Below are 54,835 nucleotides of genomic sequence, written 5' to 3'. Positions count from 1 at the left end.
CCCTCGTCGCCTCGCGCCTCGCCTGTTCGTCCGCCATGCCGACCGGGCCGGAGGTCGCTGACCTCCTCGCGCGGGCCGCGGAGCCGGACGCGGCAGGCCGGCCGAGCCAGTCCTGAACGGAGCCTTTCCCTTGAATCTCAGCATCCCCGACCTCACCACGGTCCGCGCCCGGCATCCCGAGGCCGTCGCCGAGGCGGCCGCCCGCCGGGCGCGCCGTCCGCTGATCGGCGACAGCGGACGGCTGCTGATCGTGGCCGCCGACCACCCCGCCCGGGGCGCGCTCGCCATAGGCGACCGGCGCCTGGCCATGGCGGACCGGGCCGACCTGCTGGAACGCCTGTGCGTCGCGCTGTCCCGGCCGGGTGTGGACGGGGTGCTGGCCACCGCCGACATCCTGGAGGACCTGCTGCTGCTCGGCGCCCTGGAGAACAAGGTCGTCATGGGGTCGATGAACCGCGGGGGCCTGGCCGGGGCGTCCTTCGAGATGGACGACCGCTTCACCGGCCACCGCGCCGAGGACATCGAGCGGCTCGGCTTCGACGCGGGCAAGCTGCTGGTCCGCATCGACTACGCGGACCCCGGCTCGCTGGCCACGCTGGAGTCCTCGGCCCGCGCCGTGGACGCGATGGCCGCGCGCCGGCTGCCGGTGTTCGTGGAACCGTTCATCTCCCGCCGGGTGGACGGCCGGGTCCGCAACGACCTGTCCGCCGAGGCCGTCACCCGGTCCATCGCCATCGCCTCCGGGCTCGGCGGCACCTCCGCCTACACCTGGCTGAAGCTGCCGGTCACGGAGAACGTCGACGACATGGACGAGGTGCTGCGCAGCTCGACGCTGCCGATGGTGCTGCTCGGCGGCGAGGTCGGCGACCAGGAGGCGGCCTACGAGCGGTGGGGCAAGGCGCTGCGGCTGCCCACCGTGCAGGGCATGGTCGTCGGCCGCTCGCTGCTCTACCCGGCCGAGGGCAGTGTGGAGACGGCGGTGGACACGGCCGTCGGCCTGTTGTGACAACCCCGTACGACGACGTTCGCAGACGGAGGCACCGCATGACCCATCACCTTCCCGCGGGCAAGGCCGTCGCCGGCCCGTACGCCGTGGACGTGAGCCCGGACAGCGCCGGCTGGGGACACTCCTCGCTGCGGGTGCTGCGGCTGGAGCCGGGCGGCACGCACACCTTCGACACCGGGGACAGCGAGTGGATCGTGCTGCCGCTGGCCGGCGCGTGCACCGTCGCCTCGGACGACGACTTCGGCCACGAGGAGTTCGCGCTCACCGGCCGGACGAGCGTGTTCGACGGCGTCACCGACTTCGCCTACGTGCCCAGTGACGCCCGGGTCACCGTGTCCTCGGCGGACGGCGGGCGGTTCGCACTGACCGGCGCGCGCTGCTCGCGGCGGCTGCCCGCCCGCTACGGCCCGGCGTCGGGCGTGCCGGTGGAGCTGCGCGGCACCGGGAACTGCTCCCGTCAGGTCAACAACTTCGGGGCCGCAGGCGTCTTCGAGTGCGACAAGCTGATCGCGGTGGAGGTGCTCACCCCGGGCGGCAACTGGTCGTCGTTCCCGCCGCACAAGCACGACGAGCACCGGCCGGGCGAGGAGTCCGTGCTGGAGGAGATCTACTACTTCGAGTTCGCCGCCCACGACGGCACCCCGGGTCTCGGCTACCAGCGGGTCTCCCCGTCCGGTCCCGGCCGGGACACGGACGTGCTGGCCGAGGTGCGCGACGGCGACGTCGTCCTCATCCCGGACGGCTGGCACGGCCCGTCGATGGCGGTGCCCGGCCACCACATGTACTACCTCAACGTCATGGCGGGACCCGAGGACGAACGCGCCTGGCTGATCTGCGACCACCCCGACCACGCCTGGATCCGCGACACCTGGCCCGAGCAGCCCGTCGACCCCCGACTCCCCCTCTACACCGCACCGGAGAGGTCCGCATGAGCGCCACCACCCGCCGACTGACCACCGCCCAGGCCCTGGTGCGGTTCCTGTCCGCGCAGTACACCGAGCGGGACGGCGTGCGCCGCCGGCTCATCGCGGGCACCTGGGGCATCTTCGGCCACGGCAACGTCGCCGGGCTCGGACAGGCGCTCGTCGAGTACCGCGACGCGATGCCGTACCACCAGGGCCGCAACGAGCAGTCGATGGTGCACGCGGCCGTCGGGTACGCCCGCCAGCTCAACCGCCTCTCGGCGCAGGCGGTGACCACGTCCATCGGCCCCGGCGCGACCAACATGGTCACCGGCGCCGCGCTCGCCACCATCAACCGGCTGCCGGTGCTGCTGCTGCCCGGCGACTACTTCGCCTCCCGCGCCGCCGATCCGTTGCTCCAGCAGCTGGAGCACCCCGTCGAGGCCGACGTCTCGGTCAACGACACGCTCCGCCCCGTCTCCCGGTACTTCGACAGGATCACCCGCCCCGAGGCGCTGATCGCGTCCGCGCTGAACGCGATGCGGGTGCTCGCCGACCCGGCCGAGACCGGCGCGGTCACCCTCGCCCTGCCGCAGGACGTGCAGGCTGAGGCGTACGACTGGCCGGAGGAGTTCTTCGCCGAGCGGGTGTGGACGGTACGGCGGCCCGCCCCGGACCCGGTGGAACTGGACGCGGCCGTCGCGGCGGTACGGGCGGCCCGCCGGCCGCTGATCGTCGCGGGCGGCGGCGTGCACCACAGCGAGGCCGAGGACGCGCTGCGGGCGCTCGTGGACGCCACCGGCATCCCGGTCACCTCCACCCAGGCCGGCAAAGGCTCGCTGCGCCACGACCACCCCGCCGACCTGGGCGGCATCGGCCACACCGGCACCGCGGTGAGCGACGCGCTGGCCCGCGACGCCGACGTGGTGATCGGCGTCGGCACCCGCTACACCGACTTCACCACCGCCTCCGGCACCCTGTTCCGGAACCCGGACGTCACGTTCGTGAACGTCAACGTCACCGGCTTCGACGCCCACAAGCTCGCCGCCCGCACCCTGGTCTGCGACGCGCGCACCGGTCTCGAGCGGCTCACGGAGGCCCTCGCCGGGTACCGCGTGGACGAGGCGTACGAGGCGGAGTACCGGCAGGGCAAGGCCCGCTGGGACGAGGTCGTCGAGGCGGCCCTGAGCGCCGACGACGACACCGCCGTACCGACCCAGACGCAGGTGGTGGGCGCGCTCGACGCGGTGGTCGGCGAGGACGACGTGGTGATCAACGCGGCCGGCTCGCTCCCCGGCGACCTGCACAAACTGTGGCGCGCCCGCAGCCCCCGCCAGTACCACCTGGAGTACGGCTACTCCTGCATGGGCTACGAGATCCCGGCCGCGCTGGGCGTCCAGCAGGCGGCACCCGGCACGCCCGTCTGGGCGCTCGTCGGCGACGGCACGTACCTGATGATGCCCACGGAGATCGTCACGGCCGTCCAGGAGGGCCTGCCGGTCAACGTGGTCCTCGTGCAGAACCACGGTTACGCCTCCATCGGCGGCCTGTCGGAGCAGACCGGCGGCGAGCGCTACGGCACCGCCTACCGGTACCGCGCCGCCGACGGCTCCTTCACCGGGGCCCCGCTGCCGGTGGACCTCGCGGCGAACGCGGCCAGCCTCGGCATGGAGGTCCTGCGGGCGAAGACGGTGCGGGAGCTGCGCACCGCCCTTTCCAAGGCCCGCGCCTCGGACCGTCCGACGTGCGTCTACGTCGAGACCGACCCCGCGCCGACCGCTCCCCCGGCCGAGGCGTGGTGGGACGTGCCGGTGGCCGAGGTCGCCACCCGCGAGCCCGCGCGCAAGGCCCGCGAACGCTACGACGCCCAGGTCGCCGGGCGCCGCCGCCACCTGTGAACCCGTCCCCCGCGCCCCGGCCGGGAACCCCGACAGGAAGGCACGCCATGGCGAAGACCGGTGACCCCGCACGCGCGGCGGCCGGACCCGCGCTGCGCTCCCTGGACTTCGCCCTGGACCGGGGCAGTCCGGTGCCGCTGTACTACCAGCTCGCCCAGCAGCTGGAGGCGGCGATCTCGCAAGGGGTGCTCGCCCCGGGCGACCTGCTGGGCAACGAGGTGGACCTCTCGGTGCGCCTCGGCCTGTCCCGGCCGACCGTCCGCCAGGCCATCCAGTCCCTGGTCGACAAAGGGCTGCTGGTCCGGCGGCGCGGGGTGGGCACCCAGGTGGTGCACAGCCAGGTGCGCCGCCCGCTGGAACTGACCAGCCTCTACGACGACCTGGAGGCGGCCGGGCAGGCGCCGACCACGGAGGTCGTCCGCAACGAGACCGTCCCGGCCCCGCCCGGGGTGGCCGCCGCGCTGGGGCTGGCGGAGGGCGGCGAGGTGGTGCTGCTGGAGCGGCTGCGCCGCACGCACGGCCTGCCGGTGGCCCTGCTGGGCAACTACCTCCCGGCGGGCCTGCTCGACCTGGACAGCGCCCGCCTGGAGGCGGGCGGCCTGTACCGGATGATGCGGGCGGCCGGCATCACCCTGCACAGCGCCCGCCAGACGGTCGGGGCCCGCTCGGCCACCGCCGAGGAGGCCGAGCGCCTCGACGAGAAGGAGGGCGCCGCCCTGCTCACCATGCAGCGCACCGCGTACGACGACACGGGCCGGGCGGTGGAGTACGGCAGCCACATCTACCGCGCCTCGCGGTACTCCTTCGACTTCCAGCTGCTGGTCAGACCGTGAACCGTAGGCTCGTCCCGCGCGTCCTGACGATCAGAACCGATCACCACGACGTGTGAAGGGGACGCCCGGGTGGACATCGTGAAACCCCGCCCTGCCCGGGGGCGGGTGCCCGCGGCCCTGGCCGTGCTGACGGCGGGGCTGCTGATGTTCTACCGGGCGGTGCCGAACACGCCGGGCCGGGTGGGGAGCGTGCTGGAGTCGTTCCTGCCGTGGCTCGGCCTGGCGGTCGTGCCCCTGCTCCTGTACGGCCTGCTGCGCCGTGCGCCTGCCACGCTGGTGGCGCTGCTGCTGCCCGTGGCGGTGTGGACGCACCTCTTCGGCGGGCTGCTCCCGCCCCCGGAGGCGGCGGGCCCGCACGACCTGGTCATCGTGCAGCACAACGTCGCCGACGACAACCCCGACCCGGCGGGCACGGCCCGCGCCCTCGCCGGCTCCGGGGCCGACCTGATCGCGCTGGAGGAACTGGTGCCGGACACGCTGCCGGCGTACGAGCGGGCGCTCGCCGCGCGATACCCGCACCACGTGGTGCGGGGCACCGTCGGGCTGTGGTCGCGGCACCCCCTGAGCGGCGCCCGGACACTGGACATCAAGCCGGCCCGCCTGACCGAGCCGTGGAGCCGGGGCCTGCGGGCCGTGGCCGCCACACCGCACGGCGAGGTCGCGGTCTACGTGGCGCATCTGCCGTCGGTGCGGATCGTGCCGCGCGGGATGACGTCCGCCGGGCGCGACGAGAGCGCGGTGCTGCTGGGGCGGGCGGTGGCGGACGAGCCGCTGGACCGGGTGATCCTGATGGGCGACCTGAACGGCACGGTCGACGACCGGGGCCTGGCGCCGCTGACGTCCCGGCTGGAGGTGCCGCGGCGCGGGTTCGCGTTCAGCTTCCCGGCCGGGCTGCCGCTGGTGCGGATCGACCAGGTGATGGCCCGCTCGGCGACCGTGGGCGGGATCGACACCCTGCCCGCGACGGGGAGCGACCACCTGCCGGTGCGGGCCCGGATCGCGCTCGGCTGAGGCACGGACGCGAAAAGGCCGTATCGGAATGCTCCGATACGGCCCGACGACCTGCTGTGTCGCAAGTCGGGACGACAGGATTTGAACCTGCGACCCCTTGACCCCCAGTCAAGTGCGCTACCAAGCTGCGCCACGTCCCGGTGCGCGTCGCGCGGGTGAACCGCGTGATCGCGCGAGAAGCACTTTACAGCACACTCCGCGCCGGACCGAAGCCGGGCGGTGAACGGGGCGGTGAGCAGTGCGGGCAGCCGGGGCACAATCGGCCGTATGGGCACCACGGACAGCACATCCACGGACAGCACATCCACGGCGGGCGCCGCGGGGCGCGACCGTGACAGTGAGGGGCGGGCGCGCAACGCCCGGCCGCGCGACGGACTGGGGCGGCCCCTGCCGTACGGCGAGGAGGGCGTGCCCCGGCAGCCGGAGGGAGTGGTGCGGCGGCCGGAGGAGAGCGTCACCGAGGCGCAGCGGCTGCTGGACGAGGGCAAGCCGTTCCACGCGCACGAGGTGTTCGAGGACGCCTGGAAGTCGGGTCCCGAGGAGGAGCGGGAGCTGTGGCGGGGGCTGGCGCAGATGGCCGTGGGGCTCACCCATGCCGCTCGCGGGAACGTGACCGGCGGGGCGCGCCTGCTGCGGCGCGGGGCGGCCGCGGCCGAGGAGTGGGCGTCGGGCGGTGCGCTCCGTCCCCACGGGATCGACCTGCCGTCGGTGATCGCCTGGGCGCGTGAGCTGGCGGCTGAGGTGGAGCGCGGGGAGGGCGTTCAGGTGGACGCGGGTGCGCGGGCGCCTCGGCTGCGGGGAGCCGCCTGACCTGGGTGCGGGGCGGCTCGCGGCGTGCGGCAGACTCGGGGCGTGCGGACTATTCATGTGATCGGTATCGGCGCCGGCGACCCCGACCAGCTCACCCTCCAGGCGGTCAAGGCCATGCGGAGCACGGACGTGTTCTTCATCCTCGACAAGGGCGAGGCGAAGGCCGACCTGACCGGGCTGCGCCGGGACATGCTGGACACACATCTGGCGGACCGGACGTACCGGGTGGTCGAGGCGCGTGACCCGGAGCGGGACCGCTCCGCGGGCGGCGCGGCCTACTCACCCGCCGTCGGCGACTGGCGCAGCGCCCGCGCGGACATCTACGAGCGGCTGATCGCGGAGGAGCTGGGCGAGGACGGGACCGGCGCGTTCCTCGTCTGGGGCGACCCGGCGCTGTACGACAGCACCCTCGCCGTCCTGGAGGAGGTGCGGGAGCGGGGCACGGTCGTCTTCGACCACGACGTAGTACCGGGCATCAGCAGTGTCTCGGCGCTCGTCGCCCGGCACCGCACGGGCCTCAACCGGGTGGGACGCCCGGTGCAGATCACCACGGGCCGGCGGCTCGCGGACGAGGGCTTCCCGGAGGGCGTGGACGACGTGGTGGTGATGCTGGACGCCCACCAGCGCTTCCGCGCCTTCGCCGACGAGGACGTCGACATCTACTGGGGCGCGTACATCGGCACCCCGGACGAGATCCTGGTCTCCGGCCCGCTCCCCGACGCCGCCCCGCGCATCGAACGGCTGCGCGCCGAGGCACGGAAGCGCAAGGGCTGGATCATGGACACCTACCTGTTGCGCCGCTCCCCGGGCGAGCGTTAGGCCGGCTACCGGGGCCGCGCGAGGACGTCGTCCAGCCGGCGCAGTGCCGACGGCACGTCGGGGGCCACGGTGATCCCGGCCGGCAGCGGTGGGCGCCGCACGACGACGACCGGGAGCCCGAGGTCGCGCGCGGCCGTCAGTTTCGCGGAGGTCGCCGCGCCGCCGCTGTCCTTGGTCACCAGCACGTCGACGCGGTGCTCGCGCAGCAGCGCCGTCTCGTCGGCCACGGTGAACGGGCCGCGGGCCAGCAGCACGTGGGTGTGCGGGGGCAGCGGCGGCTCGGGGGGTTCCACCGACCGTACGACGAAGCTCAGTTCCGTGAGCCCGGCGAAGGCCGCGAGGCCGAGGCGGCCCGTGGTCAGGAACACCCGGCGTCCGAGTCCGGGCAGCGCGGCGGCGGCCGCCTCCAGCGAAGGAACCGGGTGCCAGCGGTCGCCGGGGCCGGGCCGCCAGCCGAGGCGGCGCAGCACCACCAGGGGCACCCCGGCCGAGGCCGTGGCACGGGCCGCGTTCGCGGTGATCGTCGCTGCGAACGGGTGGGTCGCGTCGACGACGGCGTCCACATGCCGCTCGCGCAGCCAGGCGGCCAGTCCCTCCGGGCCCCCGAAGCCGCCCACGCGCACCTCGCCGTCGAGCGCGCCCGGTCGGGACACGCGTCCGGCGAGCGAGGTGGTCACCCTGGTGCCGGGGCGGACGGTCAGCCCGGCGGCCAGCCGGCGCGCCTCGGTGGTGCCGCCGAGGATCAGCACGTGCGGGGACATGCGCCGAGCGTACGAGGACCGGGTACGGCGACCGGCGGCGCCCCGTCCGCCGATGATCGCTTTCGGCCCGCACGCGTGTGCGTGCACGCCCTACGATGACGCCGGACGATCGAAGGAGTCATGGCCGTGGACTGGAGCAGGCGGGGCTGTCACGCCCAGCGGTGGGCCGCTCGGGGGGCGCTGCTCGCGGCCGCCCTCGCGGTGGCGGCGCCCCTGGTCTACGGCGGGCTGCGGGGTCTGCTGCTGCTGGTGTGCGGGGTGGCCGGGCTGGCGCTCAGCGCCGCGGCCCTGTGGTGGACGCTGACCCTGCGCGGGCCCCTGCGGTGGGGGGCGGCGCTGGTCGCCGTGTGCGTCCCGGCGGGCCTGCTGACGCTGTTCGCGGTGACCTTGTTCTGGGCGCTGCTGGTGTCGCTGGCCCTGTGGGGCCTCGCCGTGTGGAGCGGCAGGTACGCGCTGCGCGGGACCGGGGGCCACACCCCGGTGCGGGAGCGGCGGCTGCCGCCGCCCCGCAAGCCGGTGCTGATCATGAATCCGCGGTCGGGCGGCGGCAAGGTGGGCCGGTTCCGGCTGCGGGAGAAGGCCGAGCGGCTGGGCGCCCGGGTGGTGCTGCTGGAGCCTGGCGAGCAGCACGACGTCACCGAGCTGGCCCGGGCGGCCGTCGCGGACGGGGCCGATCTGCTGGGCGCGGCGGGCGGCGACGGCACCCAGGCGCTGGTGGCGGCGGTGGCCGCCGAGCACGGCGTCCCGTTCCTGGTGATCAGCGCGGGCACCCGCAACCACTTCGCGCTGGACCTCGGCCTGGACCGGAGCGACCCGGCCGCGTGTCTGGACGCGCTGACGGACGGCGTGGAGATCCGGGTCGATCTCGGTTTCGCGGGCGACCAGCCGTTCGTGAACAACGCGTCGTTCGGCGCGTACGCGGCGATCGTGCAGAGTCCCGCCTACCGCGACGACAAGCTCGGCACGAGTCTGGAGATGCTGCCCGACCTGCTCACCGGGCAGCAGGGCCCCCGGCTGGTCGCCCGCGCCGGGGACACCACGCTCACCGCGCCGCAGGCGGTGCTGGTCAGCAACAACCCGTACCGCACCGGCGACCCGTTCGGACTGGGCCGGCGCGAGCGGCTGGACTCCGGGACGCTGGGCGTTCTGGGGGTGCGGGTGGAGGGCGCGATCAGTGCCGCCGCGCTGCTGCTGAACCCGGATCCGGCCGGGCTGACGGTGCTGACGGCGCCGGAGGTGGTCATCGAGGCGGACCGGGAGGAGATCGAGGCGGGTGTCGACGGGGAGGCGATGATGCTGCCCGCGCCGGTGTGCTGCCGTACGGCTCCGGGCGCGCTGCGGGTGCGGGTGCCGCGAAGGCGGCCCGGTGTCGCTCCGGCCCCGCCGAAACTGGACTGGCGCCGGCTGCGGAAGCTCGCCGCGACGGTGGGCCGCACGGCGGCACCGAGCCGGCGGCACCGCCCGCACGCGGGGCGTCGCGAGTCATGAGCGTTACCGCGCCGCGCGGCGCCTGATCAGCGCAGCAGCAGCTGCAGTCCGCCCAGTACGGTCGCCGCGATCACGAGGTGCTCGAAGAGCCGCTGGTTGATCCGGGTCACCGCCCACGTGCCGAGGAGCGCTCCGGGCACCACGAACAGCACCAGGGCCGCGTCGAGCAGCAGCGAGTCGGCGTCGATGAGGCCGAGCCCGGCGCTGAACGGCAGCTTCGACGTGTTGACGATGAGGAAGAAGAACGCCGACGTGCCCAGGAAGCCCAGCTTCCGGAAGCCCGCGGAGAGCAGGTACATCGACATCACGGGGCCGCCCGCGTTGGCGACCATGGTGGTGAAGCCGCCGAGGACCCCGTAGGAGCGGGCCTTGACGCGGCCTGCCTTCGTGGTCACCGCGTCGGGTTCCTCCTCCGCGTCCGCGCGGCGCCGCCGCCACACCGTCACCGCGGACATCACCAGCAGGATCGCCCCGATCGAGGTCCGGACGATTTCGTCGTCCGCCCACATCAGGAACACGGTGCCGACGACCACGCCCGCCGCGACGGCGGGGAACAGCCGCCACAGGGTCGGCCAGTGCGCGTGCCGCCGGTAGGTCAGCACGGCGAGGACGTCCCCGGCGATCAGGATGGGCAGCAGCACGCCCGTCGAGGCGCGGGCGGGCAGGACGGCGGCGAACACGGCGAGACTCACCGTGTTCGCCCCGCTGACGGCGGTCTTGGAGAAGCCGACGAGCAGGGCGGCGAGGGCCAGTGCGGCGAACTGCCGGCCGGTGAGGTCCCAGAGGGTCATGGTGTTCATGCGGCGACCGATGCTACGTGCGGCTGTCGGCCGCCGGTACGGCGCCTCCCACCCGGTGACCGCCGGGGGCGGTGCCCCGGCGGCCGCCCGTCAGTGCCGCTCGACGAGCACCGCGCTGCCCTGTCCCACGCCGACGCACATGGTGGCGAGGCCTCGCTCGGCGCCGGTGCGGCGCATGCGGTGCAGCAGGGTGGTGAGGATGCGGGCGCCGGAGCAGCCCAGCGGGTGGCCCAGCGCGATCGCGCCGCCGCTGGCGTTGACGAGCTCCGGGTCGATGCCGAGCTGGTCCACGCAGGCCAGGGCCTGGGCGGCGAACGCCTCGTTGAACTCGGCCTCCTGGATGTCGCCGATGTCCCAGCCGGCGCGGGCGAGCACCTTGCGGGTGGCGGGGACGGGGCCGATGCCCATGACGTCCGGGTGGACACCCGCGGAGCCGCCGGCGACGTAGCGGCCGAGCGACTCCAGGCCCAGGTCGTTCAGGGCCTCCTCGCCGACCAGGATCAGGCCGGCGGCGCCGTCGTTCATCGGGGAGGCGTTGCCCGCGGTGACCGAGCCGCCCGCGCGGAACACGGGCTTCAGCCGGCCGAGCTTCTCCAGGGAGGTGTCCTCGCGGACGCACTCGTCGGCGTCGACGACGACACCGTCCGGACGGGTCACGGGCAGCAGTTCGTCGTCGAAGTGGCCGTGTCTGCGGGCGTCGGCGGCGCGCCGGTGGCTGCGCAGGGCGAACTCGTCCTGGCGCTCACGGGAGATGCCGTACCGGCCGGCGACCTCCTCGGCGGTCTCACCCATCGCCAGCAGGCCGTGCAGCTCCTTCATCGCCGGGTTGACCAGACGCCAGCCGAGGCGGGTGTCGAAGGTCTCCATGCGGTGCGGGAGCGCCTCGTCGGGGCGGGGCAGCACGAAGGGGGCGCGGCTCATGGACTCGGAGCCGCCGGCGATCACGATGTCGGCCTCGCCGGCCGCGATGGCGCGGGCGGCGGTGGTGACGGCCTCCAGGCCCGAGGCGCACAGGCGGTTGACCGTGGCGCCGGGGACTGACTCGGGGAGGCCGGCGAGCAGGGCGGCCATGCGGGCGACGTTGCGGTTGTCCTCGCCGGCCTGGTTGGCGGCGCCCCAGTAGACGTCGTCGACGCGGGCCGGGTCCAGCGCGGGCACGTCGGCGACAAGGCCGCGGACCACGGCGGCGGCGAGGTCGTCGGGCCGTACGCCGGAGAGGGCTCCGCGCAGTTTGCCGATGGGGGTGCGGCGGGCGGCCGCGAAGTGGACGGGACGCACGAGGACTCCTGATCCGGATGCCGACGGCTGGGCTGCGATCGGCGGCTCTCTTAATTAGCACCGCTAGTTTCGGACTATAGACCGCCGGACCCGGCACGGGGAAGATCCGGGAGGCCACGGCGGGTCCTCCCACAGGTCACAGGGGGTCCTCCCGTCCCGGCGACGGGGTTTGTCCTCAAAGGCCGGGGGCACCCGCGCGTTCACGGAGTGGTCACGGAGCGCGGCCCGCGCGGGCGACACCCGGCGTGAGGCCCCCGCTCCTTGTCCACGAGCGCATCAAGAAGGAGGAACACCACTCCATGACCGTCGTGAGGAGCACACTTCCGGACGAGGCCCGCCGCGTTTCCAGCGAGGCCCTCCAGGAGACCCTGGTCGACCTGCTCGGGCTGTCGCTGATCGGCAAGCAGGCGCACTGGAACGTCGTGGGACCGCGGTTCCGCTCGGTCCACCTTCAGCTGGACGAGGTGGTCTCGGCCGCGCGCACGCACGCGGACACCGTGGCGGAGCGCGCCGCGGCGCTCGGCGTGCCGCCGGACGGCCGCCCGGAGACGATCGCCAAGGTCTTCTCCCTGCCCGCCCCCGCCGAGGGCTGGCTGCGCGACTCGGAGGCCGTCGAGGTGATGACCGACGCCCTGGGCACGGCGGTCACGCGGCTGCGCGAGCGCATAGACGCCACCGAGAAGGCCGACCTGGTCACCCAGGACCTGCTGATCTCGATCACCGCCGACCTGGAGAAGCAGCGCTGGATGTTCGAGGCGGAGAACTTCCCCGGGGAGTCCTGAGCGTCTTCCCGGGCGCACGACGCACGTGAGCGAAGGGGCACATGATGAGCGACGCCCTCGAGATGGACGCGCTGTGGGAGGACTTCCACCGCGCGGTGAACATGACGTCGGCCGAGCTGTCCGCCTGGCTGCGGGTCAGTGAGGCCGACGAGACGACGGAGCCGCTGCCGGACCGGGCGGGCAGCGACACGGGACAGCACGTGCTGTCCATCCTGCAGAAGCGCCGCACCGACCTCACCGAGGACGACCTGCGCGTGATGGAGGAGGTCGTGGACACCGTGTCCGAGGAGACGGACCCGGAGAACGAGCCGGTGGCCGAGGACACGGCCCGCCGCCACCGTCTGATGACCCTGGGCCACGACCCGCTGAAGGGGTAGCCGTGGCAGGCCGCGACGACGAACGGGCCGTGGTGCGCGTGCTCGTCGACGCGCACGGCGAAACGTACGCGCACGAGGCGGGCATCACCCTGCGGAACACGCCCCAGCCGCTGTACCGGCTGCTGGTGCTCGCCCATCTGCTCAGCGCCCGCATCAAGGGGTCGGTCGCCGTGGCCACCGCCCGTGCCCTGCACGAGGCGGGGCTGCGCGACCCCCGGCGGATGGCGGACGCGGCCTGGCAGGAACGGGTGGACGCGCTCGGCCGCGGCGGCTACCGGCGCCACGACGAGCGCACCGCCACCCAACTCGGCGAAGAGGCGCGGTTGTTGCTGGACCGCTGGGGCGGTGACCTGCGCAGGCTGCGCGCGGAGGCGGACGGCGACGTCCGCGAACTGCGGCGTCTGCTCCAGGAGTTCCCCGGCGTCGGTCCGGCCGGCGCGGACATCTTCCTGCGGGAGGTGCAGGCCGTGTGGTCCGAGGCCGCCCCGCAGGTGGACGCCAAGGCGCTGCGGGGCGCACGGCGGCTGGGGCTGCCGCAGGACCCGGACCGGCTGCTCGGCCTCGCCGGGCGGACCGAACCGGCCGTGCTGTCCTCGGCGCTGGTGCGTGCCGCCCTCGACAAGGACGTCGCCGAGGACACCCTGCGCAGAGCCGACTCCCGCTGATCCCTGCTCAGTTTCCTTTCGGGTCGCCCCGGTTCACGGGGCGACCCGTTCCGTTCCCGGGACAACGTGATCACCGCGATGCACAATGGCCGGGGCGGCCGGTACGGGCCGTACGCGGGCGAGGGAGAGGGAGAGAACGTGAGTGAGAGCCACACCCCGGCGAACGGCTCGGCGAGGCTGAACACCGGTGTGGCGCACAACGCGCGCGTGTGGAACTACTGGATCGGCGGCAAGGACAACTACGAGGTCGACCAGCGGGTCGGTGACCACGTCGCGTCGATCATCCCGGTGATCCGGGACATCGCCCGCGCGGACCGGGACTTCCTGGGCCGCGCGGTGACGTATCTGACGCGGGAGCGCGGTGTGCGGCAGTTCCTCGACATCGGCACCGGTCTGCCGACGGCGGACAACACCCATGAGATCGCCCAGCGGATCGCTCCGGACGCGCGGATCGTCTACGTCGACAACGACCCGATCGTCCTGGTCCACGCCCGCACCCTGCTGACCGGTACCGGCGAGGGCGCCACCGACTACGTCGACGCCGATGTGCACGACCCGGACGCCATCGTGGCGCGGGCCTCCGCGACGCTCGACCTCTCCCGGCCGGTCGCGGTGATGCTGCTGGGCATCCTCAACTTCGTGCTGGACACCGACAAGGCCCGGGAGATCGTCCGCCGGATCATGGCGGAGATGCCCTCCGGCAGCTTCCTCGTACTCACCCACCCCACCTACGACGCCGAGGTGGGCGGTGAACTCCAGGTCCCCGCGATGGAGTTCTGGAACGCCAACGCCACTCCCCCGATCACCGCCCGCGGCGCGGCGGACATCTCCGCGTTCCTCGAGGGCCTGGACCTCGTCGAGCCCGGTCTGGTCTCCTGCTCGCAGTGGCGCGCGGAGCCCGATTCCACCCTCGTGGTACCCCAGTACGGCGCGGTGGCCGTGAAGCCCTGACCCTCGAAAGTATGATCAAGCAATGTCTGACATGACCGAGACCACGCCGGGCTGGCTGTCCTCCGACGACCTGGAGATGGCACGCGCCCAGATGCCGATCCTGTACGTCGAGGCCGTCCCCGTGCGCGTGGACGACAGCGGTGAAGTCACCAGCATCGGGCTGCTTCTGCGCATCGGACCCGACGGGACGGTCAGCCGCTCCCTGGTCTCCGGCCGGGTGCTGCACCACGAGCGCGTCCGGGACGCCCTGCTGCGTCATCTGGAGAAGGACCTCGGCCCGGTGGCGCTGCCCCGCGTCCCGGCGTCGCTGCAGCCGTTCACGGTCGCGGAGTACTTCCCCACCCAGGGCATCACCCCGTTCCACGACCCGCGGCAGCACGCGGTGTCGCTGGCGTACATCGTGCCGGTGACCGGTGACTGCCGGCCCCGGCAGGACGCCCTGGACCTGGTGTGGTTCACCCCGCAGGAAGCCGTGTCGCGGGCCGTGCAGAGCGAGATGCCCGGCGGGCACGGAGTGCTGCTGAAGCAGGCGCTGGCACACGCGGGCTGCGTGATCTGACCCGCGTACCCGTCCGGGCCGCTCCGCGCGGGTGCGGCCCGGACGACGCCCGCGCGGTCAGCTCTCCGGGTGGGTCAGGTTGGTGCCGTTCGACGGGTCGAAGACGTGTGCCTTGCCCAGGTCCACCCGCAGGTCGACGGGCGCGCCCTCGCGGGCGCGGGTGGCCGCGTCCAGCCGGGCCACGATCTGCTGGGCCGCCCCGGCGCCGGTGTCCTTCAGGCCGGAGTCCGAGGCCAGTTCCTCCAGTTCGGCGGTGCTCACCGGGCCGCCCTCGGCGCTGAAGTAGACGTACGCGTCGGAGCCCAGCGACTCCAGCACGTCCACGGTGACGGTGACGAGGGGGCCGCCGGTGTCGCGGGCCAGGCTCGCGTCCTCGAACGCCTCGGGCCGCAGCCCGACGATGACGTCGCGGGGCGCGTCCCGGCGTTCCAGCTCCCGGCGCATCCGGTCGTCCAGCGGCAGGTCGCCGAGCGGCGTGTGCAGGGTGTCCGTGGTCAGGGACGCCTGGACGAAGTTCATCGACGGGGAGCCGATGAAGCCCGCGACGAACAGGTTGCGTGGCATGTCGTACAGCTCGGCGGGGGTGCCGACCTGCTGGACCAGGCCCTGGCGCATCACGACGACCCGGTCGCCGAGGGTCATGGCCTCGGTCTGGTCGTGGGTGACGTACACGGTGGTGGTGCCCAGGCGGCGCTGCAGCCGGGAGATCTGGGTGCGCATCTGCACGCGCAGCTTGGCGTCCAGGTTGGACAGCGGTTCGTCCATGAGGAACGCCTTGGGGTCGCGCACGATGGCCCGTCCCATGGCGACCCGCTGGCGCTGTCCGCCGGAGAGGTTGGCCGGCTTGCGGTCCAGGAAGTCGACGAGGTCGAGCACCCGGGCGGCCTCCTCGACCTTGCCGTCGATGGTCGCCTTGTCCACCTTCGCCAGCCGCAGCGGGAAGCCCATGTTCTCCCGCACGCTCATGTGCGGGTACAGGGCGTAGCTCTGGAAGACCATGGCCACGTCCCGTTCCTTCGGCGCGAGGTCGTTGACGACCCGTCCGCCGATGCGCAGGGTGCCCTCGGTGATGTCCTCCAGGCCCGCGATCATGTTCAGGGTGGTCGACTTGCCGCAGCCGGAGGGGCCGACCAGGATCACGAACTCGCCGTCGGCGATGTCGAGGTCCACGTCCCGCACGGCGAGGGATCCGTCGGGATAGCGCTTGGTGACTCCCTCGAGGACGATCTCGGCCATGGGTGCTGCCTCCTTGCCTTCGGGCTCATCCCTTGACCGCGCCGGAGGTGAGGCCGGCGACGATCCGCCGCTGGAAGAGCAGGACGAAGATGATGATCGGGACGGTGATCACCACGGCGGCCGCGGCGATCGATCCGGTGGGTTGCTGGAACTGCGAGCTGCCGGTGAAGAACGCGATCGCGGCGGGCACCGTACGCGCGGACTCGGTGGAGGTCAGCGAGATCGCGAAGAGGAAGTCGTTCCAGCAGAAGATGAACACGAGGATGGCAGTGGTGAACACGCCTGGCGCGGCCAGCGGCACGATGACCAGCCGGAACGCCTGCGCGGGCGAGGCCCCGTCCACCTTGGCGGCCTTCTCCAGATCCCAGGGGATCTCCCGGAAGAACGCCGACAGGGTGTAGATCGCCAGCGGCAGCGAGAAGGTCATGTACGGGATGATCAGACCGGGCCAGGTGTCGAAGATGCCGATGCTGCGTTCGATGTTGAACAGCGGCGACACCAGGGAGATCGGCGGGAACATCGCGATCAGCAGCGACATCCCGATGAGTACCTGCTTGCCGGGGAAGCGCAGCCGGGCCACCGCGTAGGCGGCCATGGTGCCCAGGACCACCGCGATCGCGGTGGCGATGAGCGCGATGCCGATGGAGTTGATCAGGGCCCGGGTGAACTCGGAGGTCTGGAAGATGCCCCGGTAGTTCTCCCAGGTCCAGTCGGTGGGGATGTAGTTGCCGTCGGTGAGGGTGCTGGGCGCCTTGAACGACAGTGCGACGATCCACCACACCGGGAACAGGGCGTACAGCACCACCACGACGTTGACGACGCCCCATCGCGTCGCGTGCGACCTGCCGGCGGCGGCCATCAGCGCTTCACCTCCGCGCCCGGAGCGGCGGCGCCGAACAGCTTGACGAACGTGAAGGCGATGATCCCGACGCAGATGAAGATCAGGACCGAGATCGCCGACCCGATGCCCAGGTTCAGCGCGGTGAACAGGTTGTCGTAGCCGAGGATGGACAGGGATCCGGTGCCGTGGGCGCCCGCGGTGAGGATGTAGATGTTGTCGAAGATCCGGAAGGCGTCCAGGGTGCGGAACAGCAGGGCGACCAGGATCGCCGGTTTCATCAGCGGCAGCATGACCTTGACGAACCGCTGCCAGGGGGTGGCGCCGTCGACCATCGCGGCTCTCAGGGTCTCTTCGGGAACCAGGGCGAGGCCGGCGAGCAGCAGCAGCGCCATGAACGGGGTGGTCTTCCACACCTCGGCCAGGATGATCAGCCACAGCGCGGGCCACTGCTCGGTGAGCGGAGCCTCCCCGCTGGGCAACAGCCCGGCGAGGTAGCCGAGTTCGGGGGTCCAGGCGTACTGCCAGGAGAAGGCGGCGACGACGGTGACGATGCCGTACGGGATGAGGACGGCGGTGCGGACCGTGCCGCGCGCGAAGAGCGTGCGGTGCATCACCAGGGCGAGGCCCATGCCGAGGACCAGTTCGATGGCCACGGACACGACGGTGAGGAACAGCGTGACCCAGAAGGCGTCCCACCAGAACGGGGAGGTCAGCACGGCTCCGTAGTTGCTGAGGCCGGTGAACTCGGCGCGATTGGGGAACCGCAGGTCGTAGCGCTGGAGGGACAGGTAGACCGCGTAGCCGATCGGGTAGGCGGTCACGGCGACCATGACGAGGACGGCCGGCGCGCACAGCAGCCAGCCCAGCCGGCGTTCCTGCCGGGCGCCCGCCGACAGTGCCTTCTTCGCCTTCGCCTCGTCCTTCGCCGGCTCTGCCATGGTGCTCACGGGATCACGCCCTCGGATCGCAGGGCCTCGTCGATCTGTTCCCTGATGGTGGAGACGTCGCTCTCCGGCTGGATGTCGGAGGGCGGGGACAGGGTGTGCGAGACGGCGATCGACACGTTCTGGTAGGCGGGGGTGAGCGGCCGTACGCTCGCCGACTCCAGGGAGGTCAGGACCTCCTTGGAGAAGGGGTACTGCTTCATGAACTCCGGCTCGTCGTACAGGGAGCGCAGGGTGGGGGGCAGTCCGCCCTCGAGCGCCGCGGTGAGCTGGTTCTCCCGGTCCCGCAGGCACAGGGCCGCGTCGAAGGCCAGGTCGGGGTGGCGGGAGAAGGCGCTGACGGCGAGGTCGATGCCGCCGATGGTGGGCCGGGATGGGCGGTCGGCGTCCACGCGGGGGTAGACCGCCCAGCGGAAGTCCTTGAAGAGCTTCGGGTTGTTGCTCCTCATCGACGGATAGACGAACGGGTAGTTGATCTCGAAGGCGGCGACTCCCGACTCCATGGCGAGCCGGTTCTGGTCCTCCATCTGGTTGGGCAGGGAGGGGTCGGCGGCCGGGGAGCGGGCGAGGTCCCGCATGATCGAGGCGGCCCGGACGGCGGGCGGGCCGAGGGACGGCTCGGTGACGCTGGGGTTGAGGATGGAGCCGCCCGCGCTGTTGACCAGGGAGTTGAACCAGACGGTGAGGCCCTCGTACTGGGCGCCCTGGATCTCGACGTAGTGCGGTTTGCCCTGCCGGGCCAGGTCGCGGGACATGTCCAGCATCTCGGCCCAGGTGGTGGGCGGCTTCGGCACGAGGTCCCTGCGGTACCAGAGCAGCTGGATGTTGGTGTTGTACGGGACGGCGAAGAGCTTGCCCTTCCAGGTCGCCGTCTGGATCGGTACGTCGAGGGTGCCCTCGGTGGCCCGGCGCTTGTTCTCACCGGTCCACTCCTTGATCCAGCGCGCCTCGGCGAACTCGGCGGCCCAGGTGACGTCCAGGCCGAGGATGTCGAGGGAGTCGTCCTCGGCGGCGAGCCGGCGCACCATCTGCTGGCGCTGGCCGTCGGCCGCGCGGGGCAGCTTGTTGTAGACGATCCGGTAGCGGCCGCCGGACTCCCGGCTGCACCGGTCGGCGGCCTGCTGGAGGGCGCCGGAGTCGTCGGGGAAGTTGTACCAGTTGAGGGTGGGGCGGGAGCCGTCGTCGTCCCCGCCGCAGGCGGCGAGCGTGGACGCCAGCAGGGTGAGTGCGAGCAGCGCCCGCGTGCGTCGCGGCCTTCTGTGACGTCCGCACCTCGCGTGCACGCGCTTCACACCTCGCTCCCGGGCCGGCGGCGCGGGCGTCGTGACCCGCGGCGATGTCTCCCCGCCGGAACGTTAGGCAGTCATGAATGCGACATCAAGGACATACGCGAACGATTATTCAGACGTCGGGGCCGATGAGTTCGCGGCTCCGGGCCGGTCGTAGCTCGTGACACACACCAAGAGTCCGTAAGGAAGGGACAGCGCCATGTCGGAGCTTCTCGTCGATTTCATCACCTCGCTCGACGGCTACGCGTCGGGAGAGGGGTGGCCCGGGTTCTGGGGCCTGGAGGGTCCGGAGTACCTCGCCTGGCTCGGCGAGCAGCCCGAGGTCACCTATCTGATGGGAGCGAACACCTACCGTCTGATGTCGGGCTTCGCCGCGGGCAAGGTGCCGGCCGGCCAGGACGAGTTCAGGCCCGAGGAGGAGGAGTCCGTCGACGAGCTCACGCAAGCGCCCAAGGTGGTGTTCTCCTCCAAGCTGGAGGAGCCGCTGGAGTGGGCGAACTGCACGCTCGTCCGCGACGACGCCGTCGAGGCCGTCCGCGCGCTGAAGGCGAACGGTTCGGGGCTCCTCAGCACGATCGGAAGCCTCAGCCTGAGCCGGTCCCTGCTGCGGGCCGGGCTCGTCGACCGCTTCCGGGTCGTGATGTTCCCGGTGATCACCGGGGCCACGGGTGAGGAGCGCATCTACGACGGCTATCCGGACGTCGCCCTGGAGATGACCGAGCACCGCACCTTCGACGGCCGCATCCAGCTGGTCGAGTACAAGCCGCGGGTGCTGGAGCACCCGCCGCTCGGCACCCCCGCCTGACGCCGCCACGGCCTTCGGCGCACCGACGCGGAGCGCACAACGACGAGGGCCGGTTCGGATGCTCCGAACCGGCCCTCACCTACGACTCCGACGAGTCGGGACGACAGGATTTGAACCTGCGACCCCTTGACCCCCAGTCAAGTGCGCTACCAAGCTGCGCCACGTCCCGTTGCCCGTCTGACCTGGGGATTCCCCCGGCCGAACGCGCACGGAAACCATACCGCACTTGGGGCGGTGATCGCGCATCCGTTTCCCGGCGCCTCCGCCCGCGGGTGACACTTGACCTCAAGCAAGCTTGAGGTCGCACGATCGGTGGCATGACGATCACCGAGCAGCGCACACAGACGTACGGATACGCCGGTCTTCCGGGCCTGATGGGGCTGATGACCGGGGACGAGAAGCACGGGCCGGCGGCCACGTCGACGCTGGACGTGCTGTGGGTGCTCTACGACCGGGTGCTCCGCGTCGGTCCGGAGCGCGTGGACGACCCCGCACGGGACCGGTTCCTGCTGTCCAAGGGGCACGGGCCGATGGCGTACTACGCCGTCCTCGCCGCGAAGGGGTTCCTGCCGGTGGACTGGCTGCCCGGCTTCGGCTCGTACGACTCCCCGCTGGGCCACCATCCGGACCGGACGCTGGTGCCGGGGGCGGAGATCGGCAGCGGGTCGCTGGGGCACGGGCTGCCGATCGCGGTGGGCACTGCGCTGGGGCTGCGCGCCCAGGGCCTCGGTGAACCGGCGGTGTGGACGCTGATCGGGGACGCCGAGCTGGACGAGGGCAGCAACCACGAGGCGATCGCCTTCGCCGGCCCCGCCGGTCTGGACCGGCTGCACACGGTCGTGGTCGACAACTCCTCGGCGTCGTACGCCCGTCCGTGCGGGATCGCCGCACGCTTCGAGGCGGCCGGCTGGTCCGCCCGCACGGTCGACGGACGCGACCACGACGCGCTGTACTCCGCGTTCACCGCGCCGCACCCGGGGAGACCGCACGCGGTCGTGGCCCGGGTCGAGCCCAAGTTCGCGTGAGCCGTCCCCTCCCCCCCTCCCGTCACCCCGCTCAACGAAAGGACGATTCCCGTGGACAGCATGCGTGATCGTTTCGCCCCCGTCGTCACCCAGCTCCTCGACGAGGATCCGCGGGTCGCCGTGGTCCTCGCGGAGGTCGGCGCCGACCGCTTCACCGAGGCGCTGCGCCGGCACCCCGACCGGGTGGTCAACGTCGGCATCCGGGAGCAGTTGCTGGTCGGGGCGGCGGCCGGGATGGCGCTGACGGGACTGCGGCCCGTGGTGCACACCTTCGCCTCCTTCCTGGTCGAGCGGCCGTTCGAGCAGGTCAAGCTGGATCTCGGGCACCAGGGCGTGGGGGCGGTGCTGGTGAGCGCCGCGGCGTCCTTCGACTGGCCGGCCGGGGGCTACACGCACATGGCGCCGGGTGACGTGGCGCTGCTGGACACCCTGGACGGCTGGACCGTGCATGTGCCGGGCCATCCCGACGAGGCGGAGACACTGCTGCGGCACGCGGTGGCCGCCGGCGACGACAAGGTGTACGTGCGGCTGTCCCTGCAGTCCAACGCGGACGGGCTGTCCGTGGACGGGGAGCGGTTCCACACCGTCCGCGAGGGACGCGCCGGGGTGGTGGTCGCGGTGGGGCCGATGCTCGACGCGGTGCTCGCGGCGACGGAGGGCCTGGGCGTCACGGTGCTGTACGCCGCCACCGTCCGCCCCTTCGACGCGGCCGCGCTGCGTCGTGCCACCGCGACGGCGGGGACGGACGTGGTGCTGGTGGAGCCGTATCTGGCGGGAACCTCGACGGCCGCGGCGAACGACGCGCTGGCCGACGTGCCGCACCGGGTGCTGGGGCTGGGTGTGGGCCGGGCCGAGCTGCGGCGCTACGGGCAGTTCGAGGAGCATGTCGCGGCGCACGGTCTGGACGCGCGGTCGCTGCGCGAGCGGATCACCGCGTTCACGGCCGGAGCCGTGCCCGCCGGGGTCTGACCCCGCGCGCGACGGGAGAAGGCGCGGTGTGGCCACCGGGACCCCCCTCCGGCCCCGGCGGCCACCTGCGATCGGGATCTTGCCACGGGGCACTGACAACGGACGGGGCCGGCCGAAGCGGCAGCCGGTCCGCCGCGGACGGCATGGAAGGCCGGTCCGCGGCCGGGCGGCCCGGGACGTCAGCCTTCCGGCGGCAGCCCCAGCCGGGGGTGCGCCTCCAGCAGCCGGGTCGGGGCAGCCTGACGCCAGGAGTCGGCGAGGATGTCCCGCAGCTCGCCCTCGTCCTCCAGCGCGGCGAGGCGCACCCTGACCCACGCGAACATGGCCTCGTGGTCCGCGATCCAGAACTTCTCCGGCTCGGCGAGGGCCAGTTCGTCCCGCTCCTCCTTCGGGCAGCGCACGGCGATCGACGTCTCGTCCTCCGGCAGCGTGGCGAACATCTTCCCGGCGACCCGGAACGTGGGCATGTTCCAGGCGACCTTCTCCGTGGTGTCCGGAAGGGACAGGGCGATCCGTCGTACGTCTTCGGCATCCGGCATGGCAGGCACGGTAGCGGGTGGGACCGACAGTCACCGTTCGGTGTCTGCGCTCCCCTTCCCGGGGGCTGCGCCCCCGGGCCCCCGGGTGCGCAGTCCCCCGCGCCCCTGTGCGGCGTTGCCGGCCCGCGCCCCCGAAGGAGCGAGCCTCTTGTAGTAGATCGTCGTCGGGCGCAGCACCCCGCCCGGGTCCGTCGCGTAGTCCGGGATCGCGCCGACCTCGGTCCAGCCGGACGTGCGGTACAGGTGCTCGGCGGGGCTGCCGGTCTCGGTGTCCAGGTGCAGCAGGGTGATGCCCTGCCCGGCCGCCGCCTCCTCCGCCACGGTCAGCAGCCGCCGGGCGAGGCCCTTGCCGCGGGCGGAGCGGTGCACCATCAGTTTCACCAGTTCCGCGCGGTGCGCGCTGTTGGGCTTGTCGGCGGGCAGGGCGAGACTCACGGTGCCGAGCACCCGGCCGGGATCCTCGTACGCCGTCCACACGGCGAGCCGGCCGGCGGCGACGGCCGCGCACCGCTCCGCCCACCATGTCCTGGCGGCGGCACGGTCGAGCGACGCGAGGAAGCCGACGGAGGCGCCGCCGTCCACGGTGTCGGTCAGCAGCTCGGCCAGGGTGTCGGTCATGCCCAGCAGGCGGGCGGCGTCGGGGCGTTCGATGTTCACGGCCGCACCACCGCCAGTACGTAGCGCACGTCCTCGGGGCCGGGGCAGCGGAACCGGGTGGGTCCCCAGACCCGCAGGCGCAGGCAGTCGCCGTGGCCGAGGCGGTGTCCGGTGTCCCCGACGGTGACGGCGAGGGAGCCTTCGAGCACCCAGATGTGCTGTTCCAGGCCGGGCACCGGTGGCCGGTCGTAGGAGATGTCGGCGCCCGCGGTCAGGCGTCCCTCGACGAGTTCGCCGCGCAGTCCGGCGTGCGGCGGGGACACGGAGCGGCGGACGAAGCCGGAGGCGCGGTCCTGCCACACCGGCTGGTCGGCGGCGCGGACCACCGGCGCGGGTTCCGCCTCGATCTCGCTGAGCAGCTGGGACATGGTGCGGCCGTAGACCGCGCACAGCCGGTTCAGGAGGGAGGCGGTGGGGCTGGTCTCGGCCCGCTCGGCCCGGGACAGTGTGGACCGGCTGACGCCGCTGCGCTCTGCCAACTCCCCCAGGGACCAGCCGTGTTCGGCCCGGAGCTCGGACAGACGCGCACCGAGCCGGACGTCGACGGGGTCGGGGACGAGCCCCTGCTCCTGTTTCATATCCGGGACGATATCCCGAATGTGAACGACCGGGAAGACCTCAGAGGAGGGCGCCTCCGGAGACCTCGATCCGCTGGGCGGTGACCCAGCGCAGGCCGTCGGAGGCCAGGGTGGCGATGGCGTCGCCGATCTCCTCGGGTTCGCCGACGCGGCCGAGCGCGGTCTGCCCGGCCAGAACCTGTCGCATTCCGGCGTCGTCCCGCATCGCCCCACCGTTGAAGTCCGTGGCGGTCGGCCCCGGGGCGATGGAGTTGACCCGGATACCGCGCGGGCCGAGCTCTGCGGCGAGGGTGCGGCTCAGGGCTTCGACGGCGGCCTTCGAGGCGGAGTAGACCGAGGTGGCGGGGCTGGTGTGGCGGGTCAGCGACGTCGAGACGTTGATGACGTGACCTCCCTGGGCCAGCAGCGGCACGAGCGCCTGGGTGAGGAAGAACGTGCCCCGGACGTTGGTGCCCATCACCGTGTCGAAGTCGTCGGTCGTGACGCCCTCCAGCGGTCCGAAGATCCCCACCCCGGCGTTGTTGACCAGGATGTCGAACCGCGAAGCGCCCCAGCGCTCCAGCTGTCCGCCCAGTGTGGAGACGAAGGACGGGAAGGAGGGGACGTCGCCGATGTCGAGCCGGAGCACGGCGGCGGCCCCGCCCACCGCCCGCACCCGTTCCGCGGTCTTCTCCGCCCCCGCCACGTCACCACGGTGGGTGAGCACGACTCGCACTCCGCGTGCGGCCAGGGCGACGGCCGCGGCACGTCCGAGACCGCGATTCGCGCCGGTCACCAAAGCGATCCTGTCATTCGTCATGAACTGTCCCTCCACCGCGCGATCACCGGCTCACCCGGGCGTCGCGGATGCGATGCGAGTCACTCGACTCGCCTTCCGCTCATACCGTAGGCAGGGCCAATGAGGCGAGTCAAGTGACTCGCCTCGGGTCTACGGCATACTGTCCGCATGGCAGCAGAGCTCTCCGCACACCACCGCGGACTCGCCCGGCGGAAACGCGAGGCGATCATCACCGCGGCCACGGAACTGTTCCTGGACCGTGGCTACGACGGCACCTCGCTGGCCCGGATCGCCGAAGCGGCCGGGGTCTCGAAGTCCACGCTGTTCAAGCAGTTCCCGACCAAGGCGGCACTCTTCGAGGCCATCGTCAGCGAGTCCTGGCAGCGTGACGCCGACGACGCCGTCGCGCGGCCGCGAACAGGAGACCTGCGCTCCGGACTGACCGCCATCGGCCACCGCTATGCCGACCTGGTCGGCCGGCCCGGCATGGCAGCCCTGTTCCGGATCGTCATCGCCGAACTGCCTCGTTTCCCCGAACTGGGACGGATGCAGTTCCAGCTCGGCAAACTGCCCTATTTCACGTCCGTCCAGCACTACCTGGAAGCCGAGCACGAGGCGGGCAACGCCGAGGTCCCGGACGCCGAGAGCGCCGCGAACCAGTTCCTCGGCATGATCGCCAACTACGTCCTGTGGCCGCGCATGCTGCTGACCGACTGGAACCCCCCGGCCTCCGACGTCCACAACGCCGTCGAAGAGGCCGTCCGGACCATGCTCGCCAGATACGCCCCGGCCCGCCGGCCCGACCCGAAGCCGGAAGGCTGACAGCGGCGCTCCACGCGCGACACGCGTGTCGCCTCCGTCCGGCGAGAGCCTCTCAGGCGTCCTCGGCGGCGGCGCGGAGCGCGTCGAGGACCGGGCGGATCAGGGGGTGCCCCTCGGCGCCCCGGCGCACGGCGGCGAACACCCGGCGCGTGGGCGCCACCCCGTCGACCGGGCGGACGACCACGCCCGCGAGGTCCATGCCGCGCAGCGCCGAGCGGGGCACGAGGGCCACGCCCACGTCGGCCGAGGCGAGGGCGACAACCGCGCGGAAGTCGTCCGAGGAGTGTTCGAGCCGCGGCTGGAACCCGGCGTTCTCGCAGGCCAGCACGACCACGTCGTGGCACGGGTTGCCGGGGTACGGGCCGATCCAGGGGTCCTTGGCCAGCTCCGCGAGCGGCACCTCGGGACCGTCGGCCAGCCGGTGCGTGACGGGGACGACCGCGTCGAACGGCTCGGCGTACAGGGGGACGTGTGTCAGCCGCGGGTCGTCGGCGGCGGGCGCCCCCCGGTACTCGACCGCCACGGCGACGTCGACCTGCCGGTCCAGGACCATCGGCAGGCTGGCGTCGCCCTCGGCGTCCTGCACCCGGATGCGGATGCCGGGCGCCGACCGGGCGAGCCGGGCCACCGATGGGGCGACGACCTGCGCGATGCCGGTGGCGAAGGCGGCGACCGTGACGGTGCCGGCCGCTCCCGCCCCGTACGCGGCCAGCTCGGCCTCGGCGCGCTCCAGCTGGGCGAGGACCGCGTGGGTGTGGCTGAGCAGGATCTCCCCGGCCGGGGTGAGCCGTACGCCCTTGGCACCGCGCTCGACCAGGCGGTGGCCGGTCTCCTGCTCCAGGGTGGTGAGCTGCTGGGAGACGGCCGAGGGGGTGAGGTACAGCGCGGCGGCCGCCGCGGTGACCGTGCGGTGGTCCGCCACCGCACGGAGGATGTGGAGCCGCCGCGCTTCGATCATGCGACCGATTGTCTCAAATGCTGCGGTGCGCGACGGTCAGGCGTCGAGCTCCGCACGGGCCGCGACGAAGGCGTCGACGGCACGGTTCACGTCGTCCGTGGAGTGCGCCGCCGACAGCTGCACGCGGATGCGGGCCTGGCCCTGCGGCACCACCGGGTAGGAGAAGCCGATCACGTACACGCCCCGTTCCAGCAGCAGCTCCGCCATGCGTCCGGCGCGGGAGGCGTCACCGATCATCACCGGCGCGATGGCGTGGTCGCCGGGGAGGATGTCGAAGCCCTCCTCGGTCATCCGGCGGCGGAACAGGGCGGTGTTCTCGGCCAGGCGGACGCGCAGGTCGTCGGCCGACTCCAGCAGGTCCAGGACCTTCAGGGAGGCGGCGGCGATGACCGGGGCGAGCGTGTTGGAGAACAGGTACGGGCGGGACCGCTGGCGCAGCAGGGCGACGATCTCGGCGCGGGCGGCGACGTAGCCGCCGGAGGCGCCGCCGAGGGCCTTGCCGAGCGTGCCGGTGATGATGTCGACGCGGTCCATCACGCCGTGCAGCTCGGGGGTGCCGCGCCCGCCGGGGCCGACGAAGCCGACGGCGTGCGAGTCGTCGACCATGACCATGGCGCCGTGCCGGTCGGCGAGGTCGCAGATGTCGTCCAGCGGGGCGACGTAGCCGTCCATGGAGAAGACGCCGTCGGTGACGATGAGCTTCCGGCGGGCGCCGCCCTCGGCGGCCTCCTTCAGCTGGCGCTCCAGGTCGGCCATGTCACGGTTGGCGTAGCGGAAGCGGCGCGCCTTGGAGAGCCGGATGCCGTCGATGATCGACGCGTGGTTCAACGCGTCGGAGATGACCGCGTCCTCCGGGCCGAGCAGCGTCTCGAAGACACCGCCGTTGGCGTCGAAGCAGGAGGAGTAGAGGATCGTGTCCTCCTGGCCGAGGAACGCCGACAGACGCGCCTCCAGTACCTTGTGCACCTCCTGGGTGCCGCAGATGAAGCGGACGGACGCCATGCCGTAGCCCCAGCGGTCCAGCGCCTCGTGGGCGGCGGCGATCACCTCGGGGTGGTCGGCGAGGCCGAGGTAGTTGTTGGCGCAGAAGTTGAGGACCTCGCCGGGGCGGCCGCCGGCGGTGACGTTCACGGTCGCGGACTGCGGGGTGCCGATGACGCGCTCGGGCTTGTGCAGGCCGGCGGCGCGGATCTCGTCGAGGGTGGCGCGCAGGTCGTCGCGCACGGAGTCGAACATCTCAGAAGCTCCTTGGAAGGCAGATGACTTACGCGGTCCAGTCGAGGATGACCTTGCCGCCCTTGCCGCCGGCGGCGTCCTCGAAGGCGGCCTCGAAGTCGCGGTGGGAGTAACGGCCGGTGATCACGGGGGCGAGGTCGAGTCCGCCCTCCAGCAGCACCGACATGGCGTACCAGGTCTCGAACATCTCGCGGCCGTAGATGCCCTTGATGGTGATCATCGAGGTGACGACGCGGGCCCAGTCGACCGGGAACTCCTCGGCGGGCAGGCCGAGCATGGCGATGCGGCCGCCGTGCGTCATGTTGGCGATCATGTCGCGCATCGCCTCGGGGCGGCCGGACATCTCCAGGCCGATGTCGAAGCCCTCGCGCAGGCCGAGGGTGTGCTGCCCGTCGGCGATCGTCGACTCGGACACGTTCAGCGCCAGGGTCGCGCCGATCTTGCGGGCGAGCTCCAGGCGTTCCTCGCTGACGTCGGTGATGACGACGTTGCGCGCGCCCGCGTGACGGGCCACGGCGGCGGCCATCAGACCGATCGGTCCGGCGCCGGTGATCAGGACGTCCTCGCCGACCAGCGGGAAGGACAGCGCGGTGTGCACGGCGTTGCCGAACGGGTCGAAGATCGCGGCGACGTCGAGGTCGACGGGGACGCGGTGCACCCAGACGTTCGTCGCGGGGAGCACGACGTACTCGGCGAACGCGCCGTCGCGTCCCACGCCGAGGCCGACCGTGGCGCGGCACAGGTGACGTCGGCCGGCCAGGCAGTTGCGGCACTTGCCGCACACCAGGTGGCCCTCGCCGCTGACCCGGTCACCCGGCTTGATGTCGTCGGGGACGTCCCGGCCGGTCTCGACGACCTCACCGACGAACTCGTGCCCGAGGACCAGCGGGGTGTCGATCGTCTGCTGGGCCCAGCCGTCCCAGTTCCGGATGTGCAGGTCGGTGCCGCAGATACCGGTGCGCAGCACCTTGATCAGCACGTCGCCGGGTCCGACGGCGGGCTCCGGGACGTCCATGAGCCACAGCCCGGGCTCCGCCTTCTCCTTGACCAGCGCCTTCAACGCTACGGCTCCTGAGGGTGAGTCCCGGGTACGGGCATGCCGAAGCGGCCCGGTCCGGGAAGAGGAGTGGAATCGACTGCAATCTGCCGTACAACACCCTCACCGGTCCATCGAGGATTTCTTAAGCGCGGCCACAGCTTTGCTTCACGCGTCACCCGTCCGGGCCTGGGCGCGCGCCTCGCCTCACAGCGGCAGCCCGTCGCCCTCCCGGCGCTCCAGCCGTACGACGAGTTCGGCGGCCTGCGCCTTGATCGCGGCGAGGCCGGGCTGCCCCCAGCCGCGCGGCCGGATGTCGCTGACCGCGACGGTGCCCAGCACCATGCCGGTGCCGTCGATGAGCGGCGCCCCCATGTAGGAGCGGACGCCGAACTCGTCCACCACCGCGTTGCCCGCGAACCGCGGATAGTCGCCGACGTCCTCCAGCACCAGCGCCTTGCCACGCGCGATGACGTGCGGGCAGAAGCCGTGGTCGCGGGGAAGGGCCCGGCCCAGCAGGGCGCCGGTGCCGTCGCTGCGCAGGACCGGGGCGACGCCCGGGGTGTGCAGGCCCGCGAAGAACTGCCCGTGTTCCCCGGGGAAGTTGACCACGGCGTACGGCGCCCCGGTGAGCTCGGCGAGACCGCGGGCGAAGGCGTCGAGCTCGGGATCGGGGTGCTCCCCGAGGCCCAGCCGGCGCAGTCTGCGGGCGCGTTCCGGGGCCTGTCGGTCCTCCGGGGTGAGCAGCAGTCGACCGGCCGGGCGGGGCGGGTCGTAGCTCATGGGCGGGCTCCGGGGAGGTGGGCGTGGTTCATGGACGAGCTCCGTGACGGTGTGCGGGGATCACAGGGGGGCGCCGTACCCGGTGGGGGTGGCGGGGGTGTGGGCGATGAGGTGGCGGACGAGGGTCAGCAGGGTCTTCACGCCGGAGCTGGAGATGCGGGCGTCGCAGCAGACGACGGGCACCTCGTCCGGGAGGTCGAGGGCGGCCCGTACCTCCCCGGGGTCGTAGCGGAAGGCGCCGTCGAACTCGTTGACGGCGATGACGAACGCGAGGCCGCGCTGCTCGAAGAAGTCGACCGCCGCGAAGCACTCCTCCAGTCGCCGGGTGTCGGCGAGGATGACCGCGCCGAGGGCCCCCTCGCACAGCTCGTCCCACATGAACCAGAAGCGTTCCTGGCCTGGGGTGCCGAACAGGTACAGCACGTGTTCGGCGTCGAGAGTGATGCGGCCGAAGTCCATGGCCACGGTCGTCTCGACCTTGTTCTCGATGCCGTCGAGGTTGTCGGTGGCGGCGCTGACGGTGGTGAGCAGTTCCTCCGTGCTGAGCGGCGCGATCTCGCTGACCGCGCCCACGAAGGTGGTCTTGCCCACCCCGAACCCGCCCGCCACCAGGATCTTGAGGGCGGTCGGGAACAGGTCGTCGCCGTGCTCGGCGCCGTCGACCCGGTCAGAGCTGTCGTCGTAGTCCATCGAGCACTGCCTCCAGAAGGGCCCGGTCCGTCGGGTTGTGGTGGAACACGGGGGGTTTGTCGGTCAGCGCGCCGCAGTCGACGAGGTCCGCCAGCAGCACCTTGGTGACGGCCACTGGCAGACCGAGGTGGGCGGAGACCTCGGCGACCGGGACGGGTGCGCGGCACAGGTCCAGGGCCTGCGCGTGCTCGGGCCCGAGGTAGCCGAGGGGGGTGGCGCCGGTGGCCCGTACCTGTGACATGAGGTCGAGGGCGACGGTCGGACGGGTACGCCCGTTGCTGACCGTGAAGGGGCGTACCAGCCGGCCGGCCGCGTCGTCGAGCCACGGCCCGTCACCGGCCGCCTGCACGCTCAAGGCCTCATCGCCGGGGGCTCGAGGCCCTGCTGCCGGGGAGCGGTCATCAGGTACGGCCGGACGGACTTGACCAGCATCGCCATCTCGTAGCCGAGGACCGCCGCGTCGGCCTCTCGGCCGGCCATCACGGCGAGGCAGGTGCCGGAGCCGGCCGTGGTGACGAACAGCAGCGTCGAGTCGAGCTCGACGACGACCTGCCGGACGTCGCCGCCGTCGCCGAAGCGGATGCCGGCGCTGCGGCCGAGGGAGTACAGGCCGGAGGCGAGGGCTGCCATGTGGTCGGCGGCGTCCGGGTCGAGGCCGTGGACGGACTTCACCAGTCCGTCGCAGGACAGCAGGACGGCGCTGTGGGTGTGCGGCACGCGTTGCACAAGGCCGCTCATCAGCCAGTCGAGGTCGGATACCTGGGCGGTCGGCGCGTCGCTCGCCATGGTGGATCGACTCCTTGGGGTACGAAGGTCTGCGGGAGCGGTGGGGGTGGTCATCCGGCGGACGCGCTTCCGTCGTGCCGGGCGGTGTGGTCGGCGCGGGGTGCGGGCACGGCGGGCCGCGCGGGCGCGAGGGACTCCGCCTGGGACTCCGCGAGGCTGATGCCCCGTTGGAAGGCGGCCATCAGCTGGGGGTCGTGGCCGGGGACGTGGTCGCTGTCCTGCCGGGGCACGGGCCCGTCGCGCAGCTGGGGCGCGATGTGCTCCTGGGCGCGGCGGCGGGGCAGTTGGGGTCTGCCCATGGTGCCGCGGACCGGGGTGGCGCGCGGGACGAAGGGCATGGGCGGCGGGTCGCCCGCGGTGTCCTGCTCGCCGCGTCCGGTGGGGTGGACGCCGGGTACGGCCTCGGCGGGGGTGGGGCGTGCGGTGCGGGAGCCGCGCAGGGGCAGCGGTGGCGGTACGGCACCGTTGTCGGGGGACGCGGCCGGTGCGGGCCGCGCGAGCGGGGCCAGGGGGGTCGCGGAGGTGGGGGCCGGGGCGACGGCGTGTCCGGCGCCCGGTGCGGGTGCGTCCGCCAGGAGGTCCGCCGAGCTGCCGGACGACCTGTCCGCCGGGGTGTCCGGCGGGCCGGACAGGGCCTGCGTGTGACGGGCCGTGGGCATCGCGCCGGTGTCCGCCGGGGACAGCGGCGCGATGGCTCCCGGTGCGCCGGCGAGGGCGGCCGGTTCCCCGCCGAGCAGGGCCTGCGGCACGACCAGTACGGCCTGCACCCCGCCGTAGATGTTGGTCTGCAGCCGGACGTGGATGCCGTGCCGCCGGGCGAGCTGGGACACCACGAACAGGCCGATCCGGCCGTCGGCCAGCAGGCTGGCGACGTGCACCTGGTCCGGGTCGGTGAGCAGTGCGTTCATCCGGTCCTGCTCGCCGACGGGCATCCCGAGGCCCCGGTCCTCGACCTCGACGGCCAGTCCGGAGGTGACGAGGTTCGCCCGCAGCAGCACCTGGGTGTGCGGGGCGGAGAAGACCGTGGCGTTCTCCACGAGTTCGGCCAGCAGGTGGATGACGTCGGCGACCGCGTGCCCGCGCAGGGTGCCGTCGATCGGCGGGACGAGCTTGACCCGGGAGTACTGCTCGACCTCGGCGATCGCCGAGCGCAGCACCTCGGTCATGGGAACCGGGTTGCTCCACTGCCGGCGGGAGACGGCCCCGCCGAGCACGGCGAGGTTCTCGGCGTGGCGGCGGATGCGGGTGGCGAGGTGGTCGACATGGAAGAGCCCCTTGAGCAGGTCGGGGTCCTCCATCTCGTTCTCCAGCTCGTCGAGGATGGAGATCTCGCGGTGGACGAGGGACTGAAGACGCCGGGCGAGGTTGACGAACACCTCGAGCTTCTGTTCGCTGCCCGCCTGGCTGGAGAGCTGCGCGGCCTGCACGACGGCGGCCACGGCGCCGTCGTGGGCGCGGGCGAGGTCGGCCGCGAGCAGGTCGAACTCGTCGCCGTCGGCCGGCCGTTCCTCGCGCCGGCCGCGCGGGGGCGGCGGCTCGCCGTTGCGCAGGGTCTCGACAAGGGCGTGCAGGTCGGCCTCGCGCCGTGCGGTGCTCCGGCGCAGGGCGCCGACACGGTCGTGCACGGAGCGGGCGGCGCGCTCGGCGGCCACGGCGGCGATGACGATGCCGGCGAGGGCCACCGCGGTGGCACCGGCGAGCACGGCCCACAGGGAGGCGCCGGGCCGTACGCCGGTGGAGCGGACGGTGAACAGCACGGCGGCGCAGGCGCTCAGGGCCACCGCGACGGGCGGCAGTACGGCGAGCCGGAGGAGCTGGGACCGTATGTGCGTCTCGGGCAGGCCCGCGGTGGTGCGGGCGGGGGGCCGTCCGTGGCGTCCGCCCTCGCGGCGCTCCGGCCGTCCGGCCGGGCCGCCCCGGCGGGCGCCGGGTCCGGTGGACCGGGGGGCGCCGCGGTCGGGCGTGCGGGCCACGATCGTGGTGCCGGCCGCGCTCGGCGCGGCGGCGCCGCCGGTCCGGGTTCCGGACGGGCCGGGCGGGCCGGCCGGTCCCGGGTGTCGGAGCCCCTCGCCCCGTCGGCTCCCTCGTCCGCCTTGTGGCTGCACGTGCCGGTCCCCGCTCCCTGATCCCGATCCCTACGACGCGGCCCTCGGCGCGAGGCGTGCTGCGACATGATCCGTCGCGAGCCGTCACGCCGGGCGACCGACACTCACCGTAGTCGCCACCGCATCATGTGCGGTGGGCAGTTGACAAACTCGTGCGGACAGCATCGCGCTCTGGTATGAGGCGTCGTACGACAGACCGATAACCGTTCGACCGAATGCGTCGGGAGTGATCGCCCGGCGGTCAGTGCTGGTCAGAAGCGGTCGGCAAAACACCGGGAGCGCGGGAGCGCGAGCGGGGGGCGCCGGGAGGCGGACGTACGCCCCACGTGCGGCCACGGACGCCAGGGGGCCGCGGAGGACCGTGAGGCCACCGGCCAGAACATCACGCTCCGTAGTGACGGGCGGTCGCGTACAGGCCGGCGTCGACGCCCGTCAGCGGCGCGGCACCGGGGTCCGCGCGGCCGACGACCGGAGCTGTTCGATCACGTCGTCCAGGTGCGCGGCGGCCGCCCGCGCCGCCGCCTCGGGGTCGCCGCCGACCACCGCCTCGATGATCGCCAGGTGCTGCGGCAGCGACTGGGCGGGGCGCCCCGGCCGCAGGGCGAGCCGGAACTGGAAGCGGACCATCGGCCCGTTCAGCCGCTCGAGCTGACGCCGGGCCACCTCCTGGCCGCTGGCCTCGATCACCAGTTCGTGCAGCCGCTGATTGAGGGCGGAGTACGCGTCCCAGGCGCCGTCCGCGACGGCCTGCCGCATGTCCGCGCCGATCCGCTCCAGCTCGGCGCGCTGCCCCTCGTCGGCCCGGGTGGCCGCCCTGCGCGCGCAGAGCTGCTCCAGCGCCGACCGGCACTCGGTGATCTGCACGGCCTCCTCGACGGACACCGCCCGGATCCGCGCGCCGCGACGGGGGACGATCTCCACGATCTCCTCGGCCGCGAGGTCCTGCAGCGCCTCGCGGACGGCGCCGCGCGTGGTGCCGTAGGACTCGGCGAGCTCGAGTTCGACGAGCCGCTGCCCGGGCACCAGGTCCCCGGAGCGCAGGGCCTGCCTGATGGCGTTCGCCACATACTCGCGGCCGGCAGCGCCCGTAAGCTTGTCCGTCACTCCGTCGACCTCTTCCTCGTCTTCCGTCGTCCGTTCCCGGCGGCCCTCGCTGGAAGAACCCTAGTGCGCGGTCCGGAGGCCACGGCACCGGGATCCCATCAGGTGAGCATTTTCGTCGGAACATCTTGTCAACAATCTCGTTGATGATTTAGCTTCCTTGCACGTTCGCACCGCCCCACTCCCCCAGACCGATCCACCGAAGGAGCGACCATGTCCGCCGTCGCAGCCGCCCGGGTCCCCGAGGTCACCCGCCGTGGCGCCCAGACCGCGATCCCGTGCCTGTTCATGCGGGGCGGCACGTCGCGCGGGCCCTTCTTCGACGCGCGGCTGCTGCCCGCCGACCCCGGCCACCGGGACGCCGTCCTGCTGGCGGCGCTGGGCTCGCCGGACCCGCGGCAGATCGACGGCGTCGGCGGGGCGCACCCCCTGACCAGCAAGACCGGTCTGGTGCGCCCGGGCACGGAGGCCGGCGTCGACGTGGAGTGGACCTTCGCGCAGGTACAGCCCGACGGGGACACCGTCGACACGTCGGCCAACTGCGGGAACATGCTCGCCGCCGTGCTGCCCTTCGCCGTGGAGACCGGCATGGTCGTACCCACCGGGGACCGGACGACGGCCCGGGTGCTGACCCGCAACACCGGCATGGTCGCCGAGATCACCGTCGCCACCCCGGCCGACGCCTCCGGGATCCGGCACGTCGCCTACGAGGGCGCCGCGCGCATCGACGGCGTCCCCGGCACCGCCGCCCCGGTCGAGATCGGCTTCCTGGACACCGCCGGTTCCGTCGCGGGCGCCCTGCTGCCCACCGGGCGTCCCCGGGACACCGTGCAGGTGCCGGGGCTGGGCGCCGTGGACGTCACCCTGATCGACAACGGCCAGCCGCTGGTGGTCGTCGAGGCCGCCCGCCTGGGCGCCACCGGCTACGAGAGCCCGGCGGACATCGACGCCGACGAGGCGCTCAGGGCCCGTGTCGAGGCGCTGCGCCTGGTGTGCGGCGAGGCCATGGGCCTCGGCGACGTCGGCGGGCGCAACTACCCGAAGATGACCCTGGTCGCGCCGCCCCGGCACGGCGGCACGCTCAGCACCCGCAGCCTCATCCCCCGGGTCTGCCACCAGTCCATCGGCGTGCTGGCCGCCGTCACCGCGGCCACCGCCTGCGTCATCGAGGGCACCGTCGCCCGGGACGTGGCGGCCGGGGTGTCGGGCGCGGAGCCCACCGTCTCCGTCGAGCACCCCTCCGGTGAGTTCAGCGTCACGCTCGGCCTCGACCCCGCCGACCCGCAGCGGGTGACACGCTCGGCGCTGCTGCGCACCGCCCGGCTCCTCATGGCCGGCGACCTTCTCGTCCCCCGATCCGTCTGGGACCCCACGCCCACCCGTCAGGAGAAGCACGCGTGATCATCGACATCCACGGCCACTACACCACGGCCCCCGCCCCCCTCGGGCAGTGGCGTGACGCGCAGGTGGCCGCGCTCACGGACCCGCTGCGGGCGCCCGATCCCGCGGGACCGGCGATCGACGACGACGAGATCCGCGAGTCGATCGAGGGCAACCAGCTGCGGCTGATGGACGAGCGTGGCATCGACGTCACCGTCTTCTCCCCCCGCGCCTCGTTCATGGCGCACCACATCGGCGACTTCGCCACCTCCGCCGCCTGGGCGCGGATCTGCAACGACCTGTGCCACCGGGTGTCCGAGCTGTACCCGGACCGCTTCGTCCCCGGCGCGATGCTGCCGCAGTCCCCCGGCGTGGACCCGGCCACCGTGGTCCCGGAGATCGAGCGGGCGGTGCTGGAGCTGGGCGCGGTCACCGTGAATCTCAACCCGGACCCGAGCGGCGGCCACTGGACCGCTCCCCCGCTGACCGACCGGTCCTGGTACCCGGTGTGGGAGAAGCTCGTCGAGCTGGACGTGCCGGCCATGGTGCACGTCTCCACCAGCTGCAACCCGGCCTTCCACACCACCGGTGCGCACTACCTCAACGCCGACACCACCGCGTTCATGCAGCTGCTCACCGGTGACCTGTTCGCCGACTTCCCCGGCCTGCGGCTGGTGATCCCGCACGGCGGCGGCGCGGTCCCGTACCACTGGGGCCGCTTCCGGGGGCTGGCGCAGGCGCTCGGCCGGCCCGAGCCGGAGGAGACGCTGCTGCGCAACGTCTTCTTCGACACCTGCGTGTACCACCAGCCCGGCATCGACCTGCTGCTGGAGGTGATGCCCGTCGAGAACGTGCTGTTCGCCTCCGAGATGGTCGGCGCGGTGCGCGGCGTCGACCCGCGCACCGGCCACCACTTCGACGACACCCGCCGCTACGTCGAGAAGGCGGGCCTGCCCCCCGAGGACCTGACGGCGGTCGAGGAGCGCAACGCGCGGCGGGTCTACCCCCGCCTCGACGCCCGTCTCACCGCCCAGGGCCGCTGACCCGCCCGTCCCCCGCGGGGCACGAGCCCCCTGAAGCAAGGAGCCGCACCATGCACCACCTCGGAGTCGTCCACCGGACCGTCGACCGCGCCGACCCGGCCGCGGTCGAGGCCCTGTCGCGGTTCGGGGTCGCGACCGTACACGAGGCGATGGGCCGCCTCGGCCTGATGCGCCCCTACATACGGCCGGTGTACGAGGGCGCGAGGCTGTGCGGGACCGCGGTCACCGTGCTGCTCCAGCCCGGCGACAACTGGATGCTGCACGTCGCCGCCGAGCAGGTGCGCGAGGGCGACGTGGTGGTCGCCGGCTGCACCACGGAGAGCGAGGACGGCTTCTTCGGCGAGCTGCTCGCCACCTCGCTGCGCGCCCGGGGCGCCCGGGGCCTGGTGATCGACGGCGGCTGCCGTGACGTGGACGAGCTGCGCGGGATGGATTTCCCCGTCTTCTCCCGGGCGGTGAACGCCAAGGGCACGGTCAAGGCCACCCTGGGGTCGGTGAACGTTCCCGTCGTCGTGGCGAACGCGCTGGTCAACCCTGGTGACGTGGTCGTCGCCGACGCCGACGGCGTGGTGGTCGTCCCCGCCGCCCGCGCCGCCGAGGTCGCCGAGGCGTCCGCGCGGCGCGAGGCGGCGGAGGAGGGCAAGCGGCAGCGGTTCCGCGCCGGTGAGCTGGGGCTCGACATGTACGGCATGCGCGGCCCGCTGGCCGAGCTGGGCCTCACCTACGTCGACTGAATCCGAGGAGCACGATGACCGACCACGACACCGCGGTCACCCCCGGCTGGCTCGACTGGTACCGGGGACCGGGCACACCCACGTTCGTCCTGCCGCCGGGAACGGTGGACGCCCACTGCCACGTCTTCGGCCCCGCCGCCGAGTTCCCCTTCGCCCCCGAGCGGAAGTACACGCCGGTCGACGCCTCCAAACACGACCTGTTCGCGCTGCGCGACCACCTCGGCGTCGACCGCAACGTGATCGTGCAGGCCACCTGCCACGGCGCGGACAACAGCGCCCTGGTGGACGCCCTGCACGCGGCCGGCGGGCGCGCCCGCGGGGTGGCGACGGTCCGCCCGGACGTCACCGACGCGGAGCTGCGGCGGCTGCACGACGCCGGGGTGCGCGGGGTGCGCTTCAACTTCGTCCGCCGTCTGGTGGACGCGGCGCCCCGTGAGGCACTGGAGACGGTGGCCCGCAAGGTCGCGCCGCTGGGCTGGCACGTCGTCCTGTACTTCGAGGCGGCGGACCTGCCGGACCTGGAGTCGTTCTTCGCGTCCCTGCCGGTGCCGCTCGTGATCGACCACATGGGCCGCCCGGACGTCACCGCCGGCCCGGACGGGCCCGGGTTCGCGCGCTTCCTGCGGTTCGTGGAGGCGAACGACGTGTGGGTGAAGGTGTCCTGCCCCGAGCGGCTGACCGTCACGGGACCGCCCGCGCTCGACGGGGAGCGGCACGCCTACCGGGACGTGGTGCCGTTCGCCCGCAAGGTCGTCGAGGAGTTCACCGACCGGGCGCTGTGGGGCACCGACTGGCCCCACCCGAACCTGAAGGACCACATGCCCGACGACGGTCTGCTGGTCGACCACGTCCCGCACATCGCGACCACCGCCGAGCGGCAGCGGGCGCTGCTGGTCGACAACCCCCTGCGTCTGTACTGGCCCGAAGAGGTCCGCTGACGTCACCCCCGGCCCGGTGAGACGGGTCCTCCCTTCCCTGGAGCGTGCAGTGCAGCACATCCGCACCACCAACGCGGCGAACCGGCTGGACCGGCTGCCGATCACGAAGTTCCACAAGCGGACCATCCTCGCGGTGGCGTTCGCGTACTTCTTCGAGTTCGCGGACATCAACACCTTCGCCATCACGGCACCGGTGGTGCGCGAGCAGTGGGGCGCCGACGTCGACCACGTCGCCTACGTCACCTCGCTGTCCTTCGTGGGCATGTTCGTCGGCGCGGTCGTGGCCGGCGGGCTGGCCGACCGGCTGGGCCGCAAACGGACGCTGACCGTGACCACCCTGTGGTTCACGGTGTGGTCGTTCGCCTGCGTCTTCGCCTGGGACATCTGGTCCCTCGGGCTGTTCCGCGTGCTGACCTCGGCGGGCCTGTCCGCGATGACCGTGGTCGCCGTCGTCTACATCAGCGAGCTGTTCCCCAGCGCCAAGCGCGGCAAGTTCCAGGCGTACGCCATCGTCGTCGGGATCTGCGGCACGCCCGTCACCAACCTCATCGCCTCCGCCGTGGTGCCGATGAACGACTGGTCCTGGCGGCTGGTCTACCTGTGGGGCTCGCTGGGCGCGCTCTTCCTGTTCCTGGTGCGCCGGCTCGAGGAGTCCCCGCTGTGGCTGGAGTCGCGCGGCCGGCACGAGGAGGCGGAGGCGACGCTGGCCCGCGTCGAGGCCCACGCGGTGGCGGAGCACGGCCCGCTGCCCGAGCCGCAGCAGCCGAAGCCCAAGGGGCCGGTGGTCAAGCCGGGCCTCGGCATGCTCAAGGACAAGAAGTTCCTGTACCCGACGATCCTGCTGTCGGTCCTGTGGATCACGCAGACCATCGGCTTCTTCGGGTACTCCAGCTGGGCACCGACCCTGCTGGCCGCCGAGGGCGTCAGCGTGGAGGACTCGATCTTCTACGTCGCACTGACGACGGTGGGCGCGCCGCTCGGCTCCTTCCTCGCGGCGATGGTCACCGACCGCTTCGAGCGCAAGTGGTGCCTGGTGGTGTTCGGCCTGGTCATCGCCGCGTCCGGCCTGCTCTACGGGCTGACGTTCACGCCGGTGCTGATCGTCGTCTTCGGCTTCCTGGTCAACCTGTTCGAGCGCGGCTACACGGCCCTGGCGTACGCCTACGCCCCCGAGCTGTACAGCACCGAGGGCCGCTCGCTGGGCACCAGCATCGCCTACGGTCTGGGGCGGCTGTCGAACGCGGTGGGGCCGCTGATGATCGCCGGTGTGTACAACGGCGTCGGTTACCAGGCCGTCTTCATGGTCATCGCGGGCACCTGGACGCTCGGCGCGCTGGTCCTGGCGGTGTTCGGACCGGCGACCCGGCGGCGCCGGCTGGCGGCGGAGGCGGCCGCCCAGGCCCGGCCGCGGCCCGTCGGCACCACCCCCTGACCCGGCGCACGACGGGCGGGCCGGAGCGTGTCTCCGGCCCGCCCGTCGTCGTGCGGCGTCCCCGCACACCGGCGACCGCCCGCGAGATGGCGTACCGGGCGCTCACCGGAACAGGCGGGCAGTGGATCAGCGCCTCCCCATCTCCGGGTAACGTCGAGGTATGAGTCATCCACACCCCGAACTGAAAGCCGCCCCACCCCTTCCCGAGGGAGGGCTGCGGGTCACCCCCCTGGGCGGCCTGGGTGAGATCGGCCGCAACATGACCGTCTTCGAGCACCGCGGCAAGCTGCTCATCGTCGACTGCGGCGTGCTCTTCCCCGAGGAGACCCAGCCCGGCGTGGACGTGATCCTGCCGGACTTCACCTCCATCCGGGACCGGCTGGACGACGTCGTGGCGGTGGTACTCACCCACGGACACGAGGATCACATCGGCGGTGTGCCGTACCTGCTGCGCGAGCGGTCCGACATTCCCGTCGTGGGCTCCAAGCTGACGCTGGCCTTCCTGGAGGCCAAGCTCAAGGAACACGGCATCCGCCCGCGCACGGTGCGGGTGCGGGAGGGCGACCGGCGCGACTTCGGGCCGTTCAACTGCGAGTTCGTGGCGGTCAACCACTCCATCCCCGACAGTCTCGCGGTCGCCCTGCGCACCCGGGCCGGGATGGTGCTGCACACCGGTGACTTCAAGATGGACCAGTTCCCTCTCGACGACCGCATCACCGACCTGCGTGCCTTCGCCCGCCTCGGCGAGGAGGGCGTGGACCTGTTCCTCACCGATTCCACCAACGCCGAGGTCCCCGGGTTCACCACCTCCGAGCGTGAGCTGAACCCGGCGATCGAGCAGGTGATGCGCACCGCTCCGCGCCGGGTCATCGTCTCCAGCTTCGCCAGCCATGTGCACCGCATCCAGCAGGTCCTGGACGCCGCCCACCAGTACGGCCGCAAGGTCGCCTTCGTCGGCCGGTCGATGGTCCGCAACATGGGCATCGCCCGTGACCTCGGCTATCTGAAGGTCCCCTCCGGTCTGGTCGTCAGCACCAAGGAGCTGGAGAAGCTCCCTGACCACAAGGTCACCCTGGTGTGCACCGGCTCCCAGGGCGAGCCGATGGCCGCGCTGTCCCGGATGGCCAACCGCGACCACATGATCCGCATCGGCAAGGGCGACACCGTCCTGCTCGCCAGCTCCCTGATCCCCGGCAACGAGAACGCCATCTACCGGGTGATCAACGGACTCACCCGGTGGGGCGCCCACGTGGTCCACAAGGGCAACGCCAAGGTGCACGTCTCGGGGCACGCCAGCGCGGGCGAACTCGTCTACTGCTACAACATCGTCAAACCCCGCAACGTCATGCCCGTGCACGGCGAGTGGCGCCACCTGCGGGCCAACGCCGACCTGGCCATCCGGACGGGCGTGGACCCCGAGCGGGTCGTCATCGCCGAGGACGGTGTCGTCGTCGACCTGGTCGACGGAAAGGCGTCCATCACCGGGAAGGTCCCCGCCGGCAACGTCTACGTGGACGGCATGGAGGTCGGGGGTGCCACCGAGGCGTCCCTGAAGGACCGCCTCACGCTCGCCGCCGAGGGTGTCGTCACGGTGGTGGCGATCGTCGACGCGGACACCGGCGCCCTCACCGAGCCGCCCGACTTCCTGGCCCGCGGCTTCGTCCACGACGACACCACGTTCGAGCCGGTGATCCCGCTCATCGAGAAGACCCTGGCCACCGCGGCCGAGGAGGGCGTCGGGGACGCGCACCAGCTGGAACAGCTGGTCGCCCGCGCCGTGGCGAACTGGGCGTTCCGCACCCACCGCCGTCGGCCGCTCGTCATCCCGGTCATCATCGACGCCTGAGCCCGGGTCCGGCCGCGTGACTCCCGTCATCGGCCCACGCGTACGACGTTCCGTGCCCGCCGACACCGGCGGGCACGCTCGTCTCATTCGGCCGTCGGGTTCCCCGCTTCGGCGGCGCGCCGGTACTCGGCGTTGAGGCGCTGGGCCTCCTCCAGCTGGTCCTCGAGGATGACGATCCGGCAGGCGGCCTCGATGGGCGTGCCCCGGTCGACGAGTTCCCGGGCGCGGGCGGCGATGCGCAGCTGGTAGCGGGAGTAGCGGCGGTGGCCGCCCGGGGAGCGGAGCGGTGTGATGAGACGGGCCTCGCCGAGGGCGCGGAGGAAGCCCTGGGTGGTACCGAGCATCTCGGCGGCCCGGCCCATGGTGTAGGCGGGGTAGTCCTCGTCGTCGAGACGGCCGAACGTGTCGTCTGCTGTCATTGCACCTCTCTGCGGAACTCGTGGCGGGGCCCTGGTGCCGTCCGGCACCAGGGCCCCGCAGGAACTACTACACCATCCGCCGGCTCCGATGCCGCACCGGCCCTGCCGATGCCGGCCCGCTTCACGCGGTGTGGGCCCCTCCGGGGTACCGGTGGGGCCCACACCGCGAGGGCGGCTTCGGTCGCGCCGAAGGCAGAGCGTGCTGTCTCAGCGGGCGGCGAGCGAGACGCGGTCGTGGTCGCCGAGGATGTCGCGCAGGCGGACGCGGTCCGGGTGGGCGGCGCTGTCGCGGACGGCGGTGAGGTCGGTCCGGGTCACCAGGCCGACGCGCTGGTCGTCCTGGTCGCAGACGGCCAGCCGGCCGGTGCGCGCGGCGGCCATGACGGCCAGCGCCACCTCGACGCTCATGTCGTCACAGACCCGCGGTCCGGCCGCGTCCATGACGTCGACGGCCTTCCTGTGCGCGGTGTCGGCGTCCGCCGAGCGGTGCTTCATCCGGATCACGGTCAAAGGTGCCTCCTGCGGAGATGGGCGGGCTGACGCGGAAACGAAGGAGTCTAGGCCGCCGCGTCGAGGACGGGCCGGCGCCCTGACGCGCGCCGGGCCGCCGGGGAAGGGCGGCGTCGGCCCCGGGGCGAGGCCCCGCGCCGGGGGCGTTCGGCCACCGGTGCCGTGATGACGACCGGGACACCGGACGGGGCCTGCGCCCCGGTGATCCGGCTCAGGGCCTCGTCGCCCGGGCGGACCGAAGTGGTCTGCGGCCGGATACCGGCGTCCGCCATGAGGCGGACCATGCCGCGGCGCTGACTCGGGGTGACGAGCGTGACGACGCTGCCGGACTCCCCGGCGCGGGCGGTACGGCCGCCGCGGTGCAGGTAGTCCTTGTGGTCGGTCGGCGGGTCGACGTTCACGACGAGGTCGAGGTTGTCGACGTGGATTCCGCGCGCCGCGACGTTGGTGGCCACCAGCACGTTGACGTGCCCCGTCTTGAACTGCGCGAGCGTGCGGGTGCGCTGCGGCTGCGACTTGCCGCCGTGCAGGGCGGCGGCCCGTACTCCGCTGTCGAGCAGGTCCTGGGTCAGCCGGTCCACGGCGTGCTTGGTGTCCAGGAACATGATCACGCGGCCGTCACGGGCCGCGATCTCGGTCGTGGCGGTGTGCTTGTCGGCGCCGTGGACGTGCAGGACGTGATGCTCCATCGTCGTGACCGCGCCGGCCGACGGGTCCACCGAGTGCACGACGGGGTCGGTCAGATAGCGGCGGACCAACAGGTCGACGTTGCGGTCCAGGGTGGCGGAGAACAGCATGCGCTGCCCGTCCGGGCGCACCTGGTCGATCAGCGCGGTGACCTGCGGCATGAATCCCATGTCGGCCATCTGGTCGGCTTCGTCCAGCACAGTGGTGTCGACGTCGTCCAGCGTGCAGTCGCCGCGGTCGATGAGGTCCTTGAGCCGTCCGGGCGTCGCGACGACGATCTCGGCCCCGCCGCGCAGTGCGCCGGCCTGCCGTCCGATCGACATCCCACCGACCACGGTGGCCAGCCGCAGCCTGACGGAGCGGGCGTACGGCGTCAGCGCGTCGGTCACCTGCTGCGCCAGCTCACGCGTCGGCACGAGGATCAGCCCGAGCGGCCGGCGGGGTTCGGCACGCCGGCCGGCGGTGCGGGCGAGCAGGGCGAGACCGAAGGCGAGGGTCTTGCCGGAGCCGGTGCGCCCGCGGCCCAGCACGTCACGGCCCGCCAGGGCGTTGGGCAGTGTCGCGCCCTGGATCGGGAACGGCACGGTCACTCCCTGGTGGCCGAGTTCGGCCAGCAGCCGCTCGGGCATGACGAGATCGGCGAACGTCTCGACGGGGGGCAGGGCGGGGGTGATCGTCCGGGGCGGCGCGAACTCGCCGCGCACGGCGGCAGGCCGACGGCCGCGGTCGTTGCCACGGGTGCGGTCGCTGCCACGGGTGCGGTCGCTGCCACGGGTGCGATCGTTGTGACGCGTGCGGTCGTTGTTACGCGTGGGGTTCATGGGGAACCTTCCTCGACATGGCGCATATCAAGGAATTTCCCGCGGCAACGAGCAGCACGGAGAATTACGAGTATGGACCGATGGGAAAAGAAACAGATGCGGGCCGACCAGGAAATCGGGGATGCAGCTGGGGCCCGCACCCCGAAGGATGCGGGCCCCAGCTGCAGTCTGTGTGCGGGCGTCAGGCCGGGACGATGTTCTCGGCCGTCGGGCCCTTCTGGCCCTGCGCGATGTCGAAGGTCACCTTCTGGCCTTCGAGCAGCTCACGGAAGCCCTGCGCGGCGATGTTCGAGTAGTGGGCGAAGACGTCGGCGCCGCCACCGTCCTGCTCGATGAAGCCGAAGCCCTTTTCCGCGTTGAACCACTTCACGGTTCCAGCAGCCATGTTCATATCTCCTTTGGGGCAGTACATCGGTATCCGCACCGTGCGGACGCCGTGTCGCCGCGATGATTACCCCGCCCGGAAATGACCGGAAAAGCAGGCGCCCCCAGCCGGCGGAACCGGATGGAGCACCCGAAGTTTTCGGGAACCACAACTGCAACTGAGACAGACAGTAGCACGCGAAAATGACCTGCCCTAATCCCGCGATTTCGCTTCGGTCATTGCGCCACAATCTCTCATGTCACAGCCCGTTCAATTCTCACTTCGTCGGCACAGACTTTTTGTTCGTCACGCAGAGATGCGGAACTCGAGTTCGGGACGGTCCCACGGTACGGCGGGCGGGTTCGCGGGCACGGTCCCGGTCCGCACCGCGCCGACGCGGTGGTAGAAACCCTCGGCGGGGACGTGCGACACGACCAGGACACGGTCGAGCCCGGCGGCCCGGGCCTCTGACCGCATGTGCGCGACGAGTTGTCGTCCGATCCCCCGTCCTTGCGCCTCGTCGGCGACGAACAGCAGGTCGAGCTCCGGCGGGACGAGGACGAGCGAGTAGAACCCGAGGACCCGCCCTTCCTCGCCGTCGCCGTCCGCGTCGACCGCCACGAAGACACGGTGGGCCTCGATGTAGTCGGGACCGACCCGGTAGCCCGCGACCGCGGCGGCGTATCTGCCGTCGTAGGCGCCGGAGCCGCGCACGATCCGCGTCAGCCGCTTGGCGTCCCTCGCGACGGCCCTCCGGATCGTGACCGTCCGGCCGGCCGGGCACGTGCGTGGACTCATCGGGAGATCCACACGCTCACGCGGCGCGGCATCAGTCCTCACCCACCAGGTCGAGGCCGTCACGGGACGCCCGCGGGGCGATCTCCGGAACGGGCCACTCACGGTCCAGCGGCCGGGACACGTCCCGCCACCACGGACGTACGGGAAGGTCGCCGGCCGGCTCGAAGGGCCGGCCCGGGACCGGGAAGGCGACCGCCTGCCCGACCGCGCCGGCCCCGGCCCGCATCCACTCCGCGGGCTCCGCCCACGGGTGCGGGGCCAGGTTGAAGGTGCCCCAGTGGATCGGCAGCAGGACACCGCCCGGCTCTCCTCCCTGGAGGTCGAGGTGCGAGCGCACGCCCTCCTCGGGCGTCATGTGGATGTCCGGCCAGAAGTCCGAGTAGGCGCCGACCTGGATCATCGTCGCGTCGAAGGGGCCGTGGGCCGCGCCGATGTCACGGAAGCCGTCGAAGTAGCCGGTGTCGCCGCTGTGGTAGATCCGGTGCCGCTCACCGGTGACGACCCAGGAGGCCCACAGGGTGTGCTGGGTGTTGCGCAGGCCCCGGCCGCAGAAGTGACGGGCCGGGGTGGCGGTCAGCGTGAGGCCGCCGACCCGCGTCGACTCCTGCCAGTCCAGCTCGCGCAGCCGGTCCGGGGACACGCCCCAGCGCTCCAGGTGCGCGCCCACACCGAGCGGCACCGCGAACACGGTGTCCGTGCCGGCCAGCTCCTTGATGGTGGGCAGGTCCAGGTGGTCGTAGTGGTCGTGGGAGATCACCACGACGTCGACCGGTCCGAGCGCGGCGAGCGGCAGCGGCACTGGGTGCAGCCGCTTCGGTCCGGCGAAGGGGAAGGGGGAACAGCGCTCCCCCCACACCGGGTCGAAGAGCACCCGCCGGCCGTCGATCTCCGCGAGCACGCTGGAGTGGCCCGCCCACGTCAGGCGCAGCCCCGTGGCGGGCGGGCGGGAGATGTCCGCGAGGGTGGTGGGATGCACCGGGATCGCGCCCTGCGGGGCGCGCCGGGAGCGGGCGTCCTTGTCCAGGTAGAGCTTCGCCAGGTCACGGTTGGACCCTGTGGGGCGCATCCGGGCCGGGCCTCCCGGGTTGCGGAAGACGCCGTTCTCGAAGTGCGGGGACCGGCGGATGCGCGCCATGCGCTCGCCGCTCGGGTCCGCGCCGAAGGACAACGGCCGCAGGGCCCTTGAACCCGGCCCGAGGTTCGGAGAAGCGGCCACGGTACCTCCACGTGAAATCGATCGGAGATTCCATTATGTGCGGCGCCCGCGACACCCGGGCCGGGTTGTGGAGGAGCCCACGGGGCCGGTCCGGGTCCAGGAGATTCCAGGACCCGGTTCCGGCCCCCACGTGATCGGCGCCCGGCGCTCAGGCGACCGCCGCGATCCGTTCCCTGATGTCGTCGGGGGAGAGCGCGCCCTTGGGGATCACGTGGTCGCCCGAGGACTCGCCGCGCAGCCGGCGGCCGATCCAGGGCACCAGGTACTCGCGGGCCCAGTGGACGTCGTCCCGGCGGATCTCCAGGGTGCCGCGCGGCGGAAGCGGCGGCCAGGCCTGCTCCGGGTCGGCGGGGACCGTCAGGCCGAGGGCCAGGCCCGCGCGGAGCGCGACCCGGGTGTGCCCCTCGGGCGACAGGTGCAGCCGGTCGGCGTCCCAGGCCCTGCGGTCCTGCACGCTGCGCAGGGACCACAGGTCGAGCACCGGGCAGCCGTAGCGGTCGGCGACGGCCCGCACGTGCCCGTTGTACGTGGCGATCTTGCCGCGCAGATGCTTGAGCAGGGGGACGCCACGGGTGTCGAACCCGGTGGTCACCAGGACCGTGCCGGCCGTCGCGGCGAGCCGGGCGACGGCCCGCTCGAAGCGCTCGGCCACCTCGTCCGGGTCGGTGCCCGGGCGCAGGATGTCGTTGCCGCCCGCACAGAACGAGACCAGGTCGGGGGCGAGTTCCACCGCCCGGGGAAGCTGGTCGGCCACGATCTGGTCCAGCAGCTTGCCGCGCACGGCGAGGTTGGCGTACCGGAAGTCGCCCTCGGGCCTGCGGTCGGCGAGCAGGACGGCCAGCCGGTCGGCCCAGCCGACGAACGACCCGCCGGGGCCGGGGTCGCCGACGCCCTCGGTGAAGCTGTCCCCCACCGCCACGTACGACCCGATCACTCTTGCCTTGTCACTCTTCGAATCGTCTGCCACAGCCGGACATGATTCACCTTCCGATGTGACCTACGCGACCGTAAGGGAGGGTTGACGTGCGGTGAGATAAGCCACTCTCAAATGTTGACCAAGCCCGGAATACGCCGAAGGCCGGCCCCGTGGATCGGGGTCGGCCTTCGGCGCGCGTGTCAGGAAGGGTGCCGCCAGGGGTCAGAGAGCGACGCCCTTGGAGCGCAGGTAGGAGAGCGGGTCCACGTCCGAGCCGTAGTTCGGGCTGGTGCGGATCTCGAAGTGCAGGTGCGGGCCGGTCACGTTGCCGGTCGCACCGGAGAGGCCGACCTGCTGGCCGGCGCTCACCGTCTGGCCCGCCGAGACGGACAGGGAGGACAGGTGGGCGTACTGGGCGTAGTGGCCGTCGTTCAGCTGGATGACGACCTGGTTGCCGTACGCGCCGCCCCAGCCGGCGGAGACGACGGTGCCGGCGCCGACGGCCTTCAGGGGGGTACCGGTCGGGACGACGAAGTCGACACCGGTGTGGTAGCCGCTGGACCACATGCCGCCGGCCACCTTGTAGGCGGTGCCGACGCCGCCGCCGGACACCGGGGAGGTGAAGCCGGAGGTGGTCTGGGTGGAGGCCCCGGAGGAGGACTCCTCGGACGACTTCTGCGCCGGCTTCGCGGCGGGCTTCTCCGCCTTGGGCGCGGCCGGCTTCTCGGCCTTGGGCGCGGCGGGCTTCGACTCCTGCGGCGAAGTCGACTGCCGGGGGGCGCTCTTGGCGGCCTCACCCTGGAGGGACAGCTTCAGACCCGGGTGGATGAGCGACGGGTCCTCGCCCACGGCCTCGCGGTTGTCCGCGTAGAGCTTCTTCCAGCCGCCGTCGACGTGCTCCGCCTCGGCGATCTTGGCGAGGTAGTCGCCGGCCTTCACGGTGTACGTACGGGCCTCGTCGCCCTTGTCGCCCGTGGCCTGGTGGCTGGAGACGGAAAGGGACTGAACGGCCTTCTGGGGGGCCGACTGCGGGGTCGCGGCGTGCGCGCCGGTGGCGCCGAGCAGCGGCAGGGCGAGTGCGGCGCCACCGGTTCCGGCGACGGCGATGGAGCGGGTGAAACGCTGAGCCTTGGTACGGCGGTGCTTACCCTTCGCGGGCATGTCGAATTCCTCTCCGGCGCCTACGAGGTGAGCTGTCGGGTGCGGACTGGAGATGTCCGGCCGCGTCGCTGCGCGGCTGTACCCCAAGCCTGTTGTCCGGGGTCCGGAACAGGCGGTTGTACCTGTGGGTCCCCCGCTCCTGCCGTGCGTCGGGTCAGTGTGTGCGGGCTCCGGGCGGCGGCAGGATTAGGCGTCCGTCCGGATCGGTTGGGAACGTAAGCGACCTCGACGCGGCGAAACAAGCGCGTGTTCCCGCGAACCGGCTTTTTCCGTGATCGAAAGGGGGAAATGACGTCACCCTGCGTGGACCGCGCAAGTGGATCGGGATCGAATTCCCCTGCCGTGAACGGGAATTACGTGAGCATGGCGACAGCGCACGGTCACCGATATGACGATGCTCACGCACCTCATCCTCAATTCCCGTTCTATCAGGGCGCTTTATGACCAAGTGATCTAAACGGACATAACGCATCAATCAGCACAAGCGCGACGGGTCACCCGGAGTATTCGCGACATCTGAATCTTCCTGTCGGCCGCCCCTCGAGACCTTCACGCAATCCAACAGAAACAATCAAGATCGGACAGTGCGGGTACGCCTCGCTCGCCCCGCATCTGCCCTGTGGACAACTCATTGCCCCTGGCAGGCATGTCGTATCGTCGAGTGGTGCCCGTCGACGAGCCGCGGCGACGGCACCGAGTGGGAGGAGCCGTCCGTGACGCAGGAGATCCCGTCGACCGAGCCCCAGCTGACCGGGGTGCGCAACTTCCGCGACGTCGGTGGACTGCCGACCGTGGACGGCCGGCGCGTGCGGCACGGCGTGCTGTTCCGCAGCGGCCACCTCGCCCACGCCACCGCGGAGGACGCCGCCTTCCTCGCCTCGCTCGGCCTGCACACGGTGTTCGACTTCCGCAACGCGGCCGACCAGAAGCTGGAAGGGCCTGACGTCGAGCTGCCCGGCGTGCGGAACGTGAACCTGCCGCTCAGCGACCCGGCCGACGGTGCGGAGTTCTGGAAGATGGTGCGCGACGGGGACATCGACCAGCTGCGCGCGATCCTCTCCGACGGCCAGGGCGCCGACCGGATGATCAACTCCTACCGCACGACCATCAAGGCACGCACCGGCGAGCACTCCCAGGTGCTGGGCGCTCTCGCCGAGGACAGCGTGCCCGCGCTGATGCACTGCGCGGCCGGCAAGGACCGCGCGGGACTCTCGATCGCGGTGACGCTCCTCGCCGTGGGCGTGGAGCGGGACGCGATCGTCGAGGACTACCTGAAGTCCAACGCCAAGCACCGCCGGTACAAGGTGCGCCGCAGCGGCAGCTCCCCCGACACCTACTCCCCCGAGGTCATGGAGCTGCTCAGCCCGCTCTTCGACGCGCGCGAGGAGTACCTGGCGGCGGCCTTCGAGACGATCGAGGAGACCTGGGGCGGGGTGGACGCGTACCTGGAGCAGGGGCTCGGCATCACGCCCGCCCACCGGGAGCGGCTGCGCGAGCGCCTGCTCGACTGACGTCCGTGTGCCCCGGCGTGCTCACTTCTTCGGCGCCATCTCGAAGAGGAAGTAGATGAAGGCCGCGAAGAGGTGCCCGACCACGACGTAGACGAACAGCCTCACCCACAGGGCCCTCGGGAGCTTCTCTTCCATGTCTTTCCCGGTCACGGTGTCTCTCCATGGGTCGGGCCCAGGCACAGGGCGGCCGTGGGACTCTGCAGCAGGGTGTGGACGAACAGCAGCTCGACCCCGTCGGGGTCCTGGGCGGCGATGCGGTGCGGGGTCAGCGAGTCGAAGTGCGCGCTGTCTCCCGGACCGAGCCGGTGCAGGGTGTCGCCGAGGTGCAGCCGCAGCCGCCCCTTGAGGACGTACAGCCACTCCTCACCGGGGTGGACGCGCACGATGTCGCCCTGGGAGCCGTGCGGCACCTGGACCCGCAGGGCCTGCATGCCGCGCCCGGCCGCACCGGCCTGCCAGTACGTCCAGCCGCCGGCCGCCGTGGGTTCCATGTCCGCGGCGCGCACCACGGCGTCCCGGTCGGCGGCCGACTCCCCGAGCAGCTCGGAGACGGTCGTGCCGTAGATCCGGGCCAGGGAGAGCAGCATGGGCAACGAGGGCTGGCGCTGCCCCGTCTCCAGCCGGGAGAGGTGGGCGGGCGACAGGCCCGCCTGCCGGGCGGCGGCCTCCAGCGTCAGGGAGGACCGTCGGCGCAGGGCGCGCAGCTGCGGAGCGACCGCGGGGAGCGCCTCGGCAGGCTCGTCCCGCGGCTCGGTCTCGGAGGAGCTCATGCCTCCATTGAGCACCCGACCTTGCCCCAGAGGCAATTTCCTTGCCTCTGGGGCAAAGCGATGCCGGCCTCGGCGACCGGTGAGCGATGCCGGCCTCGGCGACCGGTGAGGGTTCCGCCCGCTCGCCGCGGCCCGCGAGGTGCGACCGCGCGGGCCGCGGTTGGCGACGTCAGCGGTTGGCGACCGCCTGCTTCACCAAAGTCTTGCCGAAGTCCCAGATGAGCCCGCCCTCGTGGGCGTCGTCCATCACCGCGGTGAAGGCGTCCACGAACCGGTTCACGTCGTCCTCGTCGATGATCAGCGGAGGGATCAGCTTGATCACCTCCAGATGGTCGCCGGAGACCTGAGTGAGGATACGGTGCCGCTGCAGCAGCGGCACCACCACCATCTGCGCGAACAGCCCCTTGCGGGCCGCCTGGAGCATCGTCCAGCGCGAGCGCAGCTTCAGCGAGCGGGGCCGGCCGAACTCGATCCCGATCATCAGGCCCCGGCCGCGGACGTCGGCGAGCAGCTCGTAGCGGTCGGTCAGGGCGGCCAGCCGGGTCCGCAGCAGGTCGCCGGTGGTGCGCACGTGCGCGACGATCTGCTCCTCCTCCATGACCGACAGGACCGCGAGTCCCGCGGCCATGGCCTGGGCGTTGGACCCGAAGCTGGCCGAGTGCACCAGCACCCGGTCCATCGACGAGAAGACCTTCCGGAAGATCCAGTCCTTGCCGAGGGTCGCCCCCACCGGAACGTATCCGCCGGACAGCGCCTTGGCGACGCACACCAGGTCCGGCTCCACCCCCTCCTCGTGCTGGTAGGCGTAGAAGTCGCCGGTGCGGCCGAGCCCGGTCTGCACCTCGTCGACGATCAGCAGTGCCTTGTGGCGGTGCAGCAGCTCCTGTGCGGCCCGCAGATAGCCGGGCGGTGCCTCGAGCACGCCCTTGCCCTGGATGGGCTCCACGATCAGGGCGGCCACGTCGCCCTTGCGCAGCTCGCGCTCCAGGGCGTCGAGGTCCCCGAGCGGTACCGCCGTGTCGGGGAGCAGCGGGGCGAACCCGTCCCGGAAGCCGGCCTCGCCGTTGACGGAGAGGGAGCCGGTGGTCAGGCCGTGGAAGGCGTGCTCGCAGTACAGCACGCGCGGCCGGCCGGTGGCGTACCGGGCGAACTTCAGGGCGCCCTCCACGGCCTCCGTGCCGCTGTTGCCGAAGAACACCCGGTCCAGGTGAGGGCTGTGGGCGAGGAGCTTCTCGGCGAGCAGGCCGGGCAGCGGCTGGCAGTCGAAGCGGGTGAGGTCGGCCAGGGACAGGTCCAGCACGTCGTGCAGCGCCTTGCGGACCACGGGGTGATGACGGCCGAGGCCCATCACCCCGAACCCGGCGAGCATGTCCAGGTGGTCGTTGCCGTCGGCGTCCCAGAAGTGGGCGCCCTCGGCCCGCTCGTAGACCTTGTCGAAGCCGATGGTGTGCAGCATGCGCGGGAGCTGCGGGTTGAGGTAGCGGTTGTGCAGCTCGTAGCGCTCGGCCCCGCGCTCGGCGAGCAGCGCGCCGAGGTCGAACTTCGCGTCCTGTGACGACTCCGACGCGGACTCGGCGGTGGTCATGCCTGGTGCTCCTGTGCGTCCTGTGGCTGTTTCGCGAGTTCTTCCCCGACGGCGAGGCTCGCGCTGATGCGCCCGGCGATGTCGACGGGGGTGAGACCGATGTCGGCGAGCACCTCGCCGCGCTTGGCGTGTGCGAGGAACTGCTCCGGGATGCCGAACCGCCGTACCGGCACGTCGATCCCGGCGTCGCCGAGCGCCAGCGCGACCGCCGAACCGACTCCGGCGGCGCGGCTGTTGTCCTCCACGACGGCCACCAGCCGGTGGTCGGCGGCCAGGTGCGGGAGGGCCGGGTCGACGGGCTTGACCCAGCGGGGGTCGACGACGGTGCAGCCGATCCCGCGCGCCTGGAGCAGGTCCGCGGCCTGGAGGCAGACCGGCGCCATCACGCCGACCGCCACCAGCAGCACCTCGGGGTCGTCCGCCCGGTGCAGGACGTCCAGCCCTCCGACGCGGTCCACCGCCGGGATCGCCGGGCCGGCGGACTCCTTGGGAAAGCGCAGCAGCGTGGGCGCGTCGTCCACGGCGACCGCCTCGCGCAACTGGGCGCGCAGCTGGTCGGCGTCGCGGGGCGCGGCGATGCGCAGGCCGGGCACCACCTGGAGGACGGACAGGTCCCACATGCCGTTGTGCGAGGGCCCGTCGACCCCGGTGACGCCGGCCCGGTCCAGGACGAAGGTGACCCCGCAGCGGTGCAGGGCCACGTCCATCAGGAGCTGGTCGAAGGCGCGGTTGAGGAAGGTGGCGTAGACGGCGACGACCGGGTGGAGTCCGCCGGTGGCGAGGCCGGCCGCGGACACGGCGGCGTGCTGCTCGGCGATGCCGACGTCCCACACCCGGTCCGGGAAGCGCTCGGCGAAGGCGCCGAGGCCGACCGGGTGGAGCATGGCGGCCGTGATGGCCACCACGTCCTCGCGTTCCTCGCCGATCCTGACGATCTCCTCACCGAAGACGGAGGTCCAGGACGGCCCGCCGGAGGGGGCGAGGGGCGCGCAGGTGAGGGGGTCCATCACGCCGACGGTGTGGAAGTGGTCCTCCTCGTGGGCGAGGGCCGGTTCGTAACCGCGGCCCTTCTCGGTGAGGCAGTGCACCAGGACCGGGCCGTGGAAGCGTCTGGCCCGGCGCAGCGCGGACTCCACGGCCTTGATGTCGTGGCCGTCGATCGGGCCGACGTACTTCAGGCCCAGGTCCTCGAAGAGTCCCTGGGGGGCGAAGGCGTCCTTGAAGCCCTTCTTCGCGCCGTGCAGCGCCTCGTAGACGGGCGGGCCGACCACGGGGGTGCGCTGGAGGACGTCCTTGCCCCAGGCCAGGAAGCGTTCGTAGCCGTCGGTGGTGCGCAGGGCGGCGAGGTGGTTGGCGAGTCCGCCGATGGTGGGGGCGTAGGAGCGTTCGTTGTCGTTGACGACGACGATCAGAGGCCGGTCCTTCGCGGCGGCGATGTTGTTGAGCGCCTCCCACGCCATGCCGCCGGTGAGCGCGCCGTCGCCGATCACCGCGACGACGTGCCCCTGCTCCCCGCGCACCTGGCGGGCCTTGGCGAGCCCGTCCGCCCATCCGAGCGCGGTGGAGGCATGACTGTTCTCGATGACGTCGTGCTCGGACTCCTCCCGGGAGGGGTAGCCGGACAGGCCGCCCTTGCCCCGCAGTTTGGAGAAGTCCTGACGCCCGGTCAGCAGCTTGTGCACGTAGCTCTGGTGGCCGGTGTCCCACAGGATGCGGTCGGCCGGCGACTCGAAGACGCGGTGCAGGGCGACGGTCAGCTCCACCACCCCGAGGTTGGGTCCGAGGTGGCCTCCGGTCCTGGCGACCGCGTGCACCAGGAACTCCCTGATCTCGTCGCACAGTTCACCGAGTTCCGCCTCGGACAGCGCCTTCAGGTCACGTGGTTGCCGAATGTTCTCCAGAATCGTCACGCTCGGGCCCCCTTCGGTTCCGTGCTGCTCAGCTCACGGTGACGGCCGGCTCCCCCGACGCGATACCGTCCTTCTCCATCTGCTCGGCGATCTTCATCGCCTCCTCGATCAGCGTCTCCACGATCTTCGACTCCGGCACGGTCTTGATGACCTCGCCCTTCACGAAGATCTGCCCCTTGCCGTTGCCCGACGCCACACCCAGGTCCGCCTCACGCGCCTCACCCGGACCGTTCACCACACAGCCCATCACCGCGACCCGCAGCGGCACCTCCATGCCCGTCAGGCCCGCGGTGACCTCCTCCGCCAGCTTGTACACGTCCACCTGCGCCCGCCCGCAGGAGGGGCAGGACACGATCTCCAGACCCCGCCGGCGCAGGTTCAGCGACTCCAGGATCTGGATGCCGACCTTGACCTCCTCCACCGGCGGGGCGGAGAGGGAGACGCGGATCGTGTCACCGATGCCCTGCGACAGCAGCGCACCGAACGCCACAGCCGACTTGATCGTGCCCTGGAACGCCGGACCCGCCTCGGTGACACCCAGGTGCAGCGGGTAGTCGCACTGCGCGGCGAGCTGCCGGTACGCCTCGACCATCACGACCGGGTCGTTGTGCTTCACCGAGATCTTGATGTCCCGGAAGTCGTGCTCCTCGAACAGCGACGCCTCCCACAGCGCCGA

At 72.3% G+C, this 54,835-nt stretch carries 58 protein-coding genes, 2 tRNA genes and 1 riboswitch (1 of these 61 cut by a window edge); of the genes, 25 read left to right on the top strand and 35 right to left on the bottom strand.

Going from position 1 to position 54,835, the window contains the following annotated elements; translation table 11 throughout:
• From iolC to ACIF8S_RS32655, 6 genes are all read left to right on the top strand, one after another.
• On the top strand, positions 1-116 hold the 3' end of the coding sequence (iolC, locus tag ACIF8S_RS32680; RefSeq protein WP_400004090.1) for a 5-dehydro-2-deoxygluconokinase. Its footprint begins 874 nt before the window's first position; only the last 116 of its 990 coding nucleotides appear in the window; its start codon lies beyond the left edge, outside the window; its stop codon occupies positions 114-116.
• 14 nt (positions 117-130) lie between these two features.
• A complete protein-coding gene (locus ACIF8S_RS32675) occupies positions 131-1,006 on the top strand; it encodes a deoxyribose-phosphate aldolase (protein WP_400004088.1) in 876 nt (291 codons plus the stop codon).
• A 38-nt stretch (positions 1,007-1,044) separates the two neighbouring features.
• A complete protein-coding gene (iolB, locus tag ACIF8S_RS32670; protein WP_400004086.1) occupies positions 1,045-1,938 on the top strand; it encodes a 5-deoxy-glucuronate isomerase in 894 nt (297 codons plus the stop codon).
• Entirely contained in the window at positions 1,935-3,806 is a 1,872-nt protein-coding gene (iolD, locus tag ACIF8S_RS32665) for a 3D-(3,5/4)-trihydroxycyclohexane-1,2-dione acylhydrolase (decyclizing) (RefSeq protein WP_400004084.1), read from the top strand. The genes iolB and iolD overlap by 4 nt, the downstream gene beginning before the upstream one ends.
• 47 nt (positions 3,807-3,853) lie before the next feature.
• Positions 3,854-4,639, top strand: coding sequence for a GntR family transcriptional regulator (locus tag ACIF8S_RS32660; protein ID WP_400004083.1), 786 nt, complete (start codon positions 3,854-3,856; stop codon positions 4,637-4,639).
• A gap of 144 nt (positions 4,640-4,783) precedes the next feature.
• Positions 4,784-5,650, top strand: a complete 867-nt coding sequence (locus tag ACIF8S_RS32655; RefSeq protein WP_400004107.1) for an endonuclease/exonuclease/phosphatase family protein — start codon at positions 4,784-4,786, stop codon at positions 5,648-5,650.
• A gap of 66 nt (positions 5,651-5,716) precedes the next feature.
• Here ACIF8S_RS32655 and ACIF8S_RS32650 read toward each other — a convergent pair.
• Positions 5,717-5,790 (bottom strand) — tRNA-Pro (locus ACIF8S_RS32650).
• A gap of 127 nt (positions 5,791-5,917) precedes the next feature.
• Here ACIF8S_RS32650 and ACIF8S_RS32645 point away from each other — a divergent pair.
• Positions 5,918-6,460 (top strand): DUF309 domain-containing protein, encoded by a 543-nt coding sequence (locus ACIF8S_RS32645; protein WP_400004081.1) that lies wholly within the window; start codon positions 5,918-5,920, stop codon positions 6,458-6,460.
• 42 nt (positions 6,461-6,502) lie between these two features.
• Positions 6,503-7,279, top strand: coding sequence for a precorrin-6A synthase (deacetylating) (gene cobF, locus ACIF8S_RS32640; protein WP_400004079.1), 777 nt, complete (start codon positions 6,503-6,505; stop codon positions 7,277-7,279).
• Between the two features lie 5 nt (positions 7,280-7,284).
• Here cobF and ACIF8S_RS32635 read toward each other — a convergent pair whose 3' ends face one another.
• Positions 7,285-8,040, bottom strand: coding sequence for a cobalt-precorrin-6A reductase (locus tag ACIF8S_RS32635; RefSeq protein ID WP_400004078.1), 756 nt, complete (start codon positions 8,038-8,040; stop codon positions 7,285-7,287).
• A gap of 120 nt (positions 8,041-8,160) precedes the next feature.
• Here ACIF8S_RS32635 and ACIF8S_RS32630 point away from each other — a divergent pair, with 120 nt between their 5' ends.
• A complete protein-coding gene (locus ACIF8S_RS32630; protein ID WP_400004076.1) occupies positions 8,161-9,528 on the top strand; it encodes a diacylglycerol/lipid kinase family protein in 1,368 nt (455 codons plus the stop codon).
• Between the two features lie 26 nt (positions 9,529-9,554).
• Here ACIF8S_RS32630 and ACIF8S_RS32625 read toward each other — a convergent pair whose 3' ends face one another.
• Positions 9,555-10,328: a sulfite exporter TauE/SafE family protein gene (locus ACIF8S_RS32625; RefSeq protein WP_400004074.1), complete on the bottom strand. Its 774-nt coding sequence runs from the start codon at positions 10,326-10,328 to the stop codon at positions 9,555-9,557.
• A gap of 90 nt (positions 10,329-10,418) precedes the next feature.
• Complete coding sequence (locus ACIF8S_RS32620) at positions 10,419-11,606, bottom strand: thiolase family protein (protein ID WP_400004072.1); 1,188 nt, start codon at positions 11,604-11,606, stop codon at positions 10,419-10,421.
• A 299-nt stretch (positions 11,607-11,905) separates the two neighbouring features.
• Between ACIF8S_RS32620 and ACIF8S_RS32615 the strand changes: the two genes are divergently transcribed.
• The 5 genes from ACIF8S_RS32615 (at position 11,906) to ACIF8S_RS32595 (ending at position 14,940) form a co-directional block, all read left to right on the top strand.
• The gene (locus tag ACIF8S_RS32615) at positions 11,906-12,388 is read left to right on the top strand and encodes a Dps family protein (protein WP_400004070.1); all 483 of its coding nucleotides are present in this window, start codon (positions 11,906-11,908) and stop codon (positions 12,386-12,388) included.
• A gap of 44 nt (positions 12,389-12,432) precedes the next feature.
• Positions 12,433-12,765 (top strand): DUF3140 domain-containing protein, encoded by a 333-nt coding sequence (locus ACIF8S_RS32610; protein ID WP_400004069.1) that lies wholly within the window; start codon positions 12,433-12,435, stop codon positions 12,763-12,765.
• Positions 12,766-12,767: 2 nt separating this feature from the next.
• A complete protein-coding gene (locus tag ACIF8S_RS32605; protein WP_400004067.1) occupies positions 12,768-13,430 on the top strand; it encodes an endonuclease in 663 nt (220 codons plus the stop codon).
• Positions 13,431-13,568: 138 nt separating this feature from the next.
• Positions 13,569-14,381, top strand: coding sequence for an SAM-dependent methyltransferase (locus tag ACIF8S_RS32600; protein ID WP_400004066.1), 813 nt, complete (start codon positions 13,569-13,571; stop codon positions 14,379-14,381).
• A gap of 31 nt (positions 14,382-14,412) precedes the next feature.
• The gene (locus tag ACIF8S_RS32595; RefSeq protein ID WP_024883714.1) at positions 14,413-14,940 is read left to right on the top strand and encodes an NUDIX hydrolase family protein; all 528 of its coding nucleotides are present in this window, start codon (positions 14,413-14,415) and stop codon (positions 14,938-14,940) included.
• Between the two features lie 57 nt (positions 14,941-14,997).
• On the opposite strand, the gene ACIF8S_RS32590 is transcribed toward ACIF8S_RS32595, so the two are convergent.
• From ACIF8S_RS32590 to ACIF8S_RS32575, 4 genes are read right to left on the bottom strand one after another with little or no spacing between them, the layout of a single operon-like run.
• Complete coding sequence (locus tag ACIF8S_RS32590) at positions 14,998-16,176, bottom strand: ABC transporter ATP-binding protein (protein ID WP_400004064.1); 1,179 nt, start codon at positions 16,174-16,176, stop codon at positions 14,998-15,000.
• 25 nt (positions 16,177-16,201) lie between these two features.
• Complete coding sequence (locus tag ACIF8S_RS32585; RefSeq protein WP_349794009.1) at positions 16,202-17,035, bottom strand: carbohydrate ABC transporter permease; 834 nt, start codon at positions 17,033-17,035, stop codon at positions 16,202-16,204.
• Complete coding sequence (locus ACIF8S_RS32580) at positions 17,035-17,955, bottom strand: carbohydrate ABC transporter permease (RefSeq protein ID WP_400004062.1); 921 nt, start codon at positions 17,953-17,955, stop codon at positions 17,035-17,037. Before ACIF8S_RS32580 ends, ACIF8S_RS32585 begins: the two co-directional genes overlap by 1 nt.
• A 5-nt stretch (positions 17,956-17,960) precedes the next feature.
• Complete coding sequence (locus tag ACIF8S_RS32575; RefSeq protein ID WP_400004060.1) at positions 17,961-19,253, bottom strand: ABC transporter substrate-binding protein; 1,293 nt, start codon at positions 19,251-19,253, stop codon at positions 17,961-17,963.
• A gap of 196 nt (positions 19,254-19,449) precedes the next feature.
• Between ACIF8S_RS32575 and ACIF8S_RS32570 the strand changes: the two genes are divergently transcribed.
• Entirely contained in the window at positions 19,450-20,055 is a 606-nt protein-coding gene (locus ACIF8S_RS32570; RefSeq protein ID WP_400004058.1) for a dihydrofolate reductase family protein, read from the top strand.
• Positions 20,056-20,150: 95 nt separating this feature from the next.
• On the opposite strand, the gene ACIF8S_RS32565 is transcribed toward ACIF8S_RS32570, so the two are convergent.
• Positions 20,151-20,224, bottom strand: a tRNA-Pro gene (locus ACIF8S_RS32565).
• A gap of 148 nt (positions 20,225-20,372) precedes the next feature.
• Between ACIF8S_RS32565 and ACIF8S_RS32560 the strand changes: the two genes are divergently transcribed.
• Together ACIF8S_RS32560 and ACIF8S_RS32555 are read left to right on the top strand one after the other, a co-directional pair.
• Positions 20,373-21,080: a transketolase gene (locus tag ACIF8S_RS32560; RefSeq protein WP_400004056.1), complete on the top strand. Its 708-nt coding sequence runs from the start codon at positions 20,373-20,375 to the stop codon at positions 21,078-21,080.
• Positions 21,081-21,131: 51 nt separating this feature from the next.
• Complete coding sequence (locus ACIF8S_RS32555; RefSeq protein WP_400004054.1) at positions 21,132-22,049, top strand: transketolase family protein; 918 nt, start codon at positions 21,132-21,134, stop codon at positions 22,047-22,049.
• A gap of 179 nt (positions 22,050-22,228) precedes the next feature.
• Here the strand turns inward: ACIF8S_RS32555 and ACIF8S_RS32550 are convergent, their stop codons facing one another.
• The 4 genes from ACIF8S_RS32550 to ACIF8S_RS32535 are packed head-to-tail and all read right to left on the bottom strand — an operon-like array spanning position 22,229 to position 24,622.
• Positions 22,229-22,588 (bottom strand): MmcQ/YjbR family DNA-binding protein, encoded by a 360-nt coding sequence (locus ACIF8S_RS32550; RefSeq protein ID WP_400004052.1) that lies wholly within the window; start codon positions 22,586-22,588, stop codon positions 22,229-22,231.
• Positions 22,589-22,618: 30 nt separating this feature from the next.
• On the bottom strand, positions 22,619-23,206 hold the full coding sequence (locus tag ACIF8S_RS32545; RefSeq protein ID WP_400004105.1) for a GNAT family N-acetyltransferase: 588 nt from the start codon (positions 23,204-23,206) through the stop codon (positions 22,619-22,621).
• A 35-nt stretch (positions 23,207-23,241) separates the two neighbouring features.
• A complete protein-coding gene (locus ACIF8S_RS32540) occupies positions 23,242-23,823 on the bottom strand; it encodes a helix-turn-helix domain-containing protein (RefSeq protein WP_400004050.1) in 582 nt (193 codons plus the stop codon).
• Between the two features lie 40 nt (positions 23,824-23,863).
• Positions 23,864-24,622: an SDR family NAD(P)-dependent oxidoreductase gene (locus ACIF8S_RS32535; protein ID WP_400004048.1), complete on the bottom strand. Its 759-nt coding sequence runs from the start codon at positions 24,620-24,622 to the stop codon at positions 23,864-23,866.
• A 147-nt stretch (positions 24,623-24,769) separates the two neighbouring features.
• Between ACIF8S_RS32535 and ACIF8S_RS32530 the strand changes: the two genes are divergently transcribed.
• On the top strand, positions 24,770-25,423 hold the full coding sequence (locus tag ACIF8S_RS32530) for a TetR/AcrR family transcriptional regulator (RefSeq protein WP_400004046.1): 654 nt from the start codon (positions 24,770-24,772) through the stop codon (positions 25,421-25,423).
• 52 nt (positions 25,424-25,475) lie between these two features.
• On the opposite strand, the gene ACIF8S_RS32525 is transcribed toward ACIF8S_RS32530, so the two are convergent.
• From ACIF8S_RS32525 to ACIF8S_RS32485, 9 genes are all read right to left on the bottom strand, one after another.
• On the bottom strand, positions 25,476-26,381 hold the full coding sequence (locus ACIF8S_RS32525) for a LysR family transcriptional regulator (protein WP_400004044.1): 906 nt from the start codon (positions 26,379-26,381) through the stop codon (positions 25,476-25,478).
• 36 nt (positions 26,382-26,417) lie between these two features.
• Positions 26,418-27,617 (bottom strand): glycine C-acetyltransferase, encoded by a 1,200-nt coding sequence (locus ACIF8S_RS32520; RefSeq protein ID WP_400004041.1) that lies wholly within the window; start codon positions 27,615-27,617, stop codon positions 26,418-26,420.
• 28 nt (positions 27,618-27,645) lie between these two features.
• On the bottom strand, positions 27,646-28,677 hold the full coding sequence (tdh, locus tag ACIF8S_RS32515) for an L-threonine 3-dehydrogenase (RefSeq protein ID WP_145824932.1): 1,032 nt from the start codon (positions 28,675-28,677) through the stop codon (positions 27,646-27,648).
• Between the two features lie 183 nt (positions 28,678-28,860).
• The gene (locus ACIF8S_RS32510) at positions 28,861-29,436 is read right to left on the bottom strand and encodes a GAF domain-containing protein (RefSeq protein WP_400004039.1); all 576 of its coding nucleotides are present in this window, start codon (positions 29,434-29,436) and stop codon (positions 28,861-28,863) included.
• 60 nt (positions 29,437-29,496) lie between these two features.
• Complete coding sequence (locus tag ACIF8S_RS32505; RefSeq protein WP_400004038.1) at positions 29,497-30,126, bottom strand: GTP-binding protein; 630 nt, start codon at positions 30,124-30,126, stop codon at positions 29,497-29,499.
• Entirely contained in the window at positions 30,104-30,475 is a 372-nt protein-coding gene (locus ACIF8S_RS32500; protein WP_145825029.1) for a DUF742 domain-containing protein, read from the bottom strand. Before ACIF8S_RS32500 ends, ACIF8S_RS32505 begins: the two co-directional genes overlap by 23 nt.
• A gap of 2 nt (positions 30,476-30,477) precedes the next feature.
• The gene (locus tag ACIF8S_RS32495) at positions 30,478-30,912 is read right to left on the bottom strand and encodes a roadblock/LC7 domain-containing protein (RefSeq protein ID WP_400004036.1); all 435 of its coding nucleotides are present in this window, start codon (positions 30,910-30,912) and stop codon (positions 30,478-30,480) included.
• 50 nt (positions 30,913-30,962) lie between these two features.
• Entirely contained in the window at positions 30,963-32,885 is a 1,923-nt protein-coding gene (locus ACIF8S_RS32490) for an ATP-binding protein (RefSeq protein ID WP_400004034.1), read from the bottom strand.
• A 564-nt stretch (positions 32,886-33,449) separates the two neighbouring features.
• Positions 33,450-34,121: a GntR family transcriptional regulator gene (locus ACIF8S_RS32485; protein ID WP_400004032.1), complete on the bottom strand. Its 672-nt coding sequence runs from the start codon at positions 34,119-34,121 to the stop codon at positions 33,450-33,452.
• A 210-nt stretch (positions 34,122-34,331) separates the two neighbouring features.
• Between ACIF8S_RS32485 and ACIF8S_RS32480 the strand changes: the two genes are divergently transcribed.
• The 6 genes from ACIF8S_RS32480 (at position 34,332) to ACIF8S_RS32455 (ending at position 41,491) form a co-directional block, all read left to right on the top strand.
• Positions 34,332-35,519: a 4-oxalomesaconate tautomerase gene (locus ACIF8S_RS32480; protein WP_400004030.1), complete on the top strand. Its 1,188-nt coding sequence runs from the start codon at positions 34,332-34,334 to the stop codon at positions 35,517-35,519.
• Positions 35,516-36,541 carry an amidohydrolase family protein gene (locus ACIF8S_RS32475; RefSeq protein ID WP_400004028.1) on the top strand — a complete coding sequence of 342 codons (1,026 nt, stop codon included), beginning with the start codon at positions 35,516-35,518 and terminating at the stop codon, positions 36,539-36,541. Before ACIF8S_RS32480 ends, ACIF8S_RS32475 begins: the two co-directional genes overlap by 4 nt.
• Before the next feature lie 50 nt (positions 36,542-36,591).
• Positions 36,592-37,275 carry a 4-carboxy-4-hydroxy-2-oxoadipate aldolase/oxaloacetate decarboxylase gene (ligK, locus tag ACIF8S_RS32470; RefSeq protein ID WP_349794036.1) on the top strand — a complete coding sequence of 228 codons (684 nt, stop codon included), beginning with the start codon at positions 36,592-36,594 and terminating at the stop codon, positions 37,273-37,275.
• Between the two features lie 14 nt (positions 37,276-37,289).
• The gene (locus ACIF8S_RS32465) at positions 37,290-38,213 is read left to right on the top strand and encodes an amidohydrolase family protein (RefSeq protein ID WP_400004026.1); all 924 of its coding nucleotides are present in this window, start codon (positions 37,290-37,292) and stop codon (positions 38,211-38,213) included.
• 49 nt (positions 38,214-38,262) lie between these two features.
• Positions 38,263-39,645, top strand: a complete 1,383-nt coding sequence (locus ACIF8S_RS32460) for an MFS transporter (protein ID WP_400004025.1) — start codon at positions 38,263-38,265, stop codon at positions 39,643-39,645.
• A gap of 160 nt (positions 39,646-39,805) precedes the next feature.
• Positions 39,806-41,491 carry a ribonuclease J gene (locus ACIF8S_RS32455; RefSeq protein ID WP_349794042.1) on the top strand — a complete coding sequence of 562 codons (1,686 nt, stop codon included), beginning with the start codon at positions 39,806-39,808 and terminating at the stop codon, positions 41,489-41,491.
• Positions 41,492-41,574: 83 nt separating this feature from the next.
• Here ACIF8S_RS32455 and ACIF8S_RS32450 read toward each other — a convergent pair whose 3' ends face one another.
• From ACIF8S_RS32450 to ACIF8S_RS32415, 8 genes are all read right to left on the bottom strand, one after another.
• Positions 41,575-41,910 (bottom strand): MerR family transcriptional regulator, encoded by a 336-nt coding sequence (locus tag ACIF8S_RS32450; RefSeq protein WP_349794043.1) that lies wholly within the window; start codon positions 41,908-41,910, stop codon positions 41,575-41,577.
• Positions 41,911-42,117: 207 nt separating this feature from the next.
• The gene (locus ACIF8S_RS32445; RefSeq protein ID WP_400004103.1) at positions 42,118-42,414 is read right to left on the bottom strand and encodes a CBS domain-containing protein; all 297 of its coding nucleotides are present in this window, start codon (positions 42,412-42,414) and stop codon (positions 42,118-42,120) included.
• 53 nt (positions 42,415-42,467) lie between these two features.
• Positions 42,468-43,928, bottom strand: a complete 1,461-nt coding sequence (locus ACIF8S_RS32440) for a DEAD/DEAH box helicase (protein WP_400004022.1) — start codon at positions 43,926-43,928, stop codon at positions 42,468-42,470.
• 181 nt (positions 43,929-44,109) lie between these two features.
• Positions 44,110-44,313, bottom strand: coding sequence for a cold-shock protein (locus ACIF8S_RS32435; protein WP_023586116.1), 204 nt, complete (start codon positions 44,311-44,313; stop codon positions 44,110-44,112).
• 285 nt (positions 44,314-44,598) lie between these two features.
• The gene (locus ACIF8S_RS32430; RefSeq protein WP_400004021.1) at positions 44,599-45,090 is read right to left on the bottom strand and encodes a GNAT family N-acetyltransferase; all 492 of its coding nucleotides are present in this window, start codon (positions 45,088-45,090) and stop codon (positions 44,599-44,601) included.
• Positions 45,091-45,121: 31 nt separating this feature from the next.
• Positions 45,122-46,306 carry an MBL fold metallo-hydrolase gene (locus tag ACIF8S_RS32425; protein WP_400004019.1) on the bottom strand — a complete coding sequence of 395 codons (1,185 nt, stop codon included), beginning with the start codon at positions 46,304-46,306 and terminating at the stop codon, positions 45,122-45,124.
• Between the two features lie 148 nt (positions 46,307-46,454).
• Positions 46,455-47,240: an SGNH/GDSL hydrolase family protein gene (locus ACIF8S_RS32420; protein WP_400004102.1), complete on the bottom strand. Its 786-nt coding sequence runs from the start codon at positions 47,238-47,240 to the stop codon at positions 46,455-46,457.
• A 204-nt stretch (positions 47,241-47,444) separates the two neighbouring features.
• On the bottom strand, positions 47,445-48,383 hold the full coding sequence (locus ACIF8S_RS32415) for a peptidoglycan DD-metalloendopeptidase family protein (RefSeq protein WP_400004017.1): 939 nt from the start codon (positions 48,381-48,383) through the stop codon (positions 47,445-47,447).
• Between the two features lie 4 nt (positions 48,384-48,387).
• A riboswitch (cyclic di-AMP (ydaO/yuaA leader) is annotated at positions 48,388-48,548 on the bottom strand.
• Between the two features lie 548 nt (positions 48,549-49,096).
• Here ACIF8S_RS32415 and ACIF8S_RS32410 point away from each other — a divergent pair.
• Positions 49,097-49,894 (top strand): tyrosine-protein phosphatase, encoded by a 798-nt coding sequence (locus ACIF8S_RS32410; protein WP_400004016.1) that lies wholly within the window; start codon positions 49,097-49,099, stop codon positions 49,892-49,894.
• Positions 49,895-49,915: 21 nt separating this feature from the next.
• Here the strand turns inward: ACIF8S_RS32410 and ACIF8S_RS32405 are convergent, their stop codons facing one another.
• From ACIF8S_RS32405 to ACIF8S_RS32385, 5 genes are all read right to left on the bottom strand, one after another.
• Positions 49,916-50,029, bottom strand: coding sequence for a DUF6126 family protein (locus ACIF8S_RS32405; RefSeq protein WP_167534694.1), 114 nt, complete (start codon positions 50,027-50,029; stop codon positions 49,916-49,918).
• An 11-nt stretch (positions 50,030-50,040) separates the two neighbouring features.
• Positions 50,041-50,664: a helix-turn-helix domain-containing protein gene (locus tag ACIF8S_RS32400; protein ID WP_400004014.1), complete on the bottom strand. Its 624-nt coding sequence runs from the start codon at positions 50,662-50,664 to the stop codon at positions 50,041-50,043.
• 169 nt (positions 50,665-50,833) lie between these two features.
• Entirely contained in the window at positions 50,834-52,249 is a 1,416-nt protein-coding gene (locus ACIF8S_RS32395) for an aspartate aminotransferase family protein (protein ID WP_400004012.1), read from the bottom strand.
• A complete protein-coding gene (gene dxs, locus ACIF8S_RS32390; RefSeq protein ID WP_400004010.1) occupies positions 52,246-54,159 on the bottom strand; it encodes a 1-deoxy-D-xylulose-5-phosphate synthase in 1,914 nt (637 codons plus the stop codon). Before dxs ends, ACIF8S_RS32395 begins: the two co-directional genes overlap by 4 nt.
• Before the next feature lie 28 nt (positions 54,160-54,187).
• Positions 54,188-54,835: flavodoxin-dependent (E)-4-hydroxy-3-methylbut-2-enyl-diphosphate synthase (locus ACIF8S_RS32385; RefSeq protein WP_400004008.1), on the bottom strand; the 648-nt coding region annotated here is incomplete at its 5' end.

The sequence above is a fragment of the Streptomyces sp. NPDC085937 genome (assembly GCF_044540535.1).
GTDB lineage: Bacteria > Actinomycetota > Actinomycetes > Streptomycetales > Streptomycetaceae > Streptomyces.
The sequence above is the reverse complement of the archived record's forward strand: the minus strand, read 5'-3'. Positions and strand labels throughout refer to the sequence as shown.

What these genes read in the sequence shown, in the direction of transcription:
- iolB (WP_400004086.1), top strand. Translation starts at nt 1,045, where the DNA reads ATGACCCATCACCTTCCCGCGGGCAAGGCCGTCGCCGGCCCGTACGCC.
- iolD (WP_400004084.1), top strand. Translation starts at nt 1,935, where the DNA reads ATGAGCGCCACCACCCGCCGACTGACCACCGCCCAGGCCCTGGTGCGG.
- ACIF8S_RS32660 (WP_400004083.1), top strand. Translation starts at nt 3,854, where the DNA reads ATGGCGAAGACCGGTGACCCCGCACGCGCGGCGGCCGGACCCGCGCTG.
- ACIF8S_RS32655 (WP_400004107.1), top strand. Translation starts at nt 4,784, where the DNA reads ATGTTCTACCGGGCGGTGCCGAACACGCCGGGCCGGGTGGGGAGCGTG.
- ACIF8S_RS32645 (WP_400004081.1), top strand. Translation starts at nt 5,918, where the DNA reads ATGGGCACCACGGACAGCACATCCACGGACAGCACATCCACGGCGGGC.
- ACIF8S_RS32635 (WP_400004078.1), bottom strand. Translation starts at nt 8,040, where the DNA reads ATGTCCCCGCACGTGCTGATCCTCGGCGGCACCACCGAGGCGCGCCGG.
- ACIF8S_RS32630 (WP_400004076.1), top strand. Translation starts at nt 8,161, where the DNA reads ATGGCCGTGGACTGGAGCAGGCGGGGCTGTCACGCCCAGCGGTGGGCC.
- ACIF8S_RS32625 (WP_400004074.1), bottom strand. Translation starts at nt 10,328, where the DNA reads ATGAACACCATGACCCTCTGGGACCTCACCGGCCGGCAGTTCGCCGCA.
- ACIF8S_RS32615 (WP_400004070.1), top strand. Translation starts at nt 11,906, where the DNA reads ATGACCGTCGTGAGGAGCACACTTCCGGACGAGGCCCGCCGCGTTTCC.
- ACIF8S_RS32610 (WP_400004069.1), top strand. Translation starts at nt 12,433, where the DNA reads ATGAGCGACGCCCTCGAGATGGACGCGCTGTGGGAGGACTTCCACCGC.
- ACIF8S_RS32595 (WP_024883714.1), top strand. Translation starts at nt 14,413, where the DNA reads ATGACCGAGACCACGCCGGGCTGGCTGTCCTCCGACGACCTGGAGATG.
- ACIF8S_RS32590 (WP_400004064.1), bottom strand. Translation starts at nt 16,176, where the DNA reads ATGGCCGAGATCGTCCTCGAGGGAGTCACCAAGCGCTATCCCGACGGA.
- ACIF8S_RS32585 (WP_349794009.1), bottom strand. Translation starts at nt 17,035, where the DNA reads ATGGCCGCCGCCGGCAGGTCGCACGCGACGCGATGGGGCGTCGTCAAC.
- ACIF8S_RS32580 (WP_400004062.1), bottom strand. Translation starts at nt 17,955, where the DNA reads ATGGCAGAGCCGGCGAAGGACGAGGCGAAGGCGAAGAAGGCACTGTCG.
- ACIF8S_RS32570 (WP_400004058.1), top strand. Translation starts at nt 19,450, where the DNA reads ATGTCGGAGCTTCTCGTCGATTTCATCACCTCGCTCGACGGCTACGCG.
- ACIF8S_RS32560 (WP_400004056.1), top strand. Translation starts at nt 20,373, where the DNA reads ATGACGATCACCGAGCAGCGCACACAGACGTACGGATACGCCGGTCTT.
- ACIF8S_RS32550 (WP_400004052.1), bottom strand. Translation starts at nt 22,588, where the DNA reads ATGCCGGATGCCGAAGACGTACGACGGATCGCCCTGTCCCTTCCGGAC.
- ACIF8S_RS32545 (WP_400004105.1), bottom strand. Translation starts at nt 23,206, where the DNA reads ATGACCGACACCCTGGCCGAGCTGCTGACCGACACCGTGGACGGCGGC.
- ACIF8S_RS32540 (WP_400004050.1), bottom strand. Translation starts at nt 23,823, where the DNA reads ATGAAACAGGAGCAGGGGCTCGTCCCCGACCCCGTCGACGTCCGGCTC.
- ACIF8S_RS32535 (WP_400004048.1), bottom strand. Translation starts at nt 24,622, where the DNA reads ATGACGAATGACAGGATCGCTTTGGTGACCGGCGCGAATCGCGGTCTC.
- ACIF8S_RS32530 (WP_400004046.1), top strand. Translation starts at nt 24,770, where the DNA reads ATGGCAGCAGAGCTCTCCGCACACCACCGCGGACTCGCCCGGCGGAAA.
- ACIF8S_RS32525 (WP_400004044.1), bottom strand. Translation starts at nt 26,381, where the DNA reads ATGATCGAAGCGCGGCGGCTCCACATCCTCCGTGCGGTGGCGGACCAC.
- ACIF8S_RS32520 (WP_400004041.1), bottom strand. Translation starts at nt 27,617, where the DNA reads ATGTTCGACTCCGTGCGCGACGACCTGCGCGCCACCCTCGACGAGATC.
- ACIF8S_RS32510 (WP_400004039.1), bottom strand. Translation starts at nt 29,436, where the DNA reads ATGAGCTACGACCCGCCCCGCCCGGCCGGTCGACTGCTGCTCACCCCG.
- ACIF8S_RS32505 (WP_400004038.1), bottom strand. Translation starts at nt 30,126, where the DNA reads ATGGACTACGACGACAGCTCTGACCGGGTCGACGGCGCCGAGCACGGC.
- ACIF8S_RS32495 (WP_400004036.1), bottom strand. Translation starts at nt 30,912, where the DNA reads ATGGCGAGCGACGCGCCGACCGCCCAGGTATCCGACCTCGACTGGCTG.
- ACIF8S_RS32480 (WP_400004030.1), top strand. Translation starts at nt 34,332, where the DNA reads ATGTCCGCCGTCGCAGCCGCCCGGGTCCCCGAGGTCACCCGCCGTGGC.
- ligK (WP_349794036.1), top strand. Translation starts at nt 36,592, where the DNA reads ATGCACCACCTCGGAGTCGTCCACCGGACCGTCGACCGCGCCGACCCG.
- ACIF8S_RS32465 (WP_400004026.1), top strand. Translation starts at nt 37,290, where the DNA reads ATGACCGACCACGACACCGCGGTCACCCCCGGCTGGCTCGACTGGTAC.
- ACIF8S_RS32455 (WP_349794042.1), top strand. Translation starts at nt 39,806, where the DNA reads ATGAGTCATCCACACCCCGAACTGAAAGCCGCCCCACCCCTTCCCGAG.
- ACIF8S_RS32450 (WP_349794043.1), bottom strand. Translation starts at nt 41,910, where the DNA reads ATGACAGCAGACGACACGTTCGGCCGTCTCGACGACGAGGACTACCCC.
- ACIF8S_RS32440 (WP_400004022.1), bottom strand. Translation starts at nt 43,928, where the DNA reads ATGAACCCCACGCGTAACAACGACCGCACGCGTCACAACGATCGCACC.
- ACIF8S_RS32435 (WP_023586116.1), bottom strand. Translation starts at nt 44,313, where the DNA reads ATGGCTGCTGGAACCGTGAAGTGGTTCAACGCGGAAAAGGGCTTCGGC.
- ACIF8S_RS32430 (WP_400004021.1), bottom strand. Translation starts at nt 45,090, where the DNA reads ATGAGTCCACGCACGTGCCCGGCCGGCCGGACGGTCACGATCCGGAGG.
- ACIF8S_RS32415 (WP_400004017.1), bottom strand. Translation starts at nt 48,383, where the DNA reads ATGCCCGCGAAGGGTAAGCACCGCCGTACCAAGGCTCAGCGTTTCACC.
- ACIF8S_RS32405 (WP_167534694.1), bottom strand. Translation starts at nt 50,029, where the DNA reads ATGGAAGAGAAGCTCCCGAGGGCCCTGTGGGTGAGGCTGTTCGTCTAC.
- ACIF8S_RS32400 (WP_400004014.1), bottom strand. Translation starts at nt 50,664, where the DNA reads ATGAGCTCCTCCGAGACCGAGCCGCGGGACGAGCCTGCCGAGGCGCTC.
- ACIF8S_RS32395 (WP_400004012.1), bottom strand. Translation starts at nt 52,249, where the DNA reads ATGACCACCGCCGAGTCCGCGTCGGAGTCGTCACAGGACGCGAAGTTC.